This is a genomic window from Cohnella ginsengisoli, assembly GCF_029525555.1.
GTDB lineage: Bacteria > Bacillota > Bacilli > Paenibacillales > Paenibacillaceae > Cohnella > Cohnella ginsengisoli.
In genome coordinates this window covers 113,785-170,583 of the sequence record NZ_JAPDHZ010000006.1, presented here as the reverse complement: position 1 = coordinate 170,583, position 56,799 = coordinate 113,785, and the positions used below count along the sequence as shown (strand labels likewise).

Sequence of the window (56,799 nt, the reverse complement as noted above, 5' to 3'; positions counted from 1 at the left end):
CACGATCATTCAGATGAGCAGCGTGAGCGGCCTGTGGGGAATCCCCGGGTTCGGCGCTTATGCCGCGTCCAAGTTCGCGGTCGAAGGCTTCAGCGAGAGCCTGCGCCATGAGGTCGCGCCGCTGGGCATCCGCGTCGCCATCGTCGAGCCCGGCGCTTATCGCACGGCGATCTGGGCGAAGGGCTTCGCGGACATGCACGCGCAGCCGGACTCGCCCTATGCCAGCGCGCTGGACGCCGTGCTCCGCTTGGCTCGGCGCACGGCCGAGACGGCGCCCGATCCGCGCGAGGTCGCCGAGCTCGTAGGGAGCTTGGCCGACAAACGCCGCATCTCGCGGCTGCGCTATCCGATCGGCCGCGGCGCGCGCCTGCTGCCGCTCGCCGGCAGACTGCTGCCTTGGCGGCTGATCGAGGCGGCTACGAGGCGGGCTATGCGTCCATAAATGAGTTTTCGGCATAGCCGGATGTCGTCCAAGGTAGTCCAAAACCTTCGATCGCTGCCGAAAAGCCGTGCAATTTCCATAGAGGCCGCATCCGCAGCGGAGTTGCACGGAAAAACCGTTTTACTCGCGCAGAAACGCCGCCCGGTAGCGGAGTTGCACGGAAAAACCGTTTAACTCGTGTAGAGACACGGTCCGGTAGCGGTGTTGCACGGAAAAACCGTTTAACTCGCGCAGAAACACCGTCCGGTAGCGGTGTTGCACGGAAAAACCGTTTAACTCGCGCAGAAACGCCGCCCGGTAGCGGAGTTGCACGGAAAAACCGTTTAACTCGCGCAGAAACGCCGCCCGGTAGCGGAGTTGCACGGAAAAACCGTCTAACTCGCGCAGAAACGCCGCCCGGTTGCGGAGTTGCACGGAAAAACCGTTTTACTCGCGCAGAAACGCCGCCCGGTAGCGGAGTTGCACGGAAAAACCGTTTAACTCGCGCAGAAACGCCGCCCGGTAGCGGAGTTGCACGGAAAAACCGTTTAACTCGCGCAGAAACGCCGCCCGGTAGCGGAGTTGCACGGAAAAACCGTTTAACTCGCGCACGAACGCCGCCCGGTAGCGGAGTTGCACGGAAAAACCGTCTAACTCGCGCAGAAACGCCGTCCGGTAGCGGTGTTGCACGGAAAAACCGTTTAACTCGCGCAGAAACGCCGCCCGGTGGCGGAGTTGCGCGGAAAAACCGTTTAACTCCATGCCGATAAGCCTAAATGGGCGATAAAGCGGGCTAACACGTCATGTACATTGCAAAGATACTGGCTGTAGAGTAACTTTTGGCCTTTTCCGCATTGTTTAGACCGGTCCGCGAGCCTGTAGAGTCGGATTGCCAACTATCAACGCGCTACGCACACTCTCCCTTTACGCTCTCACGTACTCTCTCACATGTATTCTCTCTCAAGTGATCTCTCACGTACACTCCCTCACACGCTCCCGTTCGCGTTTTCACACGCCGGTTCCACTCTCGCTGCCTCATCCTTTGAATAACTTTTCATTCTTATGCACGAATAGAAACAGAAATCAGCTTGACACGATTGTTTGATAACGATTATCATTATCGATGAAGTTGCAGCCTGCGGGCAATAAAGATATCCATTATAGATTAGGGGGAAATCATTTGTCTTACATACGCCACTCGTCTCTGTTCGCCTTGCTGTCGATTTTGATCCTGCTCGTCGCCGCTTGCGGCAACGGCAAAAACAATAACAACGCGGCGTCTTCGTCCGCATCGTCATCGGCTTCCGCGCCCGCCTCTTCCGAAGCTGCCGCTTCGCCTTCCGCATCTTCGTCCGCAGAAGCAAGCGGCACGCGCAACGTCAAGCACGCGCTCGGCGAGCTGCCGATCACGGGCGTGCCCAAGAAGATCGTCGTCCTCGAATGGACGTACGCCGAAGAGCTGCTGACGCTCGGCGTCCAGCCCGCTGGCGTCGCGGACATCGCGAACATGAAGAAGTGGATCTCCACGCCGACGGAGCTGTCTGCGGACGTACAGGACGTGGGCACCCGCCAGGAGCCGAACCTCGAGACGATCGCGGCGCTCGAGCCTGACCTGATCATCGGCGTCAAGTTCCGCCACGAGGCGACGTACGATCAGCTGAACGGCATCGCGCCGACGCTGCTGTTCGATCCGTATCCGCCGGAGGGACAGGGCGACCAGTACCAAGAGATGCTCGCTACGTTCCACACGATCGCGGACGTCCTCGGCAAGCAGGCCGAAGCCGAAGCGATGCTCGCGGATCTGCAGAAGACGTACGACGACGGCAAGGCGAAGCTCGCCGCGGCCGGCAAGGAAGGCCGGTCGATCGTGCTGACGATGCCGTGGGTCGACCAGAACGCGGTCACGTTCCGCATCTCCACCGACAACGCGCTCGCGATCAAGAACCTGGAGCATCTCGGCCTGAAGAACGCCTTCAAGCCGGCCCAGTTCGAAGTCTACGGCTACTCCACCACGGGCGTAGAAGCGCTGCAGTCCGTACAGGATGCCGACTACCTGCATATCACGGCGGAGGACGACGTGCTGCCGATGCTGGAGAAAAACCCCGTATGGACCGGCCTCAACTTCGTCAAGGATAAGCGCATCTATGCGTTGGGCGGCGACACTTGGCCGTACGGCGGGCCTTATGCCGCCAAGCTGATGGCCGAGCGCGCCGTCAACGCGCTGACGGCCGCCCAATGATTAAGGCGTTGGTCCGGGAGCCCGCTCCCCCGCCTTCGCGCATGGAGCAAGCCCTTCCCGCCCGAGGCGGGAGGGGCTTGCTTCCGTTCGCGATGCTGGCCGGAGGCTTGCTCCTGCTCGCCCTGTTGGCTTTCGTCAGCCTGACCCAAGGCCTGTCGCACATCTCCGTCGCGACGGCGTTCGACGCCCTGATCGCGCCCAAGGATACGCCGGATCACCGCGTCATTCACGGCGTCCGGCTGCCTCGCACCGCGATGGCGCTGCTCTCCGGCGCCGCGCTCGCCGTAGCCGGCGCGCTCATGCAGTCCGTCACGCGCAATCCGCTCGCCTCGGAGACGACGCTCGGCATCAATGCAGGCGCCTTCCTCGTCGTCGCCGTCGGCACGGTCTTCTGGCCGGGATTGCTGCATCAATATGCGTTCCTGTTCGCCGTCGCGGGAGGCGCGGGGGCCGCGCTGCTCGTGTTCGGCATGGGCGGCGGCCGCAAGGGCACGCCGATCCGGATCGCGCTGGCCGGCATGATCGTCACGCTCGTACTGTCCTCCGTCACGAGCGCGCTCCTGCTGCTGTTCGAGCAGAGCACCCAGGGGCTGTTCCTGTGGGGTTCCGGCTCTCTGAACCAGAACGACTGGAGCGGCGTCCGCTTCGCATGGCCTTGGGTCGCCGGCGGACTCGCCGCCGTGCTGCTCGCCGTGCGCCACCTGGACCTGCTCGCGTTCGGCGAGGAGACGGCGCAGTCGCTCGGCCACCGCGTCGCGGGCACGCGCATGTTCGCCATGGCCGCGGGGATCGTGCTCGCTTGCGTCAGCGTCAGCATCGTCGGCCCGATCGGGTTCATCGGGCTGCTGGCGCCGCATATCGTCAAGCTGAGCGGCATGACCCGGCATGCCTGGCTGCTGCCGCTCAGCGCGATTTGGGGCGCGGTCATTCTCCTCGGCGCCGACACGATCGCGCGCGGCTTTACGACCAGCGCGGTCGGCGAGCTGCCGGCCGGCGCGGTGACCGCTTTTATCGGCGCGCCCTGGATCATCTGGCTGGCGCTGCGCGTCTCCAGGCACGCGGCGTCCGCTTCCGGCGCGGAGAGCCGGGCTTCGATGCAGATCGCCTTGTTCGCCAGGCGCATGCCGTACCCGCTGCTCGTCCTGACGTTCGCCGCGCTGCTGATCCTCGTCAGCCTGGCCGCGCTCATGAGCGGCACCATGCATTTATCCGCGGAACAAGTCGTCTCGACCCTGCTCGGAAAAGGGACCCCGCTGCACGAAAAGGTGCTGATCGACCTGCGGCTGCCCCGGCTGCTGACGGCAGCAGCCGTCGGCATCGCGCTGGCCGCCAGCGGCAGCCTCATGCAGAGCGCCGTGCGCAATCCGCTCGCGGACCCGCAGATCGTAGGCGTGTCGAGCGGCGCGGGCGTGGGCGCGATGCTGCTGCTGATCGCCTTTCCCGCGCTCCCGTCCGGCTGGGTGCCGGTCGGCGCTTTCGCGGGCGGCCTGGCCGCCGCCGCGATCGTCTACGCCGCGGCGTGGCGGCGCGGTCTTAGCCCGACTGTGCTCACGCTGGTCGGCATCGCGGTCGCGGCCTCCGGCAGCGCGCTGATCAACATCCTCGTCGTCTACGCCAAGCTGACGCTCGCGCCGGCGCTCGCCTGGCTCGCAGGCAGCACGTACGCCCGCAGCTGGACGGAGCTCGGCCAGACGCTGCCGTTCATTCTGGCGCTGCTGCCGCTCGCTTGGTGGCTGGGGCGGCGCGTCGACCTGCTCTCGTTCCACGACGAGAGCGCGACCGGGCTTGGCCTGCCCGTGCGCCGCACGCGGCTCCTCGTCGCGCTGCTCGCCGTGCTGCTCGCATCCGTCGCGGTAGCGGCAGTCGGCGCCGTCGGCTTCATCGGCCTGCTCGCGCCGCATGCCGCGCGCATGCTGGCAGGCTCCAACCACCGCCGGATGCTGCTGCTGTCCTCCCTCATCGGCGCGGTGCTTCTCGTCGGCGCCGACTGGATCGGCCGCATCGTCCTGTCGCCCAGGGAGATCCCTTCGGGCATCGTGGTCGCGCTCATCGGCGCGCCCTACCTGGTGTTCCTGATGTTTAGGTCGGGGGCGGGCAAAGGATAAAAAAACGATGGCAAGGCGGAAACTCCGCCAAGCCATCGTTTTTTTCGCTTATTTTGATTATCCCTCCGCCGTCGCGGCCTCCGCCTTCACCGTCTCCGAAGCGAGCACGGCATGCGGCTTCTTGAGCTTGGCGACGAACAGGCTGAGCGGCAGGGCCGCGAGCGCGACGAACGTCGCGATAAGGTACACGTCGTTGACGCTCATCGTGAACGCCATCATCTCGATATGCTCGCGGTTCTGGTCGCCCGCCGTGGCGAGCGCCGTGCCGTGATCGAGCGAACGCGAGGCGAGCAGCGTCGTGAAGATCGCGATCGCGAAGGAGCCGAAGACGTTCCGCGTCCAGTTCGAGATGGAGGAGGCGTGGCCCGAATTTTCCCGCGAGATCTCGTCCATCGCCGCGTTGCTTGAAGGCATGACGACGAACGCGATGCCCAGGTTCCGCACGATCATCCACCAGATGACGTAGGTGTGCGAGACGTCGATGCTGAGCCAGCTGAGCGCGAGCGTGCCGACGGTCAGCAGAATAATGCCGACGGACATCAGGACGCGCGGCCCGACGACGTTGTACAGCTTGCCGACGATCGGCATCATGAGCGCCATCGCGAGCGAAGCCGGGAGCAGGATCAGGCCCGTGTCCATCGCGGATACGTGTTGGATCCGCTGAAGGAAGATCGGCGTGAGCAGCGTACCGGAGTACAGGCTGATCGTGATGATGTTGGCGATGATCGTGTTCAGCGTAAAGCGGCCGTTTTTGAAAACGCGCAGGTTGAGCAGCGGCGCCTTCGCCGTCAGCTCCCGCCAGATGAACAATGCCAGCACGAGCAGGCCGCCGATAAGCAAGCCAATGACTTTTCCGGAGTCCCAGCCCCAGTTGTGGCCTTGGCCGAGCGCCAGCAGCAGCGCCGTACTGCTGAGGACGACCGTGATGAAGCCGAGACCGTCAAACGACTTGGGAACGCTAAGCCGATAATACGGAATGTACAGGTACACGAGCAAAATGGCGATCAGGCCGATCGGGAGATTCATGATGAACAGCCATTGCCAATCGAAGTTCTGCAGCAGCCAGCCGCTGATCGTCGGCCCGAACGCCGGCGCCAGCATCGCGGACAAGCCCCAGAAGGCGATCGCCATCGGTTGTTTGCCGCGCGGGATGATTTGATAGATAATGGACATGGTAGCCGGGATGATCAGGCCGCTGAATGCGCCTTGGAGGACCCGGAACAGGATCAGCGAAGCCTCGCTCCACGCAGCCGCGCACAGCGCGGACGCTGCCGTGAAGCCGATGAGGGAGAACAGATACAGCCGCTTGTAGCTGAACCGCTCGCCCAGGTAGCCGACGATCGGGGCGGTCGTGCCCATCGCGAGCATGAAGCCCGTGAGCGTCCACTGGACCGAGCTCAGCGAAGTGTGAAAGTGCTCCTTGAGCGGCTCAAGCGCGAGATTGATCGTCGCCGAAGCCAGGACGCACAAGAAGGAACCGATAAAAATGGACAGCATGACCGGCCAAAAACGTATCTCCGGCGTCTTTTTTTCCGTATTCATAATCGCTTTTCCCCATCTCCCAGCTTATATGTCTATATTTACATATAGGAAAACGCCATAATGTTACTACTCTTCCTCGCCTATGTCAAAGCAATTTTTCTGATAAAGGAGCAACGACGTGAACACCCTCTCCTACGGACTGCTGAGCCTGCTCGCGCAATCTTCCTATTCCGGCTACGATCTGATGCTGCGGATCCAACCTTTCTGGCCCGCCAAGCACAGCCAGATCTATCCGCTGCTCGCCAAGCTTGAACAGGAGGACTACATTCGCTTCGAGCTGGTCCCGCAGCGCGACAAGCCCGACAAGAAAGTGTACTCCCTGACCGGCAAGGGCCAGGAAGCGCTCAAGGACTGGTTCGATCAGCCGACGGCCGAGCCCGCGCTCCGCGACGAGATGATGCTGAAGGTGTTCTGCATGTCGTACGCCGATCGCGAATCCGCCCGGAAAATGCTTGCCGACCGTCTTGCCTACCACAAGGAGCAGCGGCGGAAGTACGAGCACAAGCTGGCCGAGCTGAAGGAGAGGGAGGGTTGGCCCGAAGCGGGCTTGCCCGCGCCCTCCCACCCGTTGTTCGGCGCCTATCTGCTGACGCGCAAGGCGATCATGTCGAACGAGACCAACACGGAGTGGTGCAAGTGGGTGCTGAGCCTGCTGCCGGAGGCCGATTAAGGGCGTCTGGACGGGCTCGCGCCCGCCCGATCAGGCTCATCGCCTGCACGACGACAGGCGCCGCTCTCGTACCCGTCTCGCCGACCGCCCGATTGCCCGATTGCCCCCTTGCCCGATTGCCCCCTTGCCCTGCAGATCCTTTGCCTTACAGGCCCCTTACTTTATAGATTCCTTGCCTCACAATCCCTTGCCTTACAGATCCACCTCGACCATCGACTGCGCCATCGTCGGATTGTCGGTGATGATGCCGTCGACCTGGAACTTCAGCACTTCCTTCAAGTCCCGCCGGTCGTTGACCGTCCATACCCACACCTCGCGGCCGCCGGCATGCGCCTGCTTCACGAGCTGCTTGGTCAGCATGATCTGCTCGATCGTGTAAAAGTCGACGTCCAGCGCCGACAGGTTGCCGAGCGCGAAGTAAAGAATCTGCCCGATCTTGATCTCGGGATCGAGCGCCCGGATATGCCGCAGCGCGTTCCCGTCGAACGACTGCACGTAAGCGTCCTTCTCCATGGCGGTGTCCCGGATCAGCCGGACGACCTCCTCCGCCAGCGCGTCGCCGTTGCCGTACGGCTTCAGGTCGACGATCAGCTTGATGCGCCCCTGCGCTTCGGACAGCACTTGGCCCAGGGTCGGGATCCGTACCGTTTCTCCGTTCTCGTCCTCTCCGATGTCCAGCCCGCCGAGCTGCGCGTAGGTGAGGTCGGCTATGCGCGCGTTTTTCCCCGTCATCCGCAGCAGATTGCCGTCATGGAACAGCACCGCCACCCCGTCCTTGGTCAACTGGACGTCCAGCTCGACCGCCGTCATGCCCTTATCGATCGCCGAGAGGATCGATTGCAGCGAGTTTTCCGGGCCGCCGGCCGCGTCGCCCCGGTGCGCCGCGATCGTCACGCTCCACTTGGCGTAGACGAGACCGCCCGTCGCCCGCAGGCCGATGAACACCGATAGGCTCACATAGACGACCGCCATAGACCCGATCAGCAGGCGCCTTCTTTGAATTCCTTTTACATAACGCCCGATACGGCCCTCCAGCCGCCCGAGCCGGCTGCGGTATACGGTCAGGCGATCCTGCGGCTTGACGCCCGAGGAACGGTTGAAGTTGTAGAACAGCCGCGTCAGCAGGATGATGTTGACCGGCAGGAGCAGCAACGCGAACATGTACGTCAGAATGGTCGACAGCGTCAGCGAATAATGACGGGAAAAGATCGTCAGCACATTGATATCCAGCCAGGTCGGCAGGTAGGAGAGCGACGAGATCGCCGACGAGCCCGCCGCGAAGACGGTCGCATTAAAAAGAAACAGCGACAGAAAGAGCTGCGGGCGCCTGCCCCGCGTGAGCGCCTGGCTGCTGCGGATCGCCTGGGTCGTCGTCTTGCCCTCCAGCACGATGAAGTGCAGCGCGAATATCCACCGCAGCAGCGCGTACAACGCGGCGACGATAAGAATCGCATACACGAACGTCATCGTGAACGATGCATCCAGCAGCTCGCGGTTCAGGAAGACCGGAACGTTGAACAGCGCGTAAAAGGAAGCCGACAGCGGCGAGTCGATGAACGGGATCAGCACGAGCAGCATGAACAGCAGTTGAAAGATACCGAAGCCAAGCAGCCGCGGCGTCTGTCGGATCGTCGTTTTTACCGCGTCCGCGATCGCGATGTTTTTGCCGAAATAATGCTGCTGTACGAGAATGATCAGCACGATCAGTTCGATCAGCACGGCGAGGGACGCGACCAGGCCGATCAGCGCGAGACCCAGCACGCCGTTGTAACTGAGTCCCAGCCGGTAGACATCCCCGTTGAGCAAGGAGCCGGAGCCGACGACCGTCAGAATCCGGTTGAACATGTACGTAATGACGGGTACGACGATGAAGCTCGTGGCGAGCATATACAGGTATTCGAAAAGCAGAAGCTTCGGATAGGTGGCGCGGAAATCGCGGAAGGCTCTGCCGAGCAGTCTAAACATATCGATTCATCCCAGTTCTATAGGTAGTATGAAGGCCTGCGAAGCCCGGGTCTTCTCATCATACCATCCTCGTAAAGGGTCCCGGGCGATCTTCCCCGCTCTTGGAACGCCGGACTAGGCATATGCATACCTTATCCTATGTTCAAACAGACGGAGGTATCGCCATGAGCTCGCCTTACACCACCGGCGGCGCGACGACGCCGCTCTATCAATGCGCATCCCATGTCCATGACGCGCTGAAGTCCGTAAAGGACCACATGCACGGGCTGTGCGCCCAACATGCCGGCAAGCTGGCCAGAGTCGAAACGCTTGAAGGCGACGTGTTCGAAGGACACCTCATGCACTGCGACAGAGGCATCCTGTACATGAACATCCCTGATAGCCGCGCCTTCTTCCCCGGCCCGCAGGTTCCGTTCGGAAACGCCGGCTTCGTGCTGCCGCTCGTGCTGTTCAACCTGCTGACCATCTCGCTGCTCTAATCGCAGCCCAGCCAGCCTCATTACTGAATAACGAGGAGTGAGAAATAATGGCCTTTATGCCGCCATTCGGACCGCAAGGCACGCAGCAGGCGCCTACGGCGCCGCCGCCGCAGTCCCCGCCGCCGAGACCGCTTACCGCATCGGCCCTGGCTGTCGATCCGGGCGCCATCCGCGGCTGCCTGTTCCGCAACACGTACATCTGGCTCCGCAACGGCCAAAGCTTCTGGTTCTATCCGACTTTCGTCGGCAGGACCTCGGTATCCGGCTTCCGGTGGAACGGCTTCTTCTGGATGTATTCCGGGATCAGCCTGGATCGGATCGAAACGTTCACGTGCTTCTGAGGCTAATCCGCGAAAAAAGAGCGGGCGCCGGTCGATCCGGCGCCCGCTTCGCGTCTTTCGCGTCTATGGTTGAATCTCGTCCGAGCTCCACTCGAACACCCAGGGGCCGCGCAGGACCGCGGTCGGATTCGAAAAGGTGAGATTGACCGTCTTCGTGCCAGGCTTGACGTTCACCTCCATGTATTCGTACGCGCCGGTGCGCTCGCTTAGCTTGGCCATGTAATTCCCTTCGGCATACAGATTGTAGAGCATGCGGTCAGGGCGTTCCTCCGTATGGAAATCCGTATAGATTCGCAGTCTGTCGGATGCGATGAGCTCGGTCTTCGTGATCGTGACCGGGTATCCCGCGATCTTAAACGTCTTGTTCAGGTTCTCGACAGAGTCGACGGGCAGCTTCACGGTCGCCTCATCATGATAGGCCACGCTGATCTCGGGGATTTTCATCGTATACGCTGCTCCCGGTCGCTCGCTCAACGGAAAATATAGCTCGCTCTGCGGAGCCCCCATGCCCCGAACGAACGACAATTTCAGCGGGACACCCTTTTCCTGCACGATGAACTGCTCGTTCGAGCCGTATCGTATAGGCGCTTCCATGCCGTAACTATTAATCCTAAATGACTTTTACGGAGGCGATATCAGCGAGATTCTCGCCCGGTCGCCGACACGATCGGCGATCGCCGTAACGGATAAGCCGTTAAACGTCGCGGTCTTGCCCAGTTCCGCGTAGCTGGCGCCGGAATCCGCCTGCTCGAGGCGCGCCTCGACTTCCCTCGCGGGCTGCAGCGGCAGACGCAGCTTGATCGCGCCGGAGAGATCGAGCTTGCCTTTGTGCCAGAAGGAAGCGGTCCAATCGTTGGGCGTCCAAGCCCCCATATTGCTCGGTATGTCGAACACTTCGCCCCGCTCGTTCACCAGCTCCAGACGATCCACGCGCGGCGCCTGCTCCCCCGCCATCGTGATATAGGTCATCTCTTCGTCGGAAAGGATGCCGGTGATCGTAATTTTCCCCCCCGCTTAAATTCAGCACGATCGGCTTTTTCAGCACATACCGCACCGAAGGCGAGTCCTCCTCCGACACGATCCCCGTGCCCGGCGAAAATTGAAACGTCTTCCTCAGTGCCGCCCACACCCGATCGTGATTCGCGATTCCCGCCGAGAGGACGAGCAGCGCAAGAAGGGCGGCGGCGATCGCTAACGCGCGCCTTCCACGGCGTCCTTCCGAATGCTCCCGCTCCAGCGCCGCCGCATCGATCCCCCGCGCGACTCCGCTCGCGAAGCTCGTCCGGGAGGGGGGATCGTCTCCATCAACCTTTTCAAATTATCGGTAGGCATCCTGCCCCTCCTCTCCCGCTCGCCGCTTCAGCTTCGCCAGCGCGCGATACAGCATCGTCTTCGCCGTCCCGAGCGGCAGCTCCATCACCTCGGACACCTCGCGGATCGTCAGGTCGTAGTAATATCGGAGCAAGACGACTTGCTTCTCCTGCACGTCCAGCAGCTCGAGCAGCGCCTGGAGCGAGATGGCGAGCGGCACGTCCGTCTCTTCCTCCGCAAGGAGCGTCTCCTCGTACGCCGGCTTCCACGCCGCTTCGTTTCTTCGTTTGCGATAGACATCCATAGCGCAGCGGATCGCGATCTTGACGAGCCAAGTTTTGAAGTAGCGTGGTTCCTTCAATCCGCGGATGGACTTGTAAGAGCGATAAGCCGTCTCCTGTACGACGTCCAGCGCGTCGTCCGGATTGCCCACATAGATATAAGCCGCCCGGTACAGATCACCTTCGTACTGCCCGAACAGCTCCGCATAGGCCTCGCGATCGCCCTTTTGCGCTCGTTTGAGTAACTCCAGAATGTCCATCCCCCCGCTTCGCCGTTGCACCAGTCTATATTCATTAGACGTGCGGCCGGCGGATTTGGCTTTGATCCTCACCACGCCGCTCTACGCCCTCCCCCCTGCACCGCTTCCGTCTGCAAATAGCTGTTAGATTACATTTATTTGTTGACGGATCCTCGACTGTAAAATGATAAGTGTCCAAACGCAACTAATTCGCCAAAACCATCCGGTATTCGTTGCTTTGTTGTGAATTAATTGCCTTTTAACAGCTATTTGGCGTACAAACGTACGAATCGTGGCAAATAAATGCTTTTCAACACTTATCGCATCGCATCGCATCGTACTTACATCGCACCTCCGCACCCGCTGGCGTCTGCCCACCTCGAGTAACGCCAAAAAGCCGGACGTCCCCGCGCCCGACTCGTGCAAGCTTCCCATGAATCCGCGCCCAGCGGCCGGTCGTCAAGCGCTCCGCTTTGCGCCTGCTTCAACCGGCGGCCCCCGCCCTTACTCCGGCTTCGCGACCGATGCCGCCCGGCGCGTCTCCCACTCTTACTCCGGCCTCGCCACCGCTCCGCGTGTCTCGCCGCCTTTGCCCGTGCCTTTCCCCTTGCCGCCCGACAGCAGCCACCCGCCCACGGCGATCACGATCAGCACGGCGTAGAACGTCAGCTTCCAGCCCGTGGACTCCGCGAAGTCGTGCGGGATAACGTGCAGCGAAGGATGCGCCAGCGTGTGCACCGCGAGCTTGACGCCGACCCAGCCGACGATGACGAAGGCGGCGATCTCGAGCGACGGCCGGCTCTCGAGCAGCTTCACGAACAGGTTGGCGGCGAAGCGCATGATCAGTAGACCTAGGAACCCGCCGAGGAAAATGACGGCGAAGTGTCCGCCGTCCATGCCGCCGATGCGCGGCAGGGTCGTCTCCGGCAGCGCGACGGCAAGCGCCACGGCCGCGAGGATCGAGTCGATCGCGAAGGCAATGTCGGCGACCTCGACCTTGATGACAGTCGGCCAGAATCCGGCCTTGGGCTTCGCGCCCGTATGCGGCTCCGCGTCCCGCTCGCCCTTTTTGACGATCGCTTTTCTGAAAATATGGTTGAGTGCGATAAACAGCAAGTACAGCGCCCCGATCGCCTGCACCTGCCAGACGTCCACCAAAAACGAAATCGCGAACAGCGAGGCGAAGCGGAACACGAACGCCCCCGCGAGGCCGTAAAACAAAGCTTTTTTCCTTTCCTTCTCCGGCAGATGCTTGACCATGATCGCCAGCACGAGCGCGTTGTCGGCGGCGAGCAGCCCTTCGAGCGCGATCAGCACCAGCAGCACCCAGCCGTACTCCATCAGCAATGCGAAGTCCATGATTGCTCCTCCTCGTATCGAAATTTTATCGAATCGTCGGCCTGCCGCCGTTCTTCCCTCGAACAAAACAAAAGAGACCTCTGCCTTGTTCAAGGGCAAAGGTCTCGCTAACAATGCCGTCGCAGGCAATGCCAATAAAGCCGGAGAGCAAGCTCTCGTACTGACGACTTTATTGTGGCAGCTACTCCCCTTCGGAGTCGGTATGCAAGATCGGATTGCGGCGAAGCGCGATCCTGAGTTTGTACGGCGCGGCGGGCGGGAGGTTTCAGAAAAATGGCGCTCTAAAGCAAATGCATCTTCGCCTCCGCCTCCTGCCACGGCACCGTATATCCGCTTCCCTTGGCGCAGAAGATCGAGGCGGACGTGTACAGAGGGTCGGCGTCCTTCCGGTAACCTTTCCGCTCGATGACCTCCTGCGCATTGTGGCATTCGTCGTAGCCGCCGAAGGCGCAGCGAATGCTGCCCCGGCCGTGCGTGAAGGCGGCCAGTTCGGCCGCGTAGTTCATGAACGTCGCCACGGGCACCCGGCCGGTGACGATCGCATGCGCATCCGTCGTCTGCGGCGGCTCGAACTGCCCGCTGGCGCGCTGGATGTCGGACAGCACCCGGCCCATCTCGTCGATGCCCACTTTAATCTTGAAGTCGTAGAAGGGCTCGAGGAGCACGTTCTCCGCTTTCTCCAAGCCCTGCCGCAGCGCCCGGAAGGCCGCCTCGCGGAAGTCGCCGCCGTGCGTATGCTCCTTATGCGCGGCGCCCCGCAGCAGCGTGATCTTGAGGTCCGTGACCGGCATGCCCGTCAGCAGGCCGTGATGCTCCCGCTCGTACAAATGCGTCCGAACGAGATTCTGGTTGCCGGCGCTGAAGTCGTTCGGGTGACACGCGCTCTCGAACGCAATTCCGCTCCCCCGCTCTCCGGGCTCGAGCAGCAGATGCACCTCGGCGTAGTGCCGCAGCGGCTCGAAGTGTCCGTACCCTTTGACGGCCGTTCGAATCGTTTCTTTGTACAAAATCTCCGGAGGGCCGAAGGAGATCTCCATCCCGAACCGCTCCTTCGCCACCTGCTCCAGCACTTCGAGCTGGATCAGGCCCATGACGTGCAGGTGAATCTCCTGCAGGCGCTCCTCCCAGACGACATTCAGGGACGGATCTTCGGCATTCAGCATCTGAAACGCGCGCAGCACGTCCTTGACGTACAGCGACTCGGCGAAAATCACCTTCGACTGCAGCGTCGGCACCATCTCGTAGGCCGGCTTGTCCGTGCAGATGCCGAGCCCCTGGCCGGTCTCGGCCCCGGACAGTCCGACGACCGCGATCAGATCGCCCGCCGCCGCCCGGTCCACCGCATGCGATCGGCACCCGTTGAAAGCCAGCAGACGCGTGATCTTCTCCTCATGCCGGATGCCGTCACTCTCGTAAGCCAGCTCGTCCCGGACCTGGAGCGCGCCGCTCAGCACCTTGACGAAGGTGAGCCGCACGCCGTTCGCATCGTGGCGGATCTTGTAGACCCGTCCGCCGAACGGCGCTTCCTCGTCATAGGCAGAGGCCGTCAACAAATGCAGCTGCGCTAAAAATTCGGCTACGCCCGTGTCCTGCAGCGCGGAGCCGCTCGCGCACGGGAAGAGCCGGCACTCCCCGACAAGCTTCCGCAGCGCCTTCAGCCAATAGCCCGGATCTCCGCGCCCCTCCAGGTAGGCCTCCAGCAGCGCTTCGTCCCGCTCCGCGAGGCGCTCCCGCAGCGGCTCGCCGACGATGCCGTCCGCCGCAAGGCTCCCCGCGAGCGACACCGCGTCCGGCGTCAGATGCGCGCGGATCTCCGCCAGGACGCCTTCCGCATCCGCGCCGACCCGGTCCGTTTTATTGATAAAAAAAGAACGTCGGCACCCCGTGCTTGCGCAGCAGCCGCCAGACAGTCTCCGTGTGCCCTTGGACGCCCTCCGCCGCGCTCACGATGACGATCGCGCAATCCATCGCCAGGATGGCCCGCTCCATCTCCGGCGAGAAGTCGACGTGACCCGGCGTGTCGATTAAATAATAGGTATCTCCTTTATAAGACAGAAGCGCTTGATCCGCAAAGACCGTAATACCCCGCGCCCGCTCGATCTCGTGGCTGTCCAGATAAGCGTCCTTGTGATCGACGCGGCCCCGCGCCCGGATGCTGTTCGTATGGTAAAGCAGCTGCTCCGCAAAGGTCGTCTTGCCCGCGTCCACGTGGGCGAACAGGCCGATCGTCTTCCGCATGATGGATCCCTCTTCCGATGCTGATTGCAATCACAAGCTTCTCCCATTAAAACATAATCAGCCGCGTAAGTAAGCTCGTTGTTAAAAGGCAATTAATCTCTCCCCATCGGCGACTTGGGAGTCAGATAGATGCACGATCTGCATACGCGGACCGTACAATTTGGCAAGATTCTTAATAGGAGAGGCGAATCCCACGCTTCCTGAAACCTCAAACAAAGGAGACCGCCGACTCGGCGATCTCCCCCCTGTTCTTCCGCTTATGACATAGCCCGTCAGGCCGGCATCCCTGAACCTGCCAGCCTTTTCTTCAGCCTTGTCGCGACGTGATACGCTTTGAGATAGCAGCCTGAGAGCAAGAACAGGCTCCGGCTATTCAGCAGCGCGAAGCCGCGCAGCGGCAGCCAGGTTCCCGGATCCCCCGCGATTCTTCGCATGCTGTCGTAGAAGTACTCGTGGCGGCTGGCCTGCTTCAGATCGTTCCGCAGCCTCCCCAGCCCCGAGCGGTTCTCGAGATTGTGCAGGCTGTTGTCGAGCACGCGGTCGAACAGCAGTCCGGCCGTCATGTTATCGGTCTTTTCCCGATCCTCGTAGGCTTCGTAATAGAGCCTGAATTTCTCGACGAGCGTCAGCTCTTTCTGCAAATAGTCAGGCTTGAAGCTGTGCATGAGAGACCCTTCGCGCTGATAATAGTTGTACAAGGCTACGGGAACGGCGGTCACGACGCGCGTATGCAGCAGATAGAACAAATTGAACAGCACGTCCTCGCTGAACACTTCGCCGTGCGCGTCGAACCGGATGCCGTGCCCGCTGATGATGCTTCGTTTATATAGCTTGTTCCAGAGGACGACCGAGAACTTTTTGTCCAGCCAATACCGGTCGATGCCGCATTCCGCGATGCTGACGGTCCCATCGGTCAGGCCGAGCGCATTCGGGACGACTCGCTGATCGTAGACCGTGTTGTAGTCGCATGCGCAAATGTCCGCGCCGGTCGCAAGCGCCCGGCCGTACAGCGTCTCGAACATCGCCGGATCCGCCCAGTCGTCTGCGTCTACGAACCCGACATACGTCCCGGAAGCCGCATCCAGCCCCGTGTTTCTCGCGCCGCCTTGTCCTTGGTTGGCCTGACGGATCACCCGAATCCGACTGTCCGCCTCGGCATAACGCGCCAGAATGTCGGGCGAACGGTCCGTCGAGCCGTCGTCCACCAGGATGATCTCGATGTCGCTTAACGTCTGTCCGACCAGGGAATCCAGACATCTGGGCAAATATCCCGCGACGTTGTACACGGGCACGATAATACTGACTGCTGGCTTCATGGGGCAATCCTCCGTCAGATAGAAAATGTGGAAAAGGCCGGATCGGAATTCGTGCATGTATGTATGTAATCGCGGAGGAGGAATCCGGGACTTCTCGCATGGATGAGGGTCATTTCGAAGGGACAGACTCTTATTACTTAAACCCCAAAATGGAAATTTAAACGAAAAATTTCAGCCTTAAGACTTATACGCATGTCCGACGGGAAGCCGAGGTTGATTCCGCCCCCCGCGCATGATTTACAATACGGTTAACGAAAGCGGATTGGAGTTGAAGATGAATGTGATTTTTCTTGCCTGCGCGAAGGAAGACGGCGATCGCTCGCCTGCATTCTTTGCCGTGCAAGAAAGTTACGTTCTTCTTCGCTCGATCGGCGGGCCCTGATCCATCCTTGGATCGGCGGATTTTTCCTGTACCCATCGGAGCTGCGAGAAGTAACTTTCTTGCGGCTCTTTTATTTTTCCCAAGGGAGGAATCCGCCATATGTCATTGATCCAAGTAAAAAAACCTGACGTTCGCTTACGACGGCAGCTACGATAACATCTTCGAAGACGTGAGCTTCCAGATCGATACCGATTGGAAATTAGGCTTCACCGGCCGCAACGGCCGGGGCAAGACGACCTTCTTGAACCTGCTGCTCGGCAAATACGAATACCGCGGGCAAATCTCGGCCTCCGTCGGCTTCGAATACTTCCCTTTTCCCGTCGCGAATCCCGAGGATCTGACCCTCTTCGTCATGGAGAGCATCGTGCCGGAAGCCGCGGAGTGGCAGATCAAGCGGGAGCTGTCGCTGCTCAAGATGTCCGAGGACGCGCTGTACCGCCCCTTCGAATCGCTCTCCAACGGGGAGCAGACGAAGGCGCTGCTGGCCGCCTTGTTTCTCAAGGAGAACAGCTTCCTGCTCATCGACGAGCCGACCAACCATCTCGACGTGCACGCCCGCAAGCTGGTCAGCGATTATCTGCGGTCCAAGCGCGGCTTCATCCTCGTGTCCCACGACCGGGCGTTCCTCGATAACTGTATCGACCACGTGCTGTCCATCAACAGGGCCGATATCGACATTCAGAAGGGCAACTTCTCGGATTGGCAGGAGAACAAGCGGCGGGAGGACGACTTCGAGCTCGCGGAGAACGATAAGCTGAAGAAGGACATCAAGCGCCTGTCCGAAGCCGCCAAGCGCACGAGCGACTGGTCCGACGCCGTCGAGAAATCGAAAAACGGCACGCGCGTCGGCGGCCTGCGCCCGGACAAAGGCTACATTGGCCACAAAGCAGCAAAGATGATGAAGCGCTCCAAAGCCGCCGAGCACCGGCAGCAGGCCGCGATCGACGAGCGGGCGGGGCTGCTGAAAAACATCGAGAGCGCGGAGAGCCTGAAGATTCCCCATCTGACGTATCATCAGGAAAAGCTCGTCGAACTGGCCGGCATATCGATTTTTTACGGGGAAAAGACCGTCTGCGAAAATGTCGGATTTGCCGTCGAACGAGGGGAGCGCATCGCGCTGTCGGGACCGAACGGCTCAGGCAAATCCAGCATCCTCAAGCTGATCTGCGGGGAGGATCTGAGCTATACCGGCACGCTGCGGAAGGGGAGCCAGCTGAAGATCTCCTACGTGTCGCAGGACACCTCGCATCTGCAGGGAGACCTGTCGGGCTACGCTGCGGCGCACGGCATCGACGAGAGCCTGTTCAAGGCCATTTTGCGCAAGCTCGACTTCGCCCGGGTGCAGTTCGAAAAGGACATCTCGTCCTACAGCGGCGGCCAGAAAAAGAAGGTGCTGATCGCCAGAAGCCTGTGCGAGCAGGCGCATCTGTACGTCTGGGACGAACCGCTCAACTTCATCGATGTCCTGTCCCGCATGCAGATCGAGGACCTGCTGCTCGCGCACGCGCCCACGATTCTGTTCGTAGAGCACGACAGCGAATTCTGCAGGCGGATCGCGACGAAGGTCGTCGAGCTGTGAGGCTGGACTTTGTGCAGAAATGCGGATTTTGTCGAAGGAATCCGGGCTCCGTCCATCGAATTAAAGGGGATTAGGATGACTCAACGATTTTGAGCAATGGAGGGTCCCCCTTGATCGTACGCACCAAGCTCGCGATCCCGCGACTACGAAGCGCTCCCGTTCCAAGGCCCCGGCTGATGCAGAAGCTGAACGAGGGACTGCGCGCCAAGCTGACGCTGGTATCCGGCCAGTCCGGCTACGGAAAGACGACGGCGCTGAACCAATGGGCGAACGAGATGAATCTCCCCGTGGCCTGGATATCGCTGGACAGGCAGGACAACGACTGGGTCGCGTTCTGGAGCGGCGTAACGGCGGCTGTCGATACCGTCGCGCCGGGCTTCGGCGAATCGGTCCTGCCGTTGGTAAAAGAAGGCCCTTCGTCCGCCGCGGCGTCGCCTTCTCTGTACGCGCCCGCCTGGTCGTCGGAGCCTGCGATCAAGGCGCTGCTCAACGCGCTGCACGACCATGCGGGCGAGCTTGCGATCGTGCTGGACGATTATCAATTCATCGAGCTCCCCCGCGATTCATCGCTCCTGGATCTACTTCGTCGAGCGCTTGCCGGATAACGTGCATCTGTATGTCGCGAGCCGCGTCGATCCGGCGATGCCGACCGCGAGACTGCTCGCGAGACAAGAGCTGCACCGCTTGACCGCGGACGATCTGCGGTTCGATGCGGACGAGGGACGCGCCTTCTTCGCGCTTAAGGCGGGGCTTTCGCTTACGGACGAGCAGACGGCCGCGCTCGTGAGCCAGACGGAAGGGTGGATCAGCGGTTTGCAGCTCGCGGCGATCTCGCTCGGGCGCAGCGCCGATCCCGCCGCGTTCATCAGCCAGTTCAGCGGCAGGCAGCATCATATCGCGGATTACTTGCTGGAGGAAGTGTTCCGGGATCTAGAGGCGCCGCTGCAGGCGTTCCTGCTTGAGACGTCCGTCCTGACGCGGATGAATCCGCCGCTGTGCGAGGCCGTGACGGGCCGTGCCGACTGTCGCGCGCTGCTCGCGAGACTGGAGCAGCTGAACCTGTTCCTGATCCCGCTGGACGATGAACGGCAGTGGTACAGATATCACCACCTGCTGTCGGACTTCCTGCGCGGCTTGTTCGCTGGCAGCGATCCCGAAGGATGGGCAGGCGCGCATGCGAGAGCCGCAAGGTGGCTAGAGGAGCAAGGCTTTGTGGAGGACGCCGGCGAGCATTATCTCGAAGGGCGGCAATATGCGGATGCCGTGCGGCTGATCGAGCGGCATCTGCCCGAGTTGATCCAGAGCAGGGGGACGACGCTGAGCCGCTGGGTGCTGCGGCTGCCCGAAGGCTCTCTCGCGGGTAGACCTATGGCGGAGATGTTCTATCTGCTGCTGCTGACCGGCAGCGGGCAGAAGGAGACCGCCGCGCGCAAGATCGGCGAGGCGCTGGCGCGGTACGAGGCGCTGCAGGGCGCAATGGACGAATCCGCATGGCGGTCGGTGATGGGCAACCTTTATTTTTTGAGCGGAGTCTCCTGTTATCTGCTGAAGGATCTGGCGGGCGTATCCAGGTACTTCGAGCTCGCTGAACGTCTCTTTCCCGAAGCCAGGATGCTGCGGTCGGTGTCGTTCAACAACAATCACGTGCTCGACGAATTCGACGATCACCTGGGCTATCTCAACGATTACCACGCCGCGAGCGAGTTCATGGACAAGTGGCTGGACGTCTGGGGGAAAATCTGGCCCACCCGTTCGTCCTGTCGCTGAACGCTTCGCACAGCAGGCTGCTGTACGAATGGAACCGGCTCGAGGAAGCGGAAGCCTGCGTGCGGCGATTGCTGGGGCGCGGCGATACGCCCCCTGTCGCCCGAACGCTCCTGCACCTCTACGGGAGCGCTTCGCGAATCATGCAGGCCCGGGGATATCCGGCGCAGGCGGCCGACCTGCTGCTTCAACTGCGGGCGCGCGTCGATTCGCCGGACTACGATCTGTACATCCGCAGGATCGAGGCGGAGGAAGCCTGCCTGCGCGTGCGGCAAGGCGACCTCCGTCGGGCTGCGGCGTGGCTGGGGCGCTGCGGGATGTCGCATGCGGACGAAGTGTCCGTCGGCAGCGTGACGGAGCAGCTGGCGCTGGCCCGGGTGCTCGCTGCCTGCGGGCGCGGCGAAGAGGCGCTGGATCTGGCGGAGCGACTGTACGCGCTGCTGTGCAGGGAAGACCGCCTGCGGGACCGGATCCAGGCGCTGCTCGTGCAGTGCGCGGCGCTGCGCGGACTCGGGCGGACGGACGAAGCGGTGGCGAGACTGGATACGGCTTTGCGCCTTGCGGAGCCGCAGGGCTTCGTCCGCAGCTTCGTCGACGAAGGCGAAGTCATGGCGGAGCTGCTGGCCGCGTATGCCGGGTCGGAGGCGCGCGGGGCCGTTGGCGCCTTCGCGTATGCGCGAAGGCTGCTGCAGGCGCTGTCGGCCGACGGAGCGGGCAGGACGGTGGCGCGCGGGAACGCGGAGACAGGTGACGGCGAGGTTAGCGAGACAGCGGATCGCGGTGCAGCGGAGGGCGACGTGACGGCGGAAAGCAAGGCGCCTGCCGTCGGACGGCTGCAGGTCAATTGTTTCGGCAGATTCAAGGTGTGCGGCCCCGACGGCCGGGAAGTCCGGTGGCGTACCTCCAAAGCAGAGGAGCTTCTGGCCTACCTGGTGCATCACCGGGGAGAGGCGGCGGACCGGTATCGCATCATGGACGCGCTGTGGGACGACGACTCCGCCAAGACGTCCGCCAATCTGCACACGACGGTTCACCTGCTCCGCAAGACGCTCGCAAGCATCGGCATCGAAGGCGTCATTCAGCACAACCGCGGATTTTATCGCGTCGACGTCGACGTCCTGGACTGCGATTATCTGTCGTTCGAGGCTTGGGCATCCGCCGGCACGCCCCCGACCGACGACAATATCGACCGTTGCGAAGCGATCTCCAAACTCTATGCGGGCCCTTATCTGTCGGACAACGGCTATCCCTGGTCCGATCCGGTCGGGAAAAGCCTCGAAAACGAATTTTTGGCCCTGCTGCTCCAGATCTATGATTATTATATGGGCGATGGAAATTATCCGGCTGCCATTGCCGTCATGAAAAGGGCGCTCAAGCATGCCGCCTGGCGGGAAGACGTACACGTACGGCTCATCCAAGCGTATCTCGCGTGCAAGGACCGGATCGCCGCGCTCAAGCAATACGACGCGCTCAAGCGAATGCTGCGCACCGAATATCGGCTGGAGCCGGGGGGATGAGGCCAAGCGGCTGTTGAACCTGCGTTAGGGAGACGACAAATTACGCCAAGAATCCAATAAATCCACGGTTTCTAAATGTTGGAAATTGCAATGATTTTATATGAGATCCCTTGTTAGATCAGGCATTTCCGGCCCCGGACATGCATCTGCGTATCATCTTTTGTTTAGTCCATTTTGCTACTATAGACTCAGCTTAAACAGAATGCAGAGGAGGCGTATCGGATCACAATGAAAAAAAGAACGGTTAGCTTGTTTCTTGCTTTGTCCTTGTCCCTCCCGACCGCGGCTGCGTTCGCGAAAACGTCAGCAGACTTTACCGACCTGAAGGATCTGGATGCAGCGACGAAAGCCAAGTTCGACGCCATGATCTCGGCCGGCATCTTCGACGGCGTATCCGACAGCAGCTTCGGCCTGAAGGATGAGATGAATCGCGCCCAATTCGCCAAAGTCGCCGCGCTGATTACCGGTCTGCAAGTCGACTCGACGCTGACGACTTCCAGCTTCAAGGACGTCAAGGCCGATGATGCGGCGAACGGTTATGCGCTGCCGTATATCGAAGCGCTCAAGAAGGCCGGCATTACGGACGGCTACGGCTCCGGTGTATACGACCCTGCTGGTAAAGTCACCAAGGAGCAGCTGGCGACGTTTTTGGTGAAGGTGCTGGGTCAAAAAGAAGAGGCGCAAAAAACGCCGGGCGTTAACGATAATACCGTGTCGGATTGGGCCAAAGGATACGTCGCTCTTGCCTTGGAGCTGAAGCTCCTGTCCAACGGCGCGGACGGAAATTTCGGCGGTAAATCGAACGCAACGCGCGACCTGCTCCTCACCGGGGCTTATGAGGCTAAGGCGCAGTACGTACCACCGGTATCGACGCCGACCCCAACCCCGACGCCGACACCAACTCCGACGCCGACTCCGACGCCAACGCCGGTCTATCAGCCGCCCGTGTCGACGCCAACGCCTACACCGACTCCCACGCCGACTCCGTCTAAGGAGCCGACGACGACGACGGCACCTGCGATTGCGGACGTCGATGCGGAAGCTGGCACCGTCGCTTACACGACTCGCATCGTTTATACGCCTGGTGAAGGCAACGCGCTGCGGATCAAAACGCAGCTCGAAGCATTCTCGGTTCCGAACGTAGGCGATGATGTGAGCGAAACAAGCGAAGCGTATCAATCGGGCAGCAACATATCCCTTATCGAAGCAAATTATCATATCGGACTTTATGAAGTGAATGCGGACACCGGCGCCGTGGTTCGGTTCAGCGATATCGAACTGAACGACACGAAGATTGCAGCGGAGCCTTTATTCCTTACTGTAGCGAATATCGGCGATTTCGAGAGCGACGCTCAAACGAGAACGATTCGATTTACCGGTCTCCTTTTGCCGGACGGCGCCACCAAATGGATGATTTTGTCCGGCCCCAACCCTTTCGATACGCCGGCAGCGGGATCCATATTCGACGGACAAGTGTATACAAAAGACGAAACTACGAACACCTGGGCAGATATCGAATATTTCGCTAACGCTTATACCCACATTGCGTTAGCCGCTACAGACGACGATGGGCATGTCATTAGATATAAGCCCCTCACCTACAAGGATCCCCCCAGAGGATTCAAGCGGTTCTGGCGGTCCAACAAACCCGGGTTTCCCTGGCGATCCGACAGATCCGAATTTGCCGTATACACCGCCCATCCAACCTTACCCTTGAACACCTAGAGGTTCACCAGAAAAACCGTCAGGAATTCGCCCTGACGGTTTTCTCTTCTTCCCCTGCCCTGTCAGATTTTCAAACAGCTATGCGCAATAGAAGTGGTAGAACGTTCCTTAGTGACGAATGACGGATGGGTTTATGCACGTAGACTGCCCACGCTGCCGGCCCTTTTCCGAGCCATCAGCAGCGCGGACCGCATCGTCTCCGACAGCGTGACCTCGAGCAGTTCGCCCTGCTCCCGATACGGCTGCAGCAGCTCGCCGAAGACGAGCCGCAATCGCTCCTTCATGCCCCCTTCCCGATGCTTGCGGACGATCGCCTCCGTCATGCTCAGCTGCGAATGGCTCCAATGCAGCAGCACATGCTCCTTTTTCGGGAAATAATTAAAGAACGTCCCCTTTGCCATGCGCAAGCCGAGGCGATCTCTTCGACCGTCACGTTCTCGTAGCCCTTTTCCTTGAACAATATGCTGGCGCAATAGGAGTTCCCAAGCAAATTCAACAGCTTCTTAATATTAAAATTGCGTATCCGTCAGCGGCCTCGAGGTGGCGACGGCAATCGTTCTAAATGTACCGAGGTGCACGGCACGATCGCCCGGCCGACTCGGCCTGCATGCGCAGTAGAAGTGGTACAGAATTCCTTCATGGCGAATAACGGACGGTTTATGCGCATAAAGACTGTCCAGACTGCCCTCCGGACCATGCCGGATGATCGGTTCGGCATGCTTCTTCCAATGAAGTAGATCCTGCGATAAAGCAATCCCCTCCTGCGCGTGCCGGCCGTCAAAGCCAAAATAAAACATCGCCCACTGATCCTCATGCTGCAATACGCAGGGATCGCTGACAAATCGACTTTCCCATGAATCAGGCGAAACGCGCAGCAGCGGGTTGTCGACGGCTCTCGTCCAATGGACTAAATCGGAAGATGTCGCCAATCCGGTCTGTTCAATCCAGTCTTCATGCGCCTCGGTCCGGTTCTTGGCATTATAAAACATGTAAAACAACCCATCATGTTCAACCAGGCATTCTTTATACAAACCGCCTTGCTCCCACGGCGCCCCCTCTTCCGGTATCAAGATCGGCTCCGGCAAGCGGTGCCAGGTTAACAGAGCGGGGTCCTCCGTCCAAGCAAGTCCGATCCGCGCGGGTCCATTCTCATACCCCTCCCCCGGGGTACGCGTGGTAGGCGAGCCAGTTCTTGCCGTTCCACTTTTTTAAGCACGGGCTGTCCGTTCATATCGTTCTCCCGCAACATCCAGGCGCCCGCTGCATTCAATGAATCCCAACCGCTTCCCTGGCCGCGGCGCAGGATGATGCCGGCCGGACGCCAATCCAGCAAATTATCGCTTTTCGCAAGCCCCGTTTGATATCCGATACCATCGAAGCCCACATACATCATGTAAAACCGGTCTTGATGCCGGAACACAAAGGGGCAGTCGACCGCTTGCTCATCGAATGCCCCCCCTCGCCCCCGAGCCGGTAAGAACCGGTTTGTCCAGCTTGTATGGCGTTAAAAAACCGGTCACATCCATTTCCTATGCCCCTCCGCTTCGTTTGACCATTTCATAACGAGCGTAGCATGATAAACGCTTTAGTTACATGGTCGAATCAGATATAATTTTGATTAAATCCGACTTCCAGAGGTTTTCGAAAATGGAAAATGACGCTTGGCTATGTTTTAAAAGCCATTCCCTTCCCGGTTACATTTCTTCGGGTAAAGTCGTGTACGGAGCGGACGATAAGCATCCGGAGCGAATCTTTTCAACCTTTGTGGCGATGTTTATCGAGGAGGGGATTCTCTACTTCACGGAAGGCGATGCGGCTTACACGCTCAAACCCGGCGAATGGTTCATTCAGACACCCGGCATTCGGCATTATGGGCATCAAGCCGGAGGCGTCAAAACGGTATTCCACTTCGTGCATTTTTTGCCGCAGGGGCAATGGCAGATCGAGACCCATGCCTCGCGTCGGGAGCAGGCTGCGCTTCCCGTAAGACAGCTTGATCGTGGCGACGGCGTCCGTCTTCCTCAATTTGAGATTCAACTGCCTATGCGCGGGATCTTTCCGATTTCCGATTGGCAGGCGTTGTTCATGAGGCTTCAAACAGAACACGCACAAGGGGGGAGGGGCGATTGGCCAACAAGCCTCTTTTCTTGAACTTCTTGAAAAAATGGTATGGCAGGGATATGAAAGCGCGTCAACCACGCTTCCGATCCAAAAAGTAATTTCTTATATTCGTCAGCATTATGCCGAACGGCTTAGCGTTTCAGCGTTAGCCCGCCGATTCCACTTCTCTCCGGATTACTTGACCAGGCTGATGAAACAGACAACAGGCTTGGCGCCGTCTATGCTTATCGTTCAATATCGCATGAATAAAGCGAAGCATTTGCTGGTCCATACCAATGATTCCATTCAACAAATCAGCCTTGAGACCGGCTATTCCGATATCGCCGTGTTCAGCAGAACGTTCAAGAAGCATACCGGTCAGTCGCCAAGGATGTTCAGACACGAACAATGGGGTCTCGACGTCCAGGGACGTGCTTAGGCGATAGCCAGTGCCCGCTTATTGCCCGTTCCGCCGCACGAACGTCAGAACCCCGTCCACCCGCCGATCGACACGATGCGCCTCCGACGAGACGCCCCTGAACAAGTCCCCCATCGACCGTAGACGCTGCGGCACCGTCGCGACCGTGACAGCTGCTTTGCCATCGGTAAGACTCCTTTTCGGTGCAAGCTGGTCATAATTTACGCCCCGCGGTCCAGAATATGTAAGGAGGCGAGGCCAGGAAGCGGGCGTCGCGCTCATCGTTACTTACCTTGATCAAAGCGCCGCCAAACTGCGCAGCTTAAAAAAAGCCGCAAACGGCGCGGCTTTTCAGGTAGGTCTGCATACGGCTGCAAGAGGGGGACTAGACCGAATCGGCGCGAGGAAGGCTTTGATCCGCTGCGCCTGTCGCTTCATGTTTAGAGGTTGAAGAAAACGATCTTTTAAAATGGGCGACGTTGGACGGGCGGCGTTGATGAATGACATCGCGCCAATGGAAATCCCCTCGCTCCAAGGCGTGCACCAGCAACTCGGCGGTGGCCATATTCGTCGCTACGGGAATGCCGTATACGTCGCATAGTCGAAGCAAAGCGGTGATATCCGGTTCATGAGGCTGCGCGACGAGCGGATCCCTGAAGAAGACCAGCAGATCCAATTCGTTCTGCGACACCATGGCGCCGATCTGTTGGTCGCCGCCCAGCGGTCCCGATTTGAAGGTCATGATGTCCAGATCCGTATTTTCCATAATGAGCCGTCCCGTCGTGCCCGTAGCGAACAGCGTATGCGGTTTGAACAAGGCCTGGTAAGCGATCGTGAACGCAATCATCTCTTCCTTCTTGTGATCATGCGCGACAAAAGCAACATTCACCTCAATCACCTCTGCATTCAATTTAATGTAATATATTATTACATAATACTATCATTAAAATGTATTATCGACAACATAATTCGCCTTATATCATTTTTTTGCGTAAGATATCATTACAAATAAGCGAACATCAGGAGAATAATCATGGAGCCGATCTACCCGTTCGAACCCGTCATCAGCGAGACGATCCCGACCGAATCCCATTGGCGATACGAGATCAAGTGGGACGGCACGCGTATCGTTACCTACCACGATCAAGGCGCTACCACGCTGTTCAATCGCAAGCTAAACGAGCGGACCCGCCACTACCCGGAGCTGCTGGACGTCTCCTCGTACTGCTCGGCTTCCTCCGTCATTCTGGACGGCGAAGTGATCGCGCTGGCGCAGGACGGCAAGCCTTCTTTTCACGAAGTCATGCGCCGCGATCTCATCCAGAAGCTGGACCGCGTAGAGGAGATGCAGCGGGTCGTGCCCGTCACGTATATGGTCTTCGATATTCTGTATTGCAATGGCGAATGGGTGAACCGCCGGCCGCTAGCCGACAGGCTCGAGCTGCTGCACGGCATCGTCACGCCGAACGAGCGGGTTCAATTGGTGCCTGGCCACGAGGGCGAGCAGCTGTTCGAGGTGATCCGGCAGCAAGACATGGAAGGGATCGTATGCAAGGATCTGCGCAGCGCCTATGCGATCGGCGGGAAGGACGCGCGCTGGCGGAAGGTGAAAAACTACGGGGATATCATGGCGGTCATCGGCGGATTCACGCTAAACGACGGGATCGTGAACGCCGTGCTGCTCGGCCAGTACGACCAAGCGGGCAAGCTGTGGTACATCGGTCATACCGGTACGGGCAAGCTGACGAAGGCCGAATGGCGGGATTTGACGCAGACGCTGGCGCCGATGGCCGCCCCCGGCTCCCCGTTCGCCAACCGGCCCGACCGCTACAAGGACGCGCATTGGGTGACGCCGAAGCTGACGGCCAAGGTGCAGTATAGCGAATGGAGGTGGCGGGAAGGCCGCGCGCTGCGCCAGCCCTCCATTCAGGCGTTCGTGAATGCGGCGCCGGAACAATGCAAGCTGCCTTGGGTTGAATGATAGACGTACGACTGGCGCCAGGCTCCCGAATCGCCGGTCACGCGTATTCCTTTTTTCGCTTCAGGTAATGGAAATAGCTGTAGAGGGACATGACGATGGCGATTCCGAAGATCCAAGCCGGCAGGAAGCGAAGCATTGCGAACGGGGTTTCGAATAGAAAGGCGCGCCAGAACGCCGCCCCTTCCTTCTCCCACAGGCCTTCGGTTAAATAGCTTGCTTTGATATCGAACAGGGCGGCAAAAATATTGCCGTTGAAGATCGCGCAGGTGTAGACGAAAAAGAGGCATGCCGTCGTCAGCGCGTAATGCGTCAAGCGCTTATAGAACGCGACCTGCGAGCCGGCATCGGAAAAAATCTCGTCGCGGCCGTCCGCCGGCTTTTGCCAATATTGTACGCTCCCCCAGCGGTTGCCTTTCAGATGGGTCCATCCGAAATCCGCGTAGGTTCCCTTGTATTCTTCGTATTTCTCGGCGCTCATCTGACGCTGATAGTCGAGGCGGATGACCATCTTGCGGTCGGACGGCTCGAAGGCATACCCGCCGAGCGAACCGATCCTGCGGCAAGCGTATCCTTCGGCCAGTCGATCGTTCAGCCATTTTTCCTCTTTCAGCAGGTCGGCGAACCATTTCCGTTTTCTCACCTTAACCCCTCATTTCATAAAGTGAAAGCAGATGCTCGATCCTTCCCCGCTCGATAGCCAGGATGCGTTCCCCGTCATCCGTGATCCGGTATACTTTCCGGCGCCCCATCTCACCCGGCACCGGCGCGATCCAGCCGTGCTTGCTCAAGTTCTCCACGGCGCCGTACAGCGTGCCGGCCGCCAGGATGACCGTCCCTTCGCTCATCTGTTCGACCGCCTGCATGATCGCGTATCCGTGAAGCGGCTCTTTGAGCGCAAGCAAAATATAATGCATCGTTTCCGACAGCGGCAGCAGCGGATGCTTCACGCGGCCCCCCCTCTCTATATACAGTCTAACTATACAGTTGAACTTAATACGATTATATACAGTTGAACTATACATTTCAACTGTATAATCGAACTTCTAAATTGATGGACGAAAAACGCCAGCCGTCCCCTAACATCAGGGGCAGACTGGCGCCTCTTATTTCTTCCTCAAACTTCAGTTGCCGCATCGCCGATGTAGTGCCGGCTCTTGCCGAGCGCCTTGACGCCCTCGCCCTTTTTCCCGTCCAGCCATTCGGCCCGGTAGATCCGCCGCTCGATCATGCGCGGCACCTCGCCTTCATCCATGTTGTCGTATATGATCGCACGACAATCATTATAACTCGCGGGCCATCCTCAGAGGCGCCCGACGGCCACGAATACGGCGAGCGCCAGAAACACGACGTTAATGCCGATCTCCCGATACTCTTGGCGGAAAAGATGAAAAAGCGCGCCGGAAAGAACGACGGCTGCCAAGGCGAATGCGGCGATCGGCGTCAAGGCCGGCGCGATCCCCGTCGCCTCGGGCAGGATCAAGCCCAGCGCGCCGACCAGCTCCAGAACACCGACCGAGACGACGAAGCCTTTCGGCACATCCTTGACCCAGCCCCATGCGGCCGCTCCCTTTTCATACTGGACCGCCTTCATCCATCCGGAGTATAGAACCCCCCAGCGCGAGCAATCCCTGCACGATCCATAATGCGATGTTCATCGTCCGACTCCCTCTCCCCTGTGTCGTCAACCCTCGTCTATAGCCTATAATAGAAGGTAGAACGATGCGCCGGAAGAAAGCACTTAAACGATACAAGGTATAGAAAAGAAAACCTTAGACCACGACTGGAGGCCTCGGCATGACGGCTTATTGCAAGTTCGAGACGACGCTCGAGATTCTCATCGGAAAATGGAAGCCCGTGATCCTGCTGCGCCTGCTCGCGAGCGGCACGATGCGGTTCAGCGAGCTGCAGAAGTCGATACCCGACATCACCAAAAAAGATGCTCTCTCAGCAGCTGAAGGAGCTCGAATACCACGATATCGTCCATCGGGAGGTCTATCCGCTCGTACCGCCCAAGGTGGAATATTCCATCTCGGATTACGGCCGTCGCCTAACCCCGATTCTGCAGGCGATGAACGACTGGGGCGTCGGGCATATCGCCCATTCGACCGAACTTTACGGGGAAGAACGCTCGGCGGAATGATCCTGCGCTCAGTCCCGATCGTCGCCGCTCGCGCCGCTTTCCTTAAACAGATCCTTCCGCCAAAATTCGATAACGGTATGACCCGACAGCGTCTCCGTCCTCCGATCATGCTTCCCCTTAATGACAAGGTTTCATGATCCCCTATTTTGTGGTAAATTATGCCTTGTATAAAAACTACTTTACCGAGAAGGACGGGATATTGATGAACAACGGCGCTTGGGCAAAAATGAAAAAGCTCGCTACCGACGCTCGCATGAAGGTCGTGTACGGCGGCCTTGCGATGGCCTACCTTTTTCCGATCATCTACGGTAGCGACTGGCCCGAAGTAGGCTGGTGCTAAGCGTCTAGCCCGCCCAACGAAGACAAGCCGAATCTCTCTCGCGGAGATTCGGCTTTTTTTGACGTTTTTACGGACGTTCCGGCGGGCGCGACCGCTCCACCAACTTCCTCGCTTCGTGGCGGTCGAGCACCTGCAGCTTGCTTAGAATCGTGGACACATGATTCGCGACCGTCTTGGCGCTGATGAACAGCCGCTCCGCGATCTGGGCGTTCGTGTCGCCGCTCGCGATTCGCGCCAGAATCTCCGCCTCGCGGCGCGTCAGGCCGGAGAAGGTGTCGCTGGCCGCGAGCTGCCGCCAGTCCGTGCCGCTGCGGCCGCCCGCTCCGTCGCCCCCGCCATTTCCGCTACCGCCGCCTGCGGCCGATGGGCCATCGCCGGCGCTCCCCGCATGCGCCGCGAAGTACTGCATCATCCGCTCCGCGATCCCGGTGCCGAAGACCGCGCGGCCGCTGCCCACCATGCGGATGGACTGCAGCAGCTCCTCCTCGTCCGCATCCTTGAGCACGTAGCCCTTGGCGCCCGCCCGCATCGCCGTGAACACCGACTGGTCGTCGCTGTGCATCGACAGGATGAGCACCTCGGTCCGCGGATAGCGCTCCCGGATGAGCCGCGTCGCCTCGATCCCGTTCAAGCCGGGCATTCGGATGTCCATCAGCACGAGCTCCGGGAGCAGCTCGCCCGCGATCCGCACCGCCTCTTCGCCGTCCGCGGCCTCTCCGACGACCTCGAGGTCGTCGGTCGTGGCGAGCAATCCCCGCACGCCGCTGCGGAACATCGGATGATCCTCGGCTATGATGATTCTCACCGGCACACGCTCCTCTCGCGAATGGCTACTGCAGCGGCAGCGCCGCCCATACCCGCGTGCCGCCGCCTTCCCTGCGCCCGATGGCGAACTCCCCGCCGATCTCGGCGGCTCGCTCCCGCATCGAGACAAGCCCGATGCCGCCGCCCGCCTGGCCCGACCAGCCCGGCAGCCTGGAGGCGCCGACGCCGACGCCGTCGTCGGTCACTTCGACGATCAGCCGTCCATCCGCCTCGATATCCAGCTTCACCTGACAGACGGCGGCCTCCGCATGCTTCCACGCGTTCACGACGGATTCGGTCGCGATCCGGTAAGCGGCGACCTCGACGGCCGCGCGCAGCGGGGGCAGCTCGTGCGGCGCATCGACCCGGAAGTCGATCCGGGCGCTCCCGCCCTCCGCCGCCATGCGGTCGGCCGACGTCTTCGCCAGCTCGTCGACGCGCATCCGGATCGCGCCGATCAGGCCGAACTCGTCGAGCGCCGGCGGACGCAGATCGTTCACGAGCGCCCGAATATCGCCCACGGACGTTCGGATGTCCCGGCCCAGATCCTCGAGGATGGCGGCAGCGGAGGCGGGCTCCCGCTCGACGACCTTGCGGGCCGTCGCCGTCTTCAGGGCGAGCGCGGCAAGCCGCGGCGCCAGCTCGTCGTGCAGGTTGTTGCGAATCCGGCGGCGTTCCTCCTCCCGGGCCAGCACGAGCTTCTCCCGCGACTCCCGCAGATCCTCGGTCAGCCGCCGCATGCCCTGCAGCATGTCCGCGTTGTTCACGAGCGGACCGGCATGGCGGAGCAGCAGCTCGAGGAACCGCTCGTCGTCCGCGGTGAACGCCTCCCCGGGCGAGCGCCCGAGCGCGTACAGCGTGCCCAGCGCCGGCCCCCGGTAGACGATCGGGAACGCATGGACGTCGTACCCTTCCCGGCGTTCGCCGGCCTCGGCGATGAACGTCTCCTCGCCCTCGATCTCGATCGCGATGCCCACGTAAGGCAGCCGCAGCGCGCCCTGCACCTGGACGGCGAGCGCCTTCAGCATCGCGTCCGGCGCGAGCGGCTCGAGCAGTCGGCTGCCGAGCTCGAGGAGGACGGCGTAAGGATCGTCGTGCCGGCCTTTCATGAGCCGGTTCACACGCCGCTGCAGCCATTCCTTGAGCGGCGCGAACGCGGCGGCGACCAGGCCCGTGGCGATCAGCGAGACGACGAACGGATTCCACGCCCGGAACAGCCGGTCCAGATAGAGCACGGCCCCCGCGTAAAGGAGCACGACGCAGAGCGTCAGCGCGCCGTAGACGAGCGTGCGGTTGACGAGCGGGTTGATCGCCCAGAGCCGCCGCCGAAGGACGGCAATCGTCAGCGTGACGGGGAGCGTAGACAGGCTCAGGTGGAGACCGGCGTTCAGGTAGATGAAGTTGCTTGCCTTGCCGTCGTAGAAGCGCGGATCGAACAGAATGCTGATGACGACGAATCCGACGAACGCGATGGCCACGCCGTAGACGACCCACTTGGTCTGCTGCCGCTCCGCGGGGGAGGAGTAGGTGCGGAACCGGCGAATCTGCGCGTAAATGAGCAGCGTCGTAAACGATACAAACCATGCGAGCGAGAAGAGCTCCGACCCCGGCAGCCCGCCCCAGATCTGACCGCCTTTCACGAAGCCAGCTGCGTTGATCGCCACGATGACCAGCATGGCGTACCTGGACCAGGCGGGGACGAAGCGGCCGTTCGGGAACAGCAGGCAGAACAGCGAGATCGATATCCAGCCGATCGCCGACAAGCCCTGGAACCAATAGTAGGCGAACGAACCGTGTACCGATGCGACGTTGACGAGCGACGGGAACGTCGTCCCGAAGGCCAGCATCGCGACCGCGGCCAGCAGCCCGACCGGCTCCCGCGGGCTTTTCCACAGCAGGATGAGCGCAGACGCGAAAAAGACGAGCGTGAAGAGGACGTCGATCGCGACGAGAACCAGCGAGATCTCCGCGACGGAAAGTCCTGCGATGTCCAGCGTCAGCGCGGGGACGGACAGTCCGCAGCCTTTGGCCAGACACTGCTCTTGCAGCTTGTCGTAGTAAGCCGGTATGCAGTTGAAATACAGCACCGTCGTTGCGGCGAAAAACAGGCCGAATAGCCATGCCGGCCAACGCATCCATCGAACGTTTTCCATGGTTTCATTATAAGGGGCCGCGATGCCGTTGAATACGAAATATGCGCAAACTCCCGCTTCATGGCCGCCAATTCCCGGATTCGGGAATGCCGATTCCCGCCTTTTTTGAGTCATCGCTACTCTGTCGATCCCGCCCCCCGCGCTTACTACAATAGAGCTCGAGGAATAATACAAAAGACTTGCAAAGGATGGATGATCAATTATGACGGAAGCAAAAATACTACGGTGGCTCGGCATGATCTGCCTGGTGGCGGGCATCGCCCGGATGGGCATGACGCCGACTTCGCTGGCGTGGGGGACCGACAGTCCGCAAGAGCTGACGTTCGGCTACATCGCTTGCATACTCATGTCGGCCGGCTCGATCGCGTTGTATCTGGCGCAGTCTCGGGAGACGGGGGTACTCGGTTTCATCAGCGCGCTTGGCATCGTCATCGGAAATGTATTGACTACGGCGCTCGTGTTCACCGCGTTTATCAATGATATGGAAAAGAATCCGCCCGAGGGCCTGGTCGTGGCCATCACCGGCATGGGCAACATGATCGGCATGATGGGCGGCACGCTGCTGCTGACGATTCTGACGTTCCGCGCCAAGGTATTCCCGATCTGGGTGCCGATCCTGTTCGTGATCATGATGGCCAGCATGTTCCTGCCGATCGCGGACAACAAGTACTTCGCCTTCTTCTGGGGACTCGCCTACGTCGGCGCCGGCTGGTGCATCTGGACCGGACGGCTGAAGCCGCGCGAGCAAAGCCTGTATACGTCGGAGGCGGCCGGGACGCAAATGCGTGCGTAAGCTTCGACAGTCGGCACGATCGGGATTGCGCCAAAAGCAAAAGGCGGCCTCGCGAGAGGTCGCCTTTTCCTGTCCGGTTTGTTTTTCGCCGCTTAAATGGCCCCTGCGTCTCTTGCCGTATAGAAAGACGGGTAGATCGGGCGGAAGTTCAACTCCTCCCGAATTCGCGTCGTATCGACGATCATATCCCATGGATCAAAAGGCTGCTCCTGCGCTTCGGGCGCGCCTTCGCCGCCATGAAGCCGCCTAAGCTCCGCGGCGGTAATCGGCGCATCGTCGCCGACATTGTAGATCCGGCCGTCGATCCCCGGCGTCGAAGCGGCGAGCAGCAGGGCTTGGCCCACATCGGCATGATGAGCTATATGCATGCGTTTGGCCGGATGCCAGCTGCGCAAGAACGGCAGAAATTCCCTGATGTGGGGATCGCCGTCGCCATAGACGAATGGCAGCCGAACGATGCGCACGCCCAAGCCGCGCTCGCGATGGAGCCGCAGCAGCTCCGCCTCGGCCTCCGCTTTGCTTTTCGGATAAGCATGAACGGGGCTGAGCTCGTCATCCTCGCGGCTAGCCCGCGTACGAACGACCGAACCATACACGTTGTTGGTGCTGGAGAAAACAAACCTCGGCACGCCCGCCTCCACTACGGCGTTAGCCAACGCGATCGTGCCGTCGAAGTTAGCCGTTCTGGTGGTTTCTTCGTCCACGCCGCGAAACTGCGCCGCCAAGTGAATGACCGCATCCTTGTCCCGCAGCGCGTCGACGTACCCGTCCGGCTGCAGCAGATCGCCTTCTACGATATCAGCCCCTTGCAAGCGGAGCGCTTCCGCTTTGTCAGCATCCCTCACCAGTAAGGTGACGCGATGGCCGCGCTGCAGCATACGCATGGCGAACCGACTCCCGACTTTACCTGTAGCACCCGTCATAAAAACATCCATGCTCCAAACCTCCTCCGTTTTTTACAAGCTCTACGGGCAGTATAATAGAGGAGACAATCGGCTTCCTTCCTGCGTTTATCGTACGATTGGGAGTGTCAGGATAAGGAGGGTCCGCGCATGGAACAGACATCTTCGAGAAGGTCGTTAGGCGAATTTTTGCGCATACGCAGGGAACGGCTGACGCCGGAAGAGGTCGGGTTGATCTCCTATGGCCGGCGGCGAACGGCGGGTCTTCGGAGAGAAGAGGTCGCCCAGCTTGCCCATATCGGCACCTCCTGGTACACGTCGCTGGAGCAGGGTCGAAGCGTCAATCCGTCCGAGGACGTTCTGAACCATATCGCCAAGGCGCTGCGATTAACCGAGGATGAGCGCCGCCATCTTCACCTGCTCGCCAGATCGGATCAGCAGGAGCCGGAGGAAGAAGACCGGGATATCGCCGTTGGTTTGAAACGAATGATCCAGGCGATGGACCCGCACCCGGCGTTCGTACTCGGCAGATGTTGGGATTTGCTGCTGTGGAACAAGGCGGCTGAGCTCGTTTTTCATATACCGTCCTTCTCCGAAGACACGATGCCAAACTTCAATTGGATGCGGCATCTGCTGACGAATGATACGCTGGGACCCGATGTGATGGACGGAGCGTCCAGAACGCGCGTCTTGATCGCGCAATTTCGCGCGGATTACGCACGCTTTCCGAACGATGCGAGGTTTAAGGCGTTGATCGAGGAATTTATGCAAATCAGCCCGCTGTTCCGCGAGCTCTGGCCGATGCACGATGTCGAGACGGCGACCGATCACCGCAAGCAGAAGTACGATCCCCGAATCGGAGAGATGGCGTTCGAGCATTTAACCCTGCAGCCGCCGACCCATCCGGATCTGAAGGTCGTCCTCTTTACGGCGTCGGCGGATACGGCTGCGCGGTTGCAGCGTTTATTGAATGCCTCAAAATGCTGAACCTGGAGAACACCGTTTTCATTTTAAAAGTATCAGTCTCTCAACTTATGTATATACATGAGTATATACAACTATAAGGGATTGAGGTACAATGATGAATAATAAACAAAAAGAAAGCAAGGTGGTTCATGTGCGAGTAGCAACGGAGCCATTGGCACGAGGCGTAATCAAGACTTGGGGAAATAGTCTTGCCATGCGAATCCCTGCAGACATTGCGAAAATGTATAAAATTGCTGACGGTGTGGAGATCGACTTTCTTCCCTCTGAAACGGGTAATGGGTTCTTCGTTCAGCCCCACGTATATCCACAAGCCGATGATCAAGAGGGCCTCCGAGCATTCTATCTTTCTCTGGTCGCTCAGGTCACGCCCGATATGAAAGGCCATGAAGAAGAAGACGCGCTGTGGGAACCCATGGGGGATGAAATGATCGAATGACCATTACAGGAACGGTAGAGCGCGGCAGCATTGTGTATTTAAATTTGAACCCGACCAAAGGGCACGAACAAGGAAACGCTCAGCCGGCGATCGTGGTATCGCCTGGCATTATTCAATCCAACCCGGGCTCGACGAACGCGTGGATTGTACCAATTACGAATAAAGATCATAATAATGTCATGCGTGTGCCAGTCCCGCCTGGAATACCGGCCGATGGCACGCTTGTTGGACAGGCGTGGACGGAACTCGGAGGGTTTGCCATTCCAAATCACATGCGTTCCATTGATTTGAATGCACGAGATGCGGTTGTCATTGGACAAGTTCCACTCGATTCGGACTTTTTCTTGCGCACGATTACGATAGCTCGCGCCATACTTGCATAAAGCCCCTTTATCCAGGGGCTTTATTTTTTGAACGATTAGGACTCGCTGCCTTGCTTGCCGGCGTGCCACGTCAGCGCCAGCTGCTCCATTTCGCTGACGAACGCCTTCTTGGCCGGGCTGTAATCGCTCGTGCGCTCGTAGCACTCAGCCAGCTCTTCCTTAAACCGGCTGTACCTCGCCGCTTCTGCCGGATGGCACCGCAAGTAATCTCTGAAGACGAGGTGCCGTTCAATCTGCGGGTTATCCGTCTGATAAAAATGAATGTGGTGCGTCCGCGCCTCGCCGCCTTTGCGCAGCAGCCGCCTGCCGGGAATGCCCCATTCTCCGGCGACGTCGTAACCGAGCAGGCGCATCTGATCGTTATGAAGATCGATCCGGCCGATATCCCGCACGATGCCCATCATATCGATGACGGGCTTGGCCTTCATGCCCGGCACCGACGTGCTGCCAAAATGCTCGAAGCGCACGATCTCATCCCCGAATATCGTGCTTAAAAATGCAGCTTCGTCCTCATAAAGCCGCGTCCATTCATTGCTGTAATCGCTCAGCCTAACCTTCATCCAACACGCTCCTTACAGGCTTGGGCCTAGAAGTGCCCCCGCGGTTTTTTACCGGCCCAGCGTTCGTCGACTTTTTCCAGGGAGGATTGATAACGGGTGTCCACGCTCAGCCGGTACTGGTTCGTCGTATTCTCCAGCGAGCAGTGCATAAGGAACATCCCGAAGATCATCACGTCCCCCCGCCCGGTATTCGGTCGTCGCCCACTTGCCGCCGTACTTGCCCGTGATGACGAGCGGATCGTCCGTATAGTTGTTCACTTTGTCCCAGTCCGAATCCTTCGTGCCGTAGGTGCGCTTGAGCTCCTCGAACCGGTGCGAGCCCAGGCACATCGCCAGACCGCCCATCGCGTAGTTGATGTCGCCGATCGGGGACCAGACGGTGTACAGGTTGTGCGTGCCGCGTCCCATGTACACAATATCATAGTGCGCGCCCGTGTAGTCGCCCTTGCCGACCGCGCGCAGCCATTTGTAATTATAGGTCAACGACTTCTCGCCGAACAACTGATCGAAAAAACCCATGATGCGCGGGCCGTTCAGCACGTCCAGCAGCTCCGGCAGATCCTCGTTCGTGCCGCCGAAGAACAGCGTCCGGCTGCCGTCCGCCATGAACCCGTCCTCGAGCAGGGTGTCCCTGTCGAGCTTGCCCATCTTTTCCATCTTGCGCAGCACCGCGCGCCTGGCGTTCAGCACCTCTTCCCGATCATGGAAGTCGCGCAGCAGCAAATAACCGTCCTCCGCGATCCGGGCGCGCAGGGCGTCGAAGTCATACCTGATATCGTTCGAATCCCTCAGTTCCGTCAGATGCTCTCCGCCGAGCTCCAGCTCCCGGCTCCCTACCTTGACAAGCATGCGTGTCTCACTCCTATCGTCGGTTGTAGCTTCAGTATAGGGAGAGACCGCGCAGCCTTCCATTGAAGGCTGTCGCGATTGCATGTATAATCGTACAAAATAATGAACCGGCGAGAGGCGGCGGGACGATGGTCACGACGGATATTCCGTACGAGTTGGACGAAAGCTTTGTCGCTCCGGCTTTCCGCTTCCAGTCCATCTGGAAGGTGGCCGCCAACGATGCCTACCAGGTGTCCAAGCTGCACGGCTTCATGAGCGCGGGCCTCTTCGTCACCTACGAAGGCAAGGGGAGCATCATGTACGGGGATACAAATGAAGTGATGGAGGCGGGCACCTACCTCCTCGTCTCGGGCGACGTACCGTGCTCGTACCGCTGCCTGGACGGCGATTGGAAGTTCTACTTCCTTCACTTCGATCCGCTGGACGTAGCCGACCAGCTCGGACTCGCCGCCTGGCGGCCGGTATCGACCGGGCGCATCTCCGACGCTATTCGATTGTGCGAGCGCTTGATCGACAGCCTCATTCTCCAGCCTGCCGGCTACGGCATGGCCGTGCACCTGACCGCGCAGGAGCTGTTGCACCTGTTCGCGCAGGAACGAGCGGCCTACGGCCGCGGCCGCCATCCGGAGCTCGACGACATTTTGTATCGCATGCATAAGCAGATTGGCGCGTCCGTGGCGGTCGACGATTACGTCCGGCTGAGCGGACTGTCGCGCACGGCTTTCTATGTGCGCTTCCGCGAGCGGACCGGTATGTCGCCCACGCAGTACGTGCAGGAGTTGAAGCTTGCTTCCGCCAAGGCGACGCTGGAGACTACGAATGCCACGGTTAAGGAGATTGCGGCATCATTGCGCTTCTATGACGAGTTTCACTTTTCGCGGCTATTCAAGAGAAGGTATGGGGTGGCGCCGAGTGCTTATCGGCGGGGAATATAGGATGCGGAAACCCGCCGTGGCTGAGGGGCTGCGGCGGGTTTTGTTGTAGTGCTACGAGTAATCAATGACGCGGATTATTAGATCGTCTCGAGATATAGGCTCAATGTTGAAGAAGCGCCGACTCCTCACGCAGGATTGTTTGAGCATTCAACGAATATGTAAAATATTGATGTATCCATGAAATTCGCAGATAAGACAGTATAAGGAATCACCGCGAGAACGAAAAATACTTAGGGCGTGATACATTTGCAGAAAATTCGCAGAAAAAAAGCAATTGAAGGCACTACAGTACCAGGCATCATATACAATGGGGGGCAATATTTTTTTATTAATCTCGATATTTTTGAAGATGGAATGGCAAACTGTTGGGAGCTTGTAGATTTAGAAGGGCTTAAAGATAAATTAGATCTAGGTTGGTTGACACCGGTAGTTCCTCTAGGAAAGACTCTGTCGATTCATGGTTTAGGTGCATTTAAAATTGAATCGACTAATTGGTTGCATGACAAGAAAACGTACTACAAACTTGTCGTAAATAAAATAAAGAGACTAAATCCAGCTTTTGAAAACATATCTAAAATTACAAAATCCCAGAAAAAATTAAATGAAAAAAAGTAAGGTGTCTCATTCACCTAAAGCTGTTGATTTCTACGTGGAGCAAGAAATGTTCTATCAAACTCTTGAAGGACAAGGCTTTTTTTATTTTTATGAGAGAGAAAGAAAAAAACTACTTAGTAAATTTGGTGGTATACAAAAATGGTCTTGTTGGGATTTACAGTTCAAGCTTTGAAAAAATGTATCAAATTGAAGAAGTTGCAGAGTTATTTAGTAACGGAATACTGTTCACTGAGAGTAATCTTCCTTTTGAAGTGACTATTTCAGATCTAGGAGAGGTGCGTTTCGCAGAAGTGCTTTATGCAGCAAACATTGAAGAAAAACAAAAAGAACTGCTTGATCTTTTCAATAAATTAAAGGGAGTTAAGACAACTTTAGAAGTCTGCAGGGAGGCCTACTATAATTTCCTTGCTAATCCAAGTGATAATAATAGATCTTACTTAAAAGAAAAATACGAACTTGTCCCCGAGCATGAACGAATCTATTTAGGGGATATGGATTCAAAGGACATGGATTACCAAAGAATTATTTATAGACCACACGAGAAGAGGGAAGTATAAGTATTTCGTAGAATGCGGAGACATCTTGTAGCCATGTATTTTACGTATCAGGCCGACTTCATCGACCCTTGGTCCACCAGATGAACCAATGATGGAGAGTACCAGATTGATAGAATAGCTGAGTTTGTGGCATTATCTGTGGACTTTAAAGTAATAGTGGAGTGCAAGCGTTATACGAGGCCAGTGGAACGTGAGAAGATTGTGGTTTTAGCTGACAAGGTAAGAAGTTTAGGTGCACACAAAGGGGTTTTGATCTCTACATCAGGTTTTCAAAGCGGCGCAACAGAATATGCAAAGCAACACGGGATTGCTCTGTTACAAATATTCGATAAGTATATAATGCATATTCAAAACTCTAGCAATCCTCAAACAGATCACATACTCATTGAAATTATTAAACGGTCTCCCAAATTTTATGCATACCAATGGGACACAATGCTGAGTGATTTTCCTGATAAGCAAATATATCCCTCGGAAACAATGAAATTAGAAATTAAAGAGAAGATATTGAAACAATATTACGAACATTACGACTAAGAAGGATTCTAAGGTAGAACTCCACATAACACCAAATCAAACATCGAGTCGACTTCATCGCCGCTTGGTCCAGCAGGAGTCTGATGCGGATACAATGAGGCATTTCAGTATACGAGGAAGCGGAATCAGCCGGACACACCTGCTGCATCTAACCGCATCGCGGCCGCTCCTTTGGGGCTCACGGTGGTGAGACTTCAATTAGGCCGGGTTGAAATGAAGAAGTCGTTAGGCGAAATTAATGCAGAAAGCTGGTCAAAATATGAAGCTGCGTACTTTAGTCTTTTTGATTTTAATTTTTATATTGTCAGCTTGTAGTGACAGAATAAAAGAAATTAGTTCACTTGAAAAAGAGATTTCCGGAGAAGTGGATCCCTTAATTTTAGATAACACAGAATACGAGAAACTATTGAAAAACGAGGGTGCCCCTGGGGGGCGTTCAAATGGGTTTAAACAATTAATCTACTCTGACATCAATGCGTTAAAAACGATTAAATTGTATTTTGGAAACTACAATAACATAAATAGATGGAAAGAGAACGTGACGGATAACTACCTTAAATTTGTATTTAAATTATGGATAGATAATTCGGAAAAAAACTCTATGGAAGAAAATATAAATATCTACTCGTCCGAAGCAATAAATAATCAGCTTGAAAAGTTAATAAGTTATAAAATCATGTGGGTAGAACATGTTAGTGATAATGAAAAGTTAGTACTAGTTGAACGTGGTTGGAAGAAAGATTACTCTACAGCCCTGACTTATAAATTAGTTAAAGCAAATGGTAGCTGGCTGATAGATGAAAGAATGGATTTTGATTGGGTAAGTCATTGGGGATATTCATGAAACGAAGAGAACCTATTACCGAAGAATCACTTCGCACGGAGTCGAGCAAGAAAATGATGAGACGATTAATGCGTAAAACAACTCTTGCCTGCGTGCGCATGGCAAGAGTTGTTTGCTTTTTGACGGGATGCAAAGTTACCAAGCAAATACGCCCTTCTCATCCAAAAACTCGCCATTATGCCGCTGCCCGTCCGTCGCATACCCTACAATAATCGCAGCGGCTGCTTCCTTCGATTTCCCGCCCGCGGCGTTGCCATTCAAGTCCGTTGTCGTGAATCCCGGCGTCACCGCAAACACCTGAGCGCCGCTATTTCTGACTTCATAAGCCATCGATAGCGTCATGGCGTTGTTGGCCGTCTTGGACGAGTTGTAGTCGAAGGCGTTCAACGTGAACGCTGCATTTTGCATATGGTCCAGGGATGCCATGTCGGTCGAGACATTGACGACGGTACCTTCGTTCGCTTTGATGATCGGGAACAGGCGTTGGTTCAGACGGAAGGTGCCGAAGAAGTTGACCTCGAAGGCGTTGCGCAGGTCTTCCTCTTTGGTATCGGTGAACGAGCGGGAGAACGCGCCCGGCATGCCTGCGTTATTGATCAGCAGCGACAGCTCGGAGTGGTTCTTGTTGATGGTATCGGCTGCTTGTTCGATGGAATTCAAATCGCTCATGTCGATCGCCGCCAATTCGACGTCCAGCCCCTTGGAAGCCAGCTCTGCGACGGCCGCTTCGCCCAGTTGGGCGTTGCGCGCGCCAAGGAGAACTTTCCAGCCTGCCTCGCCTAACTGCTTCACGATCTCGAATCCGATTCCTTTATTTGCGCCGGTGACGAATGCGGTCTTTTTCATGCGAATCCCTCTTTCCATAAGGTTGATTGCCTTTCCTGATTGATAAGTTACTATGCTACACTTAGTGTAGGTCAACCACGAATTTTATATAAGCGAGGGCGCGTATGCGAACGATCGGAGAAGTGGCGAAGGACGTCGGGATCAATATCGGAGCGATCCGTTTTTACGAGAGAAAGGGACTGCTGGAGCCGGCCGTCCGCAGCGAGCAGAATAACCGCCTGTACACGGAGCATGATCGAAACTGGCTGCTCTTCATCAAGTGTCTGCGCGAGACCGGGATGAGCGTAGAGGACATCAAGGCGTACTACGACAAGGTGAAGGAAGGCACCTCCACCCTGCCCGAGCGAATCGATATGATTCAGGCGCAGAAGCTCAAACTGCTGCAGGATATTGAGGAGAAAAACGCGCAGCTCGTTCGCTTGGAGGAGAAGCTGGAGCGGTATTATCGCGGGGAAAACTACTGAATTTTGTTCCTTCGCTTGGTCCTGTACTTATAGAGAAGCCACGATACGAAGATCGATTCTGTATCCTTATGACAGGACACCTTGTCGAGAAAATAAAATCTTGAGGCCCTACCTCAAGCTTGGTTATAGGTTCGATCGGCTTCAAGCTTACCCATTCATCAAACGAAACGATAGCGTTGCTCGCCTTTTTAAACGAATCCCGGGGAAGAAAATAGACCATTCCAGTGGTCCATGGATCTTTTTGAAGCGTGCGCCGGGTTAGCGAGAAAAAGTAGTATTTGTTCTTGTCTTTCATCACCCTGAGACATGCGTTTCGAAAGTTGTGCACTAACTTGCCGCGGTCAAATACAGCGTAGAATAGCGACCAGGTCGCGTCCTTGGTAGCAAAAACGGCGTCGACGTATTCTCCGCTGTATAGGGTTTGTTTGCGGGGCTGGAATTGAACGATCTCTTTATAATTGGACCCATGCAGCACCACAGGCTTGAACAATGAGATGTATTCGATAAAACGATGCTTCGGGAAGTGGCTTGCATATATGATTTCCTGATTGTTCGAAACGGCATCCGAGTACATTCTTTCGAAGCATTCCACTTCCTCGGGCGAAAATGGCGATTCGGGCATGGAATAGAAAAGATATTTCATTAAGATAGAGGCTATCCTATTTATCATTTTTTGCAAGACCTCCATCCGTTCATGCACTCCGTTCATTTTACCTGAATAACCCAACTCAAGGGTATATAAAAACCTCCGAGGCCGCGATCGACGCGGCACCGGAGGTTTTCGACTGCGCAAGAGGCTAGCTCCCCTTACGCCTCAAGCTTTGTGTTCAGCAATTGATACACCATCTTCGCAATCTCTGCGCGCGTGAGCTGGCCCTTCGGATCGAAGAGGTTGCCGCTCTTGCCGCCAATCAGGCCGAGCGCTTGGCCCTTGCCGATGGACGCGGCCGACCATGCGGCTGCTTTGTTCAGATCGGCGAACGGCTGGGTACCCGTAGATGGCGATATGGTCGTCTTCGACGCGCTCTCATAGGCGCGGACGAGGATGACGATCGCTTCTTCGCGGCTGATCTTGTCCTGCGGACGGAAGCGAGCGCCGTCACCTTGGATCAGACCCATTTCGGCCGCCTTGGAGACATAGCCTGCATAGTAAGCGCTCGCGGCGACATCCGTGAACTTGGAAGTGCTCTGCGGCTGGTCGTAGCCCAGCGCCCGGACGATCATCGTCGCGAAGTCGGCGCGCGTCACGGACAGGCTCGGCGCGTACGACGTGTCGGTGACGCCGGTCACGATGTGCTTGGCCGCCAGCTTCTGCACGTAGTCGTTTGCCCAGTTGCCGTTCATGTCGGCGAATTGCTTGCGATACTCGAGCAGCGCGAAGGAAGAGAAATGCTTGGTCGTAAAGACCAGATCATTGCCTGCGATCTTGCCGCCGACATATTCGAGTTTGCTGCCGTTTACGTAATAGACGCCTGCGAGCTCTTTGTCGACGCCAGCCAGCTGATCGGCCGTCAGCGTTCTGCGCACGGTAATCGGCTGCTCGAAGGCATGGATCGCCGTCGAGTCCGTACCGGTCGTCGCCGTCAGGTTCAGCTCGAACGTCTGGCCGGTCGCCTTGAAGGCCGCGTCAGCGCCCATCGTCTGCAGAAGCGCGCCTTGTCCTTGGCGGTCGCTCTTCAGCTCGAAGCTCAGCGTAACGGAAGCTGCACCTTGCACCGCACTAGCCGGAATCGCGCCGGCAGGCACTTCGATCGTGCCCTGCGGCGTCGAGATTTTCAGCGTGATGCCTTCCTGCTTCCCTGCCCTGATGCCCGCTCCGTCCAGCTTCAACTTATACGAGCTGCCGTCGCCAGACCCGGGGTTCAGCTTGATCTCGACGACGCCGCCAGCCGCCTTCGCGATCGCCGCCTTCAGGTCGTCCCCGCCAGGCGCGTACGTGCCGTCCTTGCCGGCAGTGACGATCAGTACGCTGCCGTTCTGGCCGGTCGAACCGCCCGGATTGGCCGAGCCCGGGTTCGGCGTGCCTGGATTCGACGTTCCGGAATCAAGCGTGCCCGTCGCAAAACCCCAAATATCGGACAGCACGCTGCCGCTATTTGCATCCTCGGCTTTCACATACCACTGGTAATAGCGGTCGGAAGCAAGACCGTTCCAAACGACGGAAGCCGTTTTTCCGCTCGCCGCATGGTCCACTTGGCCGATCAGTTGATCGCTGTAAACCTTGACACCGAAGTAATCGGTCGCGACTTCCTTGTTCATCGCCCCGAGATCGACGTTCATGTCGTACTCGTCCTTGTTCGGATTAGCAGCCGGATCGTAATAGTTGTAATCGTTCAGGTATGGCGAGTACGTCTTCATATGAACCTGGTTGTTCTGGATATCGAACTGCATCAACCGGATGTAGCCCAAGCCGCCTTCCTCGGCGCCTTGATAGTCGGCGAGAATCTGGTACACTTCGCGGTCCGCCACGCCGTCGCCGTTATCGTCGAGCTTGTCGACCAGCGTCTCGGCGTCGTGGTAGTGCCCGCTCAGCGTCATGATGACGTTCTTGTTCGGTACGACGACACGTTCGAAAATCTTGTCCGCGATCGGCGCCCGGTTGTTCGACACGAGCATGTACTCGTGGAAGGCCAGAATCGCCTTGCGGTCCGGATGATCGGCCACGACCTGGTTCACCCAGTCGATGTCCTCGTCCGTGACGCCCCATCCCATGTACACGATGATGAAGTCCACGCCGCCGGCGGAGATCAGATCATAGTGGCCCCGGTTGTTCTTGTAAGAGCCGCCGTATGTCGGCTGAACCGCGAAGCGGTCTTCGCCGTAGTGCGCGTAGTAGTGCGAATAGTCGCCGCTCTGATGGCTGACGTCGTGGTTGCCAGCCAGCACGCCGTAAGGAATTTTAGAGTCGTCGAGCGTCTTCATCGCTTTTTCCGCGTTGTCCCACTGGTATTCCTGCTCGGCGTTGTCGACGATGTCGCCGGTATGGATGACATACTTAATGTTCATGTCCTGCTGATGGTCGACGATCCACTGCGTATTGCCTTCGTAAATCCAAGGATAGCTCGCCGCGTAATACTGCGTGTCGGACATCCAGACGAAGGAGAAATCGTACGGATCCTCCTTTACCGGCATCTCGTCCTGCACCATGACCGCGATGCTGCCGCCGTCATTATATTCGCCGGCTTGTACCGTCGCGTTCAGCCCGAAGTCAGCAGTTCCTGCGACCTTGGTGTCGAGCATGATCCACTGCCGCTTCATCGGCTGCCATGCGTACAAGCTGACCTTGCGGCCCTCCAGCGACTTGCCCTGCCAGTTGATGTCGACCCGGTCCGTCGCCTTTACCGATTCGTCCAGCTTGATGTTGAATCGGTGGTACGGGAAGGCATCCGTCGCTTCGTTCGTCAGGTATTGGCCGTCCGCCGCGCCGATTTTCGCGTACTCTTCCGCCGACATCTCTGTCTCGCCTGCCGGCGCAACCGTCTTCGGCGGCTCGACGTCAGCTGCGCCTTGATAGCCGGCGAACCCCGCTTTGCTGTTCGCGTCGTACTTGAAGCCCTTATAGAAGGAAACCTTCATCGGATCGTCCGTCGGATCCGTGATTTTGACCGTGAGCTCGGCGCTCGAAGATGTCAGGGAGCTGCCGTTCAGCGGCGATACCAGCTCCGGCTGCGCCGGATTCTCGTTCGGTACGCTGAAGCGGATCGTCTTCTCCGCTACGTTGCCGACCTTGTCGGTCGCCTTGATGACAAGGACGTGTTCGCCTGCGGCCAACAGTCCGGAGGACGTTTCGAGCGGCAACGAGATCGCGTTGCCGTCCAGCGTGGTCTCCGCCGATGCGACGCCTGCCAGCGCGTCGGTGATCGACGCGTTAAGCGCGAACGCGCCGCGGTAGGTTTGGCCGTCCGCCACGCTCGGCTCAATGACAGGCGCCGTATTGTCGATCTTGATCGTCGCGGTCGCCTTGGCATCGTCCGCGCCGATGACCTCGACCGTGTGTTCGCCGTCGGCCAGCGCAGTCGTGTCCCAATCGTACGCCTTGGAGCGCAGTTGTTCAGCCGGGAGGGCGAAGTTGAATTCGATCGCCGGCGACTTGCCGGACGAATCCCCCATCCTTAAGTCCTTCTCCGGCAGGGCATAGGCCGGATCGTAGAGCACGGTGCCGTCCGGCAATACAAGCCTTACGTTGCGAACGACGAAGTCGTCCTTGTTCTCCTCGGGCCGGTCGTCGAACGGACCGGACTTGGTGCCCGCCCGGATCGCGATGAGGTTCGTACCCTCCTTCAGACGCGTCGCCTCGATCGGGTAGGAGAGCGTCGTATAGGTCGTGATCGGATCCAGGAACGTATACAGAATTTCCTGGCCCATCGTGACGGCATTTTTGAAATAATAATTGACGTCTTTTGCATCGAACGCGAAGACCGCGTCGTCTTCAAGCGCGTGGTACGCGCCTTCGACCGTCTGGCCGTCGACCCTCAGCTGCAGCGTGTCGGGGCCGGCGGTCTCCGACGTCCCCTTAAGCGCCGTCGTGCCGGAGATGAATTCCCCGTCCTCCAGGTTCAGGCGCAGCGGCGCGCGCTCCTGTCCTTCCTTCACGTTCACGCGCGCTACCGTCGAGGTCGTCGTATTGGGACCGTCGGACGCTTCGAAGTAATACTCGATGTACTTTCTGCCGAGCAGATCCGGCGAAGTCAGCAATTGATGGTACATCGTATCGTTATAATCCTGGGTCAGGTATTTCTTCGTATAGGCGGTATCGAGATTCGACTTGAAATAAACGGCGACGGACAGCAAATGCTTGTCGTCCGCCACGTCCGCGACCAGGTCAAGATCGACTTTTTGGCTCGTCTCCGTCTTGCCGGTCCGGTCGGCGATCGTCGGCTTGACCGTATCGTCCTCGACGTGAACTGGTTGCGCGGGGATCTGCTTCGGTTCGAGCGTTCCCGGCGTCGCCATCTTGGTACCGACGCTGTACTTGAGCATGTTCGAAGAGCCGTCGTACGGATACAAATACTGAATGCCTTTGTTCGCAGCGACTTCGCCCTTCACCGAGCCGTCGTAGTAGGCGGTTACGATATCTTCGCGCCTGTTGGTGCCGATGACGAGCCCCCCGCTTGGCCGAATTCGACATGCCGTCGCTGTATACCTTGATAATGTCTACGTTCTCGATGAGCGAGGTCTTGAAGGCCGCGTTAAAGTCGGCGACCGTCTGCGTCGAGTTCCCGCTGTTGATCACCCAGAGGACCAGCGTCTTGCCGGGCTGAATGACGATGTCTTCCTTGCTGGACGGCCAGATGACGTCTTCCGTAGCCGAGTCCGGATAGCGGTAGTATAGCTTGTAATCCTTGAACGCAAACGGCTTGTCCGTATTGTTGTATAGCTCGATGAACTCCCCGTCGTCCGAGGACTTGACGTTGTTGCTGTCGGGGAGCGCCTCGGTGATCAAGATCGGCGGCGCCTTGGTTAGATCCGGTACAAAATCGACTTCCGCTTCGTAAGTGTCTGTGGGCACCGTGTTAGCAGCGTCCTTGGCTTCGATGTAGTACTGAAGGCCGGACTCCACCAGCGCGCTCTTGGGAATGGAGCCTTGATACGCATTTCCGCTCGCCTTCATATCGACGGCAGTGAAAAACTCCTGAGAAGTCGTCTTGTAATGAAGCGTGACCGTCATCGGATCGACGTCGGCGCTCTCCGGATTCTTCACGTTCGCCGTCAGTACGAGGTCGGAGCCTTTGGACGCCTGCGTCACCGGCGTATGCGCAATGGCCGGCTCCTCGTTCAAGATGCCAACGCGATAGACGGCGGACGCGACCGAGCCGTCCGTACCGTCGGACGCTTCAATATAGTACTGAAGCGATGACGCGCCAGTCATGGAGAGACGCGGGATCGCTGCAGCATAGACGCCGTCCTTCGTAGCGCTCATCGACAATGACGCATAGCTCTTCGCCAGGTTCGTCTGGTAGTAGACGGCCGCCGTCACCGAGTGCTTGTTCTCCGTAATCGCGGCGGAGATCGGCAGGTCCTGACCTAACTGAACGGATGCGACCGGCGAATGGTCGATCTTCAGATCCACGGCTGGCGGCGCCACATAGTCGGATGGCTGGTCTGGAACCTGCGTCGGGAGCACCGTTCCCGGCGTAGCCGCAGTCGTCTCGAGCGTGGAGAGCAACATATCCGTGCTGCCGACCGGATAGTTGTAGACGATGCCTTTGTTGACGGCAGAGGTGCCCACGTTGTATGACGCAGTCACGACAACCGAGCCGTCAGGCGCTTTGAGCGTCAAAGTGCGGCTCCCCGTGTTGGCCATACCGCCTACTGCCGCAGTTCGGAATAAATTTTTGCCCTCGACAAGCTGAGCGTCCCCGGTAAGCCCATAATTTGCGTTGAACTTGTCGATCGTTTCTCCGCCATTGGCGGCGTTCGTAACCCATAGCACGATCGCTTGACGAGCAGGAATCATCGCTTCGTCCGGCGTGTTAAGCGCCCAGACGGTACTGTTGTAGTTCAATGTGTACTGGCTGTAATCGACAGGCTGACTGGTATTGTTATAAATCTCAATCGCCTCGTAGCCATCAGAGCCAGAGACATTATTCGTATCCGGCACCAATTCCGTAATCAGAAGCTTCGGAACCTGCGAGTAATCAATCGTTGCCGCAAATGCCGGCGAATACGGGAATAATCCGAACGCCATCGCGCCCAATACGACCCCATTCACCCATTTTTTCATCTTCATTCCGTCAATTCTCCTTCTCTAGTTGCTGTTCGCACATCTTCAAAGTCTATTAATTTAACGTTTCCTCTATATTCAGCGAGTGTTTTCCATACATTAACTTCAAATAAATATTGGTAAATAATTTTATAACATTCTAATTTATGGGTGTATCTGAACGACATCTCATGGAAGGGAAAAGGAGAAATGCATTTTACCGTTCAAACGCTGCCGGCGTGCCGGATCGCGTACGTACGCCAAAAAGGCCCTTACGGGCCTGCCAAGCGATGCGAACTATGCGTGCCGATCCGATCGTCATAACCTCGGGGAAATGATCCATCCCTGCATAAAAAAAGCATACATCGCCAGAGCAAACGCGTTGCTCGGCGATGTATGCATTTTTTATTTAACCTCGACGCGCTCTTCAGCCACGATATCCGCAAAATATCGCGCGCTGTCCACCATCGGCGTGCAGTCGGAGTGATCCCCGCTAAGCGTGATCTCAAAGATAAAGTCCTTGCCCAGCACGAGCGGCTTCACCATGCGCCAATCGATCTTTCCCCGGCCCAGCTGCAGCGAATCATGCACGAGCCCCATGCTGTCGACGAGATGGTAATATTGCGCGTAAGGCGCGGTGCGTTGGAGGATGTCCCGCAGCCGCTCATTGTCCCCGCGATAGGAAATAAACGTATGGCTCACGTCGACCGTCAGCGGGAGCTCCAGCGGCTCGATCAAGTCTTCGATGAGATACGGATTGCAGCCGTAAGAGAACAGCCCCTCGATTGAATCCTCCCAAACGAACACGTCCCGCGAATAGGCCATCACTTTGGTAATCTCTTCGCGCAGGAGCGCGGTTCGCTCCCGCGTGACGTCGCCGCAGCTGGCTGTATGGACGTAATGGGCATGCACGACGCACTTGGCCCGTTCTTCCATGCAGATGCGTGCGAGCGCTTCGCAGGATTCATGGTAAAATCGGCGCACTTCCGGGTTTTCGCTTAGGATATCCAGGTACTCTCCGCGGTACGTCGGCGGATGATGCAAAAACGGCTTGACGCCTCGGGCATGAAGCTGTCGGATTCGGTCCCGGATGCGTTCCTGATCGCCCAGGTCGCGCTCGCTCAGGTAAAATTCGATAATATCCGGGTCGTAAGAAAGCCGATTGTCCAAGTTGCGCTGCTCGAGATTCCCTTTCAAGCGTATAAACTTCACCAGAATACCACCTCCGCCCCCATCTTATCACATTCGTATTAAAGGGGCGTTATCGCGGGTCCTCTCTTCAAGTCGACTTGTAAAATCCGATAATAACAAATGAACGCAGACTTGATATCGGGTTCGTTCGAATGAGAACCGACAAAGGGAAGTGCGGGATGAGAAGCCAATCGGAGCCTATCGTGCGCTATGGAAGGTTTAAAATACAGATTTTGCTCCTGGGGCTGCTCGCTCTTACGCTAGTCGGATCGACGGCGACTTTGACGATGGTATCGATTCATCGCCAGAACGAGACGTTAACGAAGACGACCTTGCAGAAAAACTTCGAAGCGGCGCGCAACCTCGCGATCTCCGCCAATACGATCAAGAACCTGATGTTCAAGTCGCTCGGCGGAACCGCGCAGTACATGAGCGACGAGCGCGTGCCGGTCGGAGCGGAAAGCACGCGCCTGCTTGGCTTGCTGCTAGGCAGCGGCATTTTTAACGGCGCCCTGCTGATCGGCGGTGAAGGGGAAGTGCTGGCTTCCACGCCCGGGTCGGGCTTCGAAGCCGGCGACCGGGTCGATGCCGCATCGAAGCTGACCTTTACGGGGAGCGGGACGGGGCCCTCGATGTCGGCGCCCTTCGTCGCGCCCGGCGGGCACCGGGTCGTGCTCGCGGCGCACCCCATCAAGGCAGGGGACGCACAGCCGTCCGTCTATATCGCTGGAATCCTCGATCTGCAGCGCAGCAATGTGCTGTCGGATCTATTCGTGCATACGATCAAGAGCGATCCGGGGACCTATGCGTATCTGGTCGACGGCTCCGGCGAGGCGATGATGAATGCTCAAGCGGACCGCGCAGGGGAGATCGTGCCTGCGGCCGCGCTGCTCGCCGCATTCAGTGCCGGGCAGGCGGATGAAATTCAGAAAGCGCCCGAACGAAAAGGACCGCCGCCGGAAGGGCCGAGACCCGCTGCGCCGGAACTGCGCGCCAATCCGGTCCCCGGGCGCGGTCCCGCGCCAATTGGCAATGGCGGGCCCACGCCTCGCGCAGCCGTCTTGGCCGACGGCCATGGCGTTCGGAGCTTCGTAGGCTACCTGCGCGTCGGAGAGCTTGGCTGGGGAATGGTCGTCCAATCCCCGGTCTATATCGTGAACAAAGCGAAGCATGACCTTCTGATGACGCAGTTGAAATGGAGCGTGCCGCTCATTGCGGCGTTCCTGCTGCTCAGCCTCTGGGCGTCGCGCTTGCTGGCCGCGCCGTTCGCGAAGCTGACCGATGCCGCTCGAAGCATCGCGGCGGGCAACCGGCTGGGCCGGCCTCCGTTCGAGAGCCACTGGAACTATGAGGCGCACCATTTAGCCCGGGCGATGATAACCGCGATGCATGGGCTTCAGAGACAAGCCGACGAATTCAGCGTGCAGGCACGCACCGACCATCTGACCGGGCTGTTGAACCGTACGGGCCTGGACGAGTGGCTGAAGGCGCGCGAAGCCGAAGGCTCCGGTATCGGATACTCGCTCCTGGTGATCGATATCGACCATTTCAAAAAAATCAACGACAGTTACGGGCATCAGACGGGCGACGACACGCTCGTACACCTGGCACGCATCCTGAAGGCCGAATGCAGGACGACGGATCTCGTCTGCCGGTTCGGCGGCGAAGAATTCGTGGCGGTGCTGCCGGGAGAAACGCTTGAACGCGGGTCGTTGTTGGCGGAACGCATCCGCGGCTGCGTGGAGAACACCATCAGTCCGACCGGCCGTCCCATTACGGTATCGATCGGCATCGCCAGCTTTCCCAAGCACGGCGAGGACTTCGAAGCGACGTTCCAGCGGGCGGACGAGGCGCTCTACGAAGCGAAGCGTTCCGGCCGGAACCGGACGATGGCATCCGCATGAGCGCTTCGCCATGCCCAAGATGCGTTTACCGATATGTCGCTGATGAGTCCGTCTATTTTCAAATCAGGTGATAACGCGGCGATGAGCGCCTTGGTCCAGGCATTATCGAAGGCAGACTAGCTTGTCTTAAAGTTTTACGCCTTCGGAGATATCCTTGCCAAAGTATTTCGTCGAGATTTTGGCGTACGTACCGTCCTCATGCATCGCCTTCAGCGCCTGGTTAACGGCCTGCACCGTATCCGCTTTGCCTTTTCCGAACAGGAATGCGGCGGTTTCGATCTCGCTGGACTGATCGACCACTTTAATTTTCAGATCGGGCCGTTTTTTTGCGCAAATCCAGAAAATATAAATTGTTATAAATCAGGGCATCGACCCGCTTCGAACGCAGGAGTTCGACGGAGTCGCCGTTTTCCGGCACGAGCGTGGCGCCATATTTCAACGCCAGCGCGCCTTGTACGGATTCCGCCAGGCCGTTCGTCTTCTTTCCTTTTAAATCCTTGAAGCCGTTGATGTCCTTATTCTCCTCAAGCACGATCAGGGTCAGGTTGGAGAATTGATAGGGATCGGAGAAGTCGTACTTCTTCTTTCGTTCTTCGGTAATGGACAATTGCGGGATGGTGTCGAACCGCCCGCCGTCAAGGCCCGAGAACATGCCCGCAAACTCGACCTCGGCGAATTTCACCTGGAGACCGATGCGCTTGCCGACTTCATTGGAGATGTCGATGTCGAACCCCGTCAAGCCGTCGGCATCGTGATACGAATACGGCGGGTACGTACCGGTGGTCGCGACTACGATCTCCCCTTTTTCTTCAACTGCTCAAGCGAGCTGCCGGTCTGGCTTTTATTGGAGCTGCAAGCGGTCAGGGCGATGCCTGCACAAAGTAAGACCGACAATAATTTTCTGCTCATGATCATTCATCCTCCGATAGTGGCGCGGTTATATGGAATAGGAAGGCGTGGGCTTAGCAAACCCAGGCGCAAGACGGCTTACGAATTGCCGAACGCGTTCATGTCGGGAATGGGCGAAGACGGCCTCGGGCGTGCCGTTCTCCAGAATCGCTCCCTGATCCATGAAGAGAACGCGGTCGGCGGCGCGGCTGGCGAATTCAAGTTCGTGCGTGACGACGATCAACGTGATGCCAGAGCGGATCAAGGATCGCATCACCTCCAGCACCTCTCCGACGAGCTCCGGATCAAGCGCGGATGTCGGTTCGTCGAACAAGAGAATCTGCGGCTCCATCGACATCGCCCTGGCGATGCCGACCCGCTGCTGCTGTCCGCCTGACAGCTGATACGGGTAGCGGTCCCGGAAGGCTCCGAGCCCGACCTGCTCCAGCAAGGCGATGGCTTTGGCCTGCGCGTCGGCACGGTTCATGCGGCGGACGGCAATAGGACCGACCATGACGTTTTCCAATGCGGTCATGTGGGGAAACAGGTGGTTGCCTTGAAAGACCGTGCCCGTCTCCCTGCGAAAAGCCTGAACGGCCCTCGGGTTCGGCTTGCCCGCCGGCGAAAAGCGGAGCTGGCGCTCGCCGAGACGGATGCTGCCGCTAGTCGGGATCTCCAATAAATTGATGCAGGCGAGCAGCGTCGATTTGCCGGATCCCGACGGGCCGATGACAACGGTCGTCGTCCCTTGCTGTATCTCAAGATCAATGGCATGGAGGACCGGCAGATCGCCGAAGTGTTTCGTTAAGCCTTGAAGGGACAATAACAACGCTCATTCCTCCTCCCTTAGGTTTGGTAGCCCCCGAGTCTTTTCTCCAGCCGGGTCTGCCAGATCGTGAGCACGGAGCAGAGGACGAGATAGTACGCGCCGGCGATGAGGTAGAGCAGCATCGGCTCGAAGGTGGAGGCCGCTATGAGTTTGGCCGCGCCGAACAGATCGGGGAGCGTCACGAGCGCGGCGAGCGACGACGTCTTAATGAGCGTAATGAACTGGTTCCCGAAGCTCGGAATGCAGATACGGACCGACTGTGGCAAAATCACGCGGACCAGGTTCTGGCTTCGCGACATGCCTAGCGCGTATCCGGCCTTCCACTGGCCTCCCGGGATCGAGAGGATGGCCGCCCGCATGATCTCCGACGAATAGGCCGCTTCCGAGATCGTGAGACTGATCACGATGCTGGCGAACGGCGAGAGCAGAATGCCCATGCCGGGAAGGCCGTAGAAAATAATAAACAGCTGCACGAGAATCGGAGTACAGCGTATGATCCACACGTACACCCGGGCGGGGAGCCGGACATACGGTTTGGCCGACAGGCCCGCAAGAGCGATGAATAGAGCAGCCAGGAGCCCCAGCGCGAAGGAAAGCAGGGAGATCGGAATCGTATAGAGGATCGTCCCCTTCAGCAAGGGCATCAAAGACATGGAGATAATCTCCAGAATGCGGTCGAACCGTTCTTGGGCCATGAGCGTCACCTCGGAAGCGCGATTGCCTGAAGATAATCGTTGAAGCGATAGCGCTGCTTTGCTAAAATACTTACTAAGTTCATTAATTTACTAGGCATTGAAAGCAGGGGTGTGCCTATGATCGAATTCAGGGACAAGAAATACCGATGTGCCTCCGAAGTCGCGATGGAATTAGTAAGCGGAAAATGGAAGGTCCTCATCCTGAGCCACTTGTCGGAGCATACCTTCCGGTTCGGCGAGCTGCTTAAGCTCATGCCCGGCGCCACCCACAAGATGCTTGCCGAGCAGCTTCGGGACCTGGAATGCGACGGGCTTATCATTCGCAGCGTGTATCCCGTGATCCCGCCTAAAGTAGAGTACGAATTGACCGATCGCGGCATGAGACTGGTACCGATCTTAAAGGCGCTGTGCGATTTCGGGGCGGACTACATCGACAGCTTTCCCGCGCAGTCCCCGGTCATGGAAGAGGAGCAGGCCTGAGGATGCGATCAGCGGAGGAGAAATTTCGCGCCGAATCGTTTGCCTGCGACTAGCGCCGCCTCGCGTTCCTCCGAATCGCCACGCTCAAGTAGAATGACATTTTCCGGATAGAGCTTTCCTAGCAGCGCCCTTCTGACGAGCTCATTTCCCTCCGTTGCCACCTCATGCGTCCCCGCTTCATTCGTCACAAGCCCGGAGAGGGAGAGGACACGGTCCGCAGCATGACGCTCGATTACAAGTCTCTCTTGGACCGAAGAGTGGCCGCCTGTCTCGCCGTTTGCAGGATTCGATCGATAGTGGAAGCGATGCCCCCCGGAAGACTTGGCCCAGGTCGACCGCATGCGCGCCCGCATCCGTACCTAGGCGGAACTGAATCACTGCCTGACCGCTATCCTGCACGGCCGCCTGTAAATACGCCTCGGTAATTCCGTTCAGCCGCCGCTGATCGGCCTCTTGACCTTCGGGCGATCCGGGCCCGAGCAACGATCGCGGGGCCGCATAATAGTCCGGATATTCGTAAACAAAAGCGATCGAATCCCCTCCATCGACCGACTCAGCCGTCCGCACCGGGTACCACCGGAGGAGGTACCGGGGCGCGCGAGCCAGCTCCGCCCCCAAGCCTGCCGGCAAAATCGTCCCCAGCCGATACTGGAATCCGTATCCGGCAGCGGACAGCTCCGGCGCCAGCAGGCTTTTCGCATAGTGAACCAGCGACTTGTGGTCGAGCGGTCTGGCCAGGAAGAGGGAGAGAAATTCGGAATGCGCATGCTCGGTATAGCGCAGTCCTCGCGCATTTCGCGCTTTCAGCTCGATCGGCACCTCATCCCAATTTTCGAACGGAAGAAGCGCGTCCCGCAGGAGCACGATCTGATGCAGATACTCGTTAAAGAGCTGCATGACAGGCGGACCGCCCGCAGGTCCCTGAAGCATATCCGTAACTTCGTGGGTCCAGAGATGATGATCGCACCGGCTCCTGAATATAAGGCGGCCCA

General features: G+C 58.2%; 53 protein-coding genes and 5 pseudogenes (2 of these 58 cut by a window edge). 28 read left to right on the top strand and 30 right to left on the bottom strand.

Going from position 1 to position 56,799, the window contains the following annotated elements:
• Together OMP38_RS35170 and OMP38_RS35165 are read left to right on the top strand one after the other, a co-directional pair.
• A protein-coding gene (locus OMP38_RS35170) for an SDR family NAD(P)-dependent oxidoreductase (RefSeq protein ID WP_338130671.1) crosses the window boundary here: on the top strand, positions 1-111 show its final stretch. Its footprint begins 417 nt before the window's first position; the window shows 111 of its 528 coding nt (coding positions 418-528); its start codon lies beyond the left edge, outside the window; it ends in the stop codon at positions 109-111.
• Entirely contained in the window at positions 14-442 is a 429-nt protein-coding gene (locus OMP38_RS35165) for an SDR family NAD(P)-dependent oxidoreductase (RefSeq protein ID WP_338130670.1), read from the top strand. The genes OMP38_RS35170 and OMP38_RS35165 overlap by 98 nt, the downstream gene beginning before the upstream one ends.
• Before the next feature lie 120 nt (positions 443-562).
• On the opposite strand, the gene OMP38_RS27225 is transcribed toward OMP38_RS35165, so the two are convergent.
• Both OMP38_RS27225 and OMP38_RS27220 read right to left on the bottom strand, forming a co-directional pair.
• Positions 563-856: a hypothetical protein gene (locus tag OMP38_RS27225; RefSeq protein ID WP_277567881.1), complete on the bottom strand. Its 294-nt coding sequence runs from the start codon at positions 854-856 to the stop codon at positions 563-565.
• A gap of 12 nt (positions 857-868) precedes the next feature.
• Positions 869-1,183, bottom strand: a complete 315-nt coding sequence (locus OMP38_RS27220) for a hypothetical protein (RefSeq protein WP_277567880.1) — start codon at positions 1,181-1,183, stop codon at positions 869-871.
• A 418-nt stretch (positions 1,184-1,601) separates the two neighbouring features.
• On the opposite strand from OMP38_RS27220, the gene OMP38_RS27215 reads away from it, so the two are divergent.
• Together OMP38_RS27215 and fhuB are read left to right on the top strand one after the other, a co-directional pair.
• Positions 1,602-2,660, top strand: a complete 1,059-nt coding sequence (locus tag OMP38_RS27215) for an ABC transporter substrate-binding protein (RefSeq protein WP_277567879.1) — start codon at positions 1,602-1,604, stop codon at positions 2,658-2,660.
• A 41-nt stretch (positions 2,661-2,701) separates the two neighbouring features.
• On the top strand, positions 2,702-4,765 hold the full coding sequence (gene fhuB / locus OMP38_RS27210; RefSeq protein ID WP_420869771.1) for a Fe(3+)-hydroxamate ABC transporter permease FhuB: 2,064 nt from the start codon (positions 2,702-2,704) through the stop codon (positions 4,763-4,765).
• 57 nt (positions 4,766-4,822) lie between these two features.
• Here fhuB and OMP38_RS27205 read toward each other — a convergent pair whose 3' ends face one another.
• The gene (locus OMP38_RS27205) at positions 4,823-6,307 is read right to left on the bottom strand and encodes an MDR family MFS transporter (RefSeq protein ID WP_277567877.1); all 1,485 of its coding nucleotides are present in this window, start codon (positions 6,305-6,307) and stop codon (positions 4,823-4,825) included.
• Positions 6,308-6,425: 118 nt separating this feature from the next.
• Between OMP38_RS27205 and OMP38_RS27200 the strand changes: the two genes are divergently transcribed.
• Positions 6,426-6,977, top strand: a complete 552-nt coding sequence (locus OMP38_RS27200; RefSeq protein WP_277567876.1) for a PadR family transcriptional regulator — start codon at positions 6,426-6,428, stop codon at positions 6,975-6,977.
• A gap of 192 nt (positions 6,978-7,169) precedes the next feature.
• On the opposite strand, the gene OMP38_RS27195 is transcribed toward OMP38_RS27200, so the two are convergent.
• Positions 7,170-8,942, bottom strand: a complete 1,773-nt coding sequence (locus OMP38_RS27195) for a glycerophosphodiester phosphodiesterase (RefSeq protein ID WP_277567875.1) — start codon at positions 8,940-8,942, stop codon at positions 7,170-7,172.
• A gap of 164 nt (positions 8,943-9,106) precedes the next feature.
• Here OMP38_RS27195 and OMP38_RS27190 point away from each other — a divergent pair, with 164 nt between their 5' ends.
• Together OMP38_RS27190 and OMP38_RS27185 are read left to right on the top strand one after the other, a co-directional pair.
• The gene (locus OMP38_RS27190) at positions 9,107-9,421 is read left to right on the top strand and encodes a hypothetical protein (RefSeq protein WP_277567874.1); all 315 of its coding nucleotides are present in this window, start codon (positions 9,107-9,109) and stop codon (positions 9,419-9,421) included.
• A 47-nt stretch (positions 9,422-9,468) separates the two neighbouring features.
• The gene (locus OMP38_RS27185) at positions 9,469-9,762 is read left to right on the top strand and encodes a transporter (RefSeq protein ID WP_277567873.1); all 294 of its coding nucleotides are present in this window, start codon (positions 9,469-9,471) and stop codon (positions 9,760-9,762) included.
• A gap of 63 nt (positions 9,763-9,825) precedes the next feature.
• Here OMP38_RS27185 and OMP38_RS27180 read toward each other — a convergent pair whose 3' ends face one another.
• The 6 genes and pseudogenes from OMP38_RS27180 to OMP38_RS27155 form a co-directional block, all read right to left on the bottom strand.
• On the bottom strand, positions 9,826-10,356 hold the full coding sequence (locus OMP38_RS27180) for a hypothetical protein (RefSeq protein ID WP_277567872.1): 531 nt from the start codon (positions 10,354-10,356) through the stop codon (positions 9,826-9,828).
• A 27-nt stretch (positions 10,357-10,383) separates the two neighbouring features.
• Positions 10,384-10,731 (bottom strand): hypothetical protein, encoded by a 348-nt coding sequence (locus OMP38_RS27175; RefSeq protein WP_277567871.1) that lies wholly within the window; start codon positions 10,729-10,731, stop codon positions 10,384-10,386.
• Positions 10,732-11,080: 349 nt separating this feature from the next.
• On the bottom strand, positions 11,081-11,689 hold the full coding sequence (locus tag OMP38_RS27170; RefSeq protein WP_338130669.1) for a sigma-70 family RNA polymerase sigma factor: 609 nt from the start codon (positions 11,687-11,689) through the stop codon (positions 11,081-11,083).
• A gap of 453 nt (positions 11,690-12,142) precedes the next feature.
• A complete protein-coding gene (locus tag OMP38_RS27165; RefSeq protein WP_277567870.1) occupies positions 12,143-12,952 on the bottom strand; it encodes a TerC family protein in 810 nt (269 codons plus the stop codon).
• A gap of 281 nt (positions 12,953-13,233) precedes the next feature.
• Positions 13,234-15,193: pseudogene (locus OMP38_RS27160) on the bottom strand (GTP-binding protein).
• 269 nt (positions 15,194-15,462) lie between these two features.
• Positions 15,463-16,506, bottom strand: coding sequence for a glycosyltransferase (locus OMP38_RS27155; protein WP_277567869.1), 1,044 nt, complete (start codon positions 16,504-16,506; stop codon positions 15,463-15,465).
• Between the two features lie 481 nt (positions 16,507-16,987).
• Here OMP38_RS27155 and OMP38_RS27150 point away from each other — a divergent pair.
• The 5 genes and pseudogenes from OMP38_RS27150 to OMP38_RS27130 all read left to right on the top strand — a co-directional run bounded on the left by OMP38_RS27150 (position 16,988) and on the right by OMP38_RS27130 (position 23,473).
• Positions 16,988-18,467 (top strand): annotated as a pseudogene (locus OMP38_RS27150) (Lsa family ABC-F type ribosomal protection protein).
• Positions 18,468-18,577: 110 nt separating this feature from the next.
• Entirely contained in the window at positions 18,578-19,072 is a 495-nt protein-coding gene (locus tag OMP38_RS27145; protein WP_277567868.1) for an AAA family ATPase, read from the top strand.
• Complete coding sequence (locus OMP38_RS27140; protein WP_277567867.1) at positions 19,062-20,234, top strand: winged helix-turn-helix domain-containing protein; 1,173 nt, start codon at positions 19,062-19,064, stop codon at positions 20,232-20,234. The genes OMP38_RS27145 and OMP38_RS27140 overlap by 11 nt, the downstream gene beginning before the upstream one ends.
• On the top strand, positions 20,183-21,748 hold the full coding sequence (locus OMP38_RS27135) for a BTAD domain-containing putative transcriptional regulator (RefSeq protein ID WP_277567866.1): 1,566 nt from the start codon (positions 20,183-20,185) through the stop codon (positions 21,746-21,748). The genes OMP38_RS27140 and OMP38_RS27135 overlap by 52 nt, the downstream gene beginning before the upstream one ends.
• A 363-nt stretch (positions 21,749-22,111) precedes the next feature.
• Positions 22,112-23,473 (top strand): S-layer homology domain-containing protein, encoded by a 1,362-nt coding sequence (locus OMP38_RS27130; protein ID WP_277567865.1) that lies wholly within the window; start codon positions 22,112-22,114, stop codon positions 23,471-23,473.
• A gap of 131 nt (positions 23,474-23,604) precedes the next feature.
• Here the strand turns inward: OMP38_RS27130 and OMP38_RS27125 are convergent, their stop codons facing one another.
• Positions 23,605-23,880 (bottom strand): hypothetical protein, encoded by a 276-nt coding sequence (locus OMP38_RS27125; RefSeq protein WP_277567864.1) that lies wholly within the window; start codon positions 23,878-23,880, stop codon positions 23,605-23,607.
• Positions 23,881-23,982: 102 nt separating this feature from the next.
• Positions 23,983-24,576, bottom strand: a complete 594-nt coding sequence (locus OMP38_RS27120; protein ID WP_277568386.1) for a glycoside hydrolase family protein — start codon at positions 24,574-24,576, stop codon at positions 23,983-23,985.
• A gap of 544 nt (positions 24,577-25,120) precedes the next feature.
• Between OMP38_RS27120 and OMP38_RS27115 the strand changes: the two genes are divergently transcribed.
• A complete protein-coding gene (locus OMP38_RS27115) occupies positions 25,121-25,624 on the top strand; it encodes an AraC family ligand binding domain-containing protein (RefSeq protein WP_277567863.1) in 504 nt (167 codons plus the stop codon).
• 13 nt (positions 25,625-25,637) lie between these two features.
• Complete coding sequence (locus OMP38_RS27110) at positions 25,638-26,012, top strand: helix-turn-helix domain-containing protein (protein ID WP_277567862.1); 375 nt, start codon at positions 25,638-25,640, stop codon at positions 26,010-26,012.
• Between the two features lie 463 nt (positions 26,013-26,475).
• Here OMP38_RS27110 and mgsA read toward each other — a convergent pair.
• Positions 26,476-26,880: pseudogene (mgsA, locus tag OMP38_RS27105) on the bottom strand (methylglyoxal synthase); the annotation flags it as partial.
• Between the two features lie 144 nt (positions 26,881-27,024).
• On the opposite strand from mgsA, the gene OMP38_RS27100 reads away from it, so the two are divergent.
• Positions 27,025-27,972, top strand: a complete 948-nt coding sequence (locus OMP38_RS27100; protein ID WP_277567861.1) for an ATP-dependent DNA ligase — start codon at positions 27,025-27,027, stop codon at positions 27,970-27,972.
• A gap of 37 nt (positions 27,973-28,009) precedes the next feature.
• On the opposite strand, the gene OMP38_RS27095 is transcribed toward OMP38_RS27100, so the two are convergent.
• From OMP38_RS27095 to OMP38_RS27085, 3 genes are all read right to left on the bottom strand, one after another.
• Complete coding sequence (locus OMP38_RS27095) at positions 28,010-28,612, bottom strand: DUF2812 domain-containing protein (protein WP_277567860.1); 603 nt, start codon at positions 28,610-28,612, stop codon at positions 28,010-28,012.
• Between the two features lies 1 nt (position 28,613).
• Positions 28,614-28,919, bottom strand: coding sequence for a PadR family transcriptional regulator (locus tag OMP38_RS27090; RefSeq protein WP_277567859.1), 306 nt, complete (start codon positions 28,917-28,919; stop codon positions 28,614-28,616).
• A 353-nt stretch (positions 28,920-29,272) separates the two neighbouring features.
• Positions 29,273-29,563 carry a DoxX family protein gene (locus OMP38_RS27085; RefSeq protein WP_277567858.1) on the bottom strand — a complete coding sequence of 97 codons (291 nt, stop codon included), beginning with the start codon at positions 29,561-29,563 and terminating at the stop codon, positions 29,273-29,275.
• 203 nt (positions 29,564-29,766) lie between these two features.
• Here OMP38_RS27085 and OMP38_RS27080 point away from each other — a divergent pair.
• Positions 29,767-30,112: pseudogene (locus OMP38_RS27080) on the top strand (winged helix-turn-helix transcriptional regulator).
• A gap of 133 nt (positions 30,113-30,245) precedes the next feature.
• Positions 30,246-30,452: a hypothetical protein gene (locus OMP38_RS27075; RefSeq protein ID WP_277567857.1), complete on the top strand. Its 207-nt coding sequence runs from the start codon at positions 30,246-30,248 to the stop codon at positions 30,450-30,452.
• Between the two features lie 67 nt (positions 30,453-30,519).
• Here the strand turns inward: OMP38_RS27075 and OMP38_RS27070 are convergent, their stop codons facing one another.
• Positions 30,520-31,257: a response regulator transcription factor gene (locus OMP38_RS27070; protein ID WP_277567856.1), complete on the bottom strand. Its 738-nt coding sequence runs from the start codon at positions 31,255-31,257 to the stop codon at positions 30,520-30,522.
• 25 nt (positions 31,258-31,282) lie between these two features.
• Positions 31,283-33,391 carry a GAF domain-containing sensor histidine kinase gene (locus OMP38_RS27065; protein ID WP_277567855.1) on the bottom strand — a complete coding sequence of 703 codons (2,109 nt, stop codon included), beginning with the start codon at positions 33,389-33,391 and terminating at the stop codon, positions 31,283-31,285.
• A gap of 220 nt (positions 33,392-33,611) precedes the next feature.
• On the opposite strand from OMP38_RS27065, the gene OMP38_RS27060 reads away from it, so the two are divergent.
• Complete coding sequence (locus OMP38_RS27060) at positions 33,612-34,202, top strand: hypothetical protein (RefSeq protein WP_277567854.1); 591 nt, start codon at positions 33,612-33,614, stop codon at positions 34,200-34,202.
• Between the two features lie 92 nt (positions 34,203-34,294).
• On the opposite strand, the gene OMP38_RS27055 is transcribed toward OMP38_RS27060, so the two are convergent.
• Complete coding sequence (locus tag OMP38_RS27055; RefSeq protein WP_277568385.1) at positions 34,295-35,125, bottom strand: NAD-dependent epimerase/dehydratase family protein; 831 nt, start codon at positions 35,123-35,125, stop codon at positions 34,295-34,297.
• 129 nt (positions 35,126-35,254) lie between these two features.
• On the opposite strand from OMP38_RS27055, the gene OMP38_RS27050 reads away from it, so the two are divergent.
• From OMP38_RS27050 to OMP38_RS27040, 3 genes are all read left to right on the top strand, one after another.
• Positions 35,255-36,091 (top strand): helix-turn-helix transcriptional regulator, encoded by an 837-nt coding sequence (locus OMP38_RS27050; RefSeq protein ID WP_277567853.1) that lies wholly within the window; start codon positions 35,255-35,257, stop codon positions 36,089-36,091.
• 91 nt (positions 36,092-36,182) lie between these two features.
• Positions 36,183-36,527, top strand: coding sequence for an AbrB/MazE/SpoVT family DNA-binding domain-containing protein (locus OMP38_RS27045; RefSeq protein ID WP_277567852.1), 345 nt, complete (start codon positions 36,183-36,185; stop codon positions 36,525-36,527).
• Positions 36,524-36,910, top strand: coding sequence for a type II toxin-antitoxin system PemK/MazF family toxin (locus OMP38_RS27040; RefSeq protein ID WP_277567851.1), 387 nt, complete (start codon positions 36,524-36,526; stop codon positions 36,908-36,910). Before OMP38_RS27045 ends, OMP38_RS27040 begins: the two co-directional genes overlap by 4 nt.
• A gap of 35 nt (positions 36,911-36,945) precedes the next feature.
• Here the strand turns inward: OMP38_RS27040 and OMP38_RS27035 are convergent, their stop codons facing one another.
• Positions 36,946-37,470 (bottom strand): GrpB family protein, encoded by a 525-nt coding sequence (locus OMP38_RS27035; protein WP_277567850.1) that lies wholly within the window; start codon positions 37,468-37,470, stop codon positions 36,946-36,948.
• A 48-nt stretch (positions 37,471-37,518) separates the two neighbouring features.
• On the bottom strand, positions 37,519-38,319 hold the full coding sequence (locus OMP38_RS27030) for a phytanoyl-CoA dioxygenase family protein (RefSeq protein ID WP_277567849.1): 801 nt from the start codon (positions 38,317-38,319) through the stop codon (positions 37,519-37,521).
• A gap of 128 nt (positions 38,320-38,447) precedes the next feature.
• Here OMP38_RS27030 and OMP38_RS27025 point away from each other — a divergent pair, with 128 nt between their 5' ends.
• From OMP38_RS27025 to OMP38_RS27005, 4 genes and pseudogenes are all read left to right on the top strand, one after another.
• Entirely contained in the window at positions 38,448-39,254 is an 807-nt protein-coding gene (locus tag OMP38_RS27025) for a helix-turn-helix domain-containing protein (protein ID WP_277567848.1), read from the top strand.
• Between the two features lie 246 nt (positions 39,255-39,500).
• Positions 39,501-40,426, top strand: a pseudogene (locus tag OMP38_RS36250) (DUF7638 domain-containing protein).
• 105 nt (positions 40,427-40,531) lie between these two features.
• A complete protein-coding gene (locus OMP38_RS27010; RefSeq protein ID WP_277568384.1) occupies positions 40,532-40,963 on the top strand; it encodes a restriction endonuclease in 432 nt (143 codons plus the stop codon).
• Positions 40,964-41,201: 238 nt separating this feature from the next.
• Entirely contained in the window at positions 41,202-41,807 is a 606-nt protein-coding gene (locus OMP38_RS27005; protein ID WP_277567845.1) for a hypothetical protein, read from the top strand.
• Positions 41,808-41,942: 135 nt separating this feature from the next.
• Here OMP38_RS27005 and OMP38_RS27000 read toward each other — a convergent pair whose 3' ends face one another.
• Entirely contained in the window at positions 41,943-42,653 is a 711-nt protein-coding gene (locus tag OMP38_RS27000) for an SDR family NAD(P)-dependent oxidoreductase (RefSeq protein WP_277567844.1), read from the bottom strand.
• A gap of 104 nt (positions 42,654-42,757) precedes the next feature.
• Between OMP38_RS27000 and OMP38_RS26995 the strand changes: the two genes are divergently transcribed.
• Positions 42,758-43,117, top strand: coding sequence for a MerR family transcriptional regulator (locus tag OMP38_RS26995; RefSeq protein WP_277567843.1), 360 nt, complete (start codon positions 42,758-42,760; stop codon positions 43,115-43,117).
• A gap of 807 nt (positions 43,118-43,924) precedes the next feature.
• Here OMP38_RS26995 and OMP38_RS26990 read toward each other — a convergent pair.
• The 3 genes from OMP38_RS26990 to OMP38_RS26980 form a co-directional block, all read right to left on the bottom strand.
• On the bottom strand, positions 43,925-46,207 hold the full coding sequence (locus OMP38_RS26990; RefSeq protein WP_277568383.1) for an S-layer homology domain-containing protein: 2,283 nt from the start codon (positions 46,205-46,207) through the stop codon (positions 43,925-43,927).
• Positions 46,208-47,939: 1,732 nt separating this feature from the next.
• Positions 47,940-49,847 carry a lamin tail domain-containing protein gene (locus OMP38_RS26985; RefSeq protein ID WP_277567842.1) on the bottom strand — a complete coding sequence of 636 codons (1,908 nt, stop codon included), beginning with the start codon at positions 49,845-49,847 and terminating at the stop codon, positions 47,940-47,942.
• Positions 49,848-50,225: 378 nt separating this feature from the next.
• Positions 50,226-51,032 (bottom strand): TIM barrel protein, encoded by an 807-nt coding sequence (locus tag OMP38_RS26980; RefSeq protein WP_277567841.1) that lies wholly within the window; start codon positions 51,030-51,032, stop codon positions 50,226-50,228.
• A gap of 158 nt (positions 51,033-51,190) precedes the next feature.
• Between OMP38_RS26980 and OMP38_RS26975 the strand changes: the two genes are divergently transcribed.
• On the top strand, positions 51,191-52,915 hold the full coding sequence (locus OMP38_RS26975) for a sensor domain-containing diguanylate cyclase (RefSeq protein WP_277567840.1): 1,725 nt from the start codon (positions 51,191-51,193) through the stop codon (positions 52,913-52,915).
• A gap of 126 nt (positions 52,916-53,041) precedes the next feature.
• Here OMP38_RS26975 and OMP38_RS26970 read toward each other — a convergent pair whose 3' ends face one another.
• The 4 genes from OMP38_RS26970 to OMP38_RS26955 all read right to left on the bottom strand — a co-directional run bounded on the left by OMP38_RS26970 (position 53,042) and on the right by OMP38_RS26955 (position 55,327).
• Entirely contained in the window at positions 53,042-53,215 is a 174-nt protein-coding gene (locus OMP38_RS26970; RefSeq protein ID WP_277567839.1) for a transporter substrate-binding domain-containing protein, read from the bottom strand.
• A gap of 1 nt (position 53,216) precedes the next feature.
• Positions 53,217-53,654 carry a transporter substrate-binding domain-containing protein gene (locus OMP38_RS26965; protein ID WP_277567838.1) on the bottom strand — a complete coding sequence of 146 codons (438 nt, stop codon included), beginning with the start codon at positions 53,652-53,654 and terminating at the stop codon, positions 53,217-53,219.
• A gap of 198 nt (positions 53,655-53,852) precedes the next feature.
• Positions 53,853-54,632: an amino acid ABC transporter ATP-binding protein gene (locus OMP38_RS26960; RefSeq protein ID WP_277567837.1), complete on the bottom strand. Its 780-nt coding sequence runs from the start codon at positions 54,630-54,632 to the stop codon at positions 53,853-53,855.
• A 17-nt stretch (positions 54,633-54,649) separates the two neighbouring features.
• Positions 54,650-55,327, bottom strand: a complete 678-nt coding sequence (locus OMP38_RS26955) for an amino acid ABC transporter permease (RefSeq protein WP_277567836.1) — start codon at positions 55,325-55,327, stop codon at positions 54,650-54,652.
• A 117-nt stretch (positions 55,328-55,444) separates the two neighbouring features.
• Here OMP38_RS26955 and OMP38_RS26950 point away from each other — a divergent pair, with 117 nt between their 5' ends.
• Positions 55,445-55,807, top strand: coding sequence for a winged helix-turn-helix transcriptional regulator (locus OMP38_RS26950; RefSeq protein WP_277567835.1), 363 nt, complete (start codon positions 55,445-55,447; stop codon positions 55,805-55,807).
• Positions 55,808-55,984: 177 nt separating this feature from the next.
• On the opposite strand, the gene OMP38_RS26945 is transcribed toward OMP38_RS26950, so the two are convergent.
• Positions 55,985-56,799 carry the 3' portion of a hypothetical protein gene (locus tag OMP38_RS26945; protein WP_277567834.1) on the bottom strand. It continues 397 nt past the right edge of the window, so 815 of the gene's 1,212 nt are visible here — the last part of the coding sequence; its start codon lies off the right edge, out of view; it ends in the stop codon at positions 55,985-55,987.

What these genes read in the sequence shown, in the direction of transcription:
- OMP38_RS27050 (WP_277567853.1), top strand. Translation starts at nt 35,255, where the DNA reads ATGGAACAGACATCTTCGAGAAGGTCGTTAGGCGAATTTTTGCGCATA.
- OMP38_RS27180 (WP_277567872.1), bottom strand. Translation starts at nt 10,356, where the DNA reads ATGGAAGCGCCTATACGATACGGCTCGAACGAGCAGTTCATCGTGCAG.
- OMP38_RS27075 (WP_277567857.1), top strand. Translation starts at nt 30,246, where the DNA reads ATGATCCCCTATTTTGTGGTAAATTATGCCTTGTATAAAAACTACTTT.
- OMP38_RS27190 (WP_277567874.1), top strand. Translation starts at nt 9,107, where the DNA reads ATGAGCTCGCCTTACACCACCGGCGGCGCGACGACGCCGCTCTATCAA.
- OMP38_RS27220 (WP_277567880.1), bottom strand. Translation starts at nt 1,183, where the DNA reads ATGGAGTTAAACGGTTTTTCCGCGCAACTCCGCCACCGGGCGGCGTTT.
- OMP38_RS27055 (WP_277568385.1), bottom strand. Translation starts at nt 35,125, where the DNA reads ATGACGGGTGCTACAGGTAAAGTCGGGAGTCGGTTCGCCATGCGTATG.
- OMP38_RS27155 (WP_277567869.1), bottom strand. Translation starts at nt 16,506, where the DNA reads ATGAAGCCAGCAGTCAGTATTATCGTGCCCGTGTACAACGTCGCGGGA.
- OMP38_RS27115 (WP_277567863.1), top strand. Translation starts at nt 25,121, where the DNA reads ATGGAAAATGACGCTTGGCTATGTTTTAAAAGCCATTCCCTTCCCGGT.
- OMP38_RS27040 (WP_277567851.1), top strand. Translation starts at nt 36,524, where the DNA reads ATGACCATTACAGGAACGGTAGAGCGCGGCAGCATTGTGTATTTAAAT.
- OMP38_RS27195 (WP_277567875.1), bottom strand. Translation starts at nt 8,942, where the DNA reads ATGTTTAGACTGCTCGGCAGAGCCTTCCGCGATTTCCGCGCCACCTAT.
- OMP38_RS27165 (WP_277567870.1), bottom strand. Translation starts at nt 12,952, where the DNA reads ATGGACTTCGCATTGCTGATGGAGTACGGCTGGGTGCTGCTGGTGCTG.
- OMP38_RS27185 (WP_277567873.1), top strand. Translation starts at nt 9,469, where the DNA reads ATGGCCTTTATGCCGCCATTCGGACCGCAAGGCACGCAGCAGGCGCCT.
- OMP38_RS26985 (WP_277567842.1), bottom strand. Translation starts at nt 49,847, where the DNA reads ATGAAGATGAAAAAATGGGTGAATGGGGTCGTATTGGGCGCGATGGCG.
- OMP38_RS27175 (WP_277567871.1), bottom strand. Translation starts at nt 10,731, where the DNA reads ATGACCTATATCACGATGGCGGGGGAGCAGGCGCCGCGCGTGGATCGT.
- OMP38_RS27065 (WP_277567855.1), bottom strand. Translation starts at nt 33,391, where the DNA reads ATGCGTTGGCCGGCATGGCTATTCGGCCTGTTTTTCGCCGCAACGACG.
- OMP38_RS26995 (WP_277567843.1), top strand. Translation starts at nt 42,758, where the DNA reads ATGCGAACGATCGGAGAAGTGGCGAAGGACGTCGGGATCAATATCGGA.
- OMP38_RS26955 (WP_277567836.1), bottom strand. Translation starts at nt 55,327, where the DNA reads ATGGCCCAAGAACGGTTCGACCGCATTCTGGAGATTATCTCCATGTCT.
- OMP38_RS27045 (WP_277567852.1), top strand. Translation starts at nt 36,183, where the DNA reads ATGATGAATAATAAACAAAAAGAAAGCAAGGTGGTTCATGTGCGAGTA.
- OMP38_RS35165 (WP_338130670.1), top strand. Translation starts at nt 14, where the DNA reads ATGAGCAGCGTGAGCGGCCTGTGGGGAATCCCCGGGTTCGGCGCTTAT.
- OMP38_RS27035 (WP_277567850.1), bottom strand. Translation starts at nt 37,470, where the DNA reads ATGAAGGTTAGGCTGAGCGATTACAGCAATGAATGGACGCGGCTTTAT.
- OMP38_RS27205 (WP_277567877.1), bottom strand. Translation starts at nt 6,307, where the DNA reads ATGAATACGGAAAAAAAGACGCCGGAGATACGTTTTTGGCCGGTCATG.
- OMP38_RS27030 (WP_277567849.1), bottom strand. Translation starts at nt 38,319, where the DNA reads ATGCTTGTCAAGGTAGGGAGCCGGGAGCTGGAGCTCGGCGGAGAGCAT.
- OMP38_RS27130 (WP_277567865.1), top strand. Translation starts at nt 22,112, where the DNA reads ATGATCTCGGCCGGCATCTTCGACGGCGTATCCGACAGCAGCTTCGGC.
- OMP38_RS27005 (WP_277567845.1), top strand. Translation starts at nt 41,202, where the DNA reads ATGCAGAAAGCTGGTCAAAATATGAAGCTGCGTACTTTAGTCTTTTTG.
- OMP38_RS27110 (WP_277567862.1), top strand. Translation starts at nt 25,638, where the DNA reads ATGGTATGGCAGGGATATGAAAGCGCGTCAACCACGCTTCCGATCCAA.
- OMP38_RS26990 (WP_277568383.1), bottom strand. Translation starts at nt 46,207, where the DNA reads ATGTCCGACACGCAGTATTACGCGGCGAGCTATCCTTGGATTTACGAA.
- OMP38_RS27025 (WP_277567848.1), top strand. Translation starts at nt 38,448, where the DNA reads ATGGTCACGACGGATATTCCGTACGAGTTGGACGAAAGCTTTGTCGCT.
- OMP38_RS26975 (WP_277567840.1), top strand. Translation starts at nt 51,191, where the DNA reads ATGAGAAGCCAATCGGAGCCTATCGTGCGCTATGGAAGGTTTAAAATA.
- OMP38_RS27060 (WP_277567854.1), top strand. Translation starts at nt 33,612, where the DNA reads ATGACGGAAGCAAAAATACTACGGTGGCTCGGCATGATCTGCCTGGTG.
- fhuB (WP_420869771.1), top strand. Translation starts at nt 2,702, where the DNA reads ATGGAGCAAGCCCTTCCCGCCCGAGGCGGGAGGGGCTTGCTTCCGTTC.
- OMP38_RS27100 (WP_277567861.1), top strand. Translation starts at nt 27,025, where the DNA reads ATGGAGCCGATCTACCCGTTCGAACCCGTCATCAGCGAGACGATCCCG.
- OMP38_RS27085 (WP_277567858.1), bottom strand. Translation starts at nt 29,563, where the DNA reads ATGAAGGCGGTCCAGTATGAAAAGGGAGCGGCCGCATGGGGCTGGGTC.
- OMP38_RS26950 (WP_277567835.1), top strand. Translation starts at nt 55,445, where the DNA reads ATGATCGAATTCAGGGACAAGAAATACCGATGTGCCTCCGAAGTCGCG.
- OMP38_RS27000 (WP_277567844.1), bottom strand. Translation starts at nt 42,653, where the DNA reads ATGAAAAAGACCGCATTCGTCACCGGCGCAAATAAAGGAATCGGATTC.